At 60.1% G+C, this 57,671-nt stretch carries 45 protein-coding genes (1 of these 45 running past the window's edge); 29 read left to right on the top strand and 16 right to left on the bottom strand.

Annotation, left to right across the window (positions count from 1 at the left end):
- The 11 genes from HIM68_RS11340 to HIM68_RS11290 all read left to right on the top strand — a co-directional run.
- On the top strand, positions 1 to 209 hold the final stretch of the coding sequence (locus HIM68_RS11340) for a nucleoside-diphosphate sugar epimerase/dehydratase (RefSeq protein ID WP_172172257.1). The gene continues 1,708 nt to the left of window position 1, outside the view; only the last 209 of its 1,917 coding nucleotides appear in the window; the start codon falls outside the window, past its left edge; it ends in the stop codon at positions 207 to 209.
- Positions 209 to 1,246 (top strand): glycosyltransferase family 4 protein, encoded by a 1,038-nt coding sequence (locus tag HIM68_RS11335; RefSeq protein ID WP_172172255.1) that lies wholly within the window; start codon positions 209 to 211, stop codon positions 1,244 to 1,246. Before HIM68_RS11340 ends, HIM68_RS11335 begins: the two co-directional genes overlap by 1 nt.
- Positions 1,243 to 2,604: a glycosyltransferase family 4 protein gene (locus tag HIM68_RS11330; protein WP_172172253.1), complete on the top strand. Its 1,362-nt coding sequence runs from the start codon at positions 1,243 to 1,245 to the stop codon at positions 2,602 to 2,604. Before HIM68_RS11335 ends, HIM68_RS11330 begins: the two co-directional genes overlap by 4 nt.
- The gene (locus tag HIM68_RS11325; RefSeq protein ID WP_172172251.1) at positions 2,601 to 4,346 is read left to right on the top strand and encodes a glycosyltransferase family 4 protein; all 1,746 of its coding nucleotides are present in this window, start codon (positions 2,601 to 2,603) and stop codon (positions 4,344 to 4,346) included. The genes HIM68_RS11330 and HIM68_RS11325 overlap by 4 nt, the downstream gene beginning before the upstream one ends.
- Entirely contained in the window at positions 4,343 to 5,224 is an 882-nt protein-coding gene (locus tag HIM68_RS11320) for an ABC transporter permease (RefSeq protein ID WP_172172249.1), read from the top strand. Before HIM68_RS11325 ends, HIM68_RS11320 begins: the two co-directional genes overlap by 4 nt.
- Positions 5,211 to 6,518 (top strand): ABC transporter ATP-binding protein, encoded by a 1,308-nt coding sequence (locus tag HIM68_RS11315; RefSeq protein ID WP_172172247.1) that lies wholly within the window; start codon positions 5,211 to 5,213, stop codon positions 6,516 to 6,518. The genes HIM68_RS11320 and HIM68_RS11315 overlap by 14 nt, the downstream gene beginning before the upstream one ends.
- A complete protein-coding gene (locus HIM68_RS11310; protein ID WP_172172245.1) occupies positions 6,515 to 7,408 on the top strand; it encodes a DUF6270 domain-containing protein in 894 nt (297 codons plus the stop codon). The genes HIM68_RS11315 and HIM68_RS11310 overlap by 4 nt, the downstream gene beginning before the upstream one ends.
- A gap of 215 nt (positions 7,409 to 7,623) precedes the next feature.
- Complete coding sequence (locus tag HIM68_RS11305; RefSeq protein ID WP_172172787.1) at positions 7,624 to 8,895, top strand: nucleotide sugar dehydrogenase; 1,272 nt, start codon at positions 7,624 to 7,626, stop codon at positions 8,893 to 8,895.
- Between the two features lie 337 nt (positions 8,896 to 9,232).
- Positions 9,233 to 10,507: a glycosyltransferase gene (locus tag HIM68_RS11300; protein WP_172172243.1), complete on the top strand. Its 1,275-nt coding sequence runs from the start codon at positions 9,233 to 9,235 to the stop codon at positions 10,505 to 10,507.
- Between the two features lies 1 nt (position 10,508).
- Positions 10,509 to 12,947 carry a glycosyltransferase family 2 protein gene (locus tag HIM68_RS11295; RefSeq protein WP_172172241.1) on the top strand — a complete coding sequence of 813 codons (2,439 nt, stop codon included), beginning with the start codon at positions 10,509 to 10,511 and terminating at the stop codon, positions 12,945 to 12,947.
- 1 nt (position 12,948) lies between these two features.
- Positions 12,949 to 14,880, top strand: a complete 1,932-nt coding sequence (locus HIM68_RS11290) for an O-methyltransferase (RefSeq protein ID WP_172172239.1) — start codon at positions 12,949 to 12,951, stop codon at positions 14,878 to 14,880.
- 251 nt (positions 14,881 to 15,131) lie between these two features.
- Here HIM68_RS11290 and HIM68_RS11285 read toward each other — a convergent pair whose 3' ends face one another.
- The 3 genes from HIM68_RS11285 to HIM68_RS11275 form a co-directional block, all read right to left on the bottom strand.
- Positions 15,132 to 16,175, bottom strand: a complete 1,044-nt coding sequence (locus tag HIM68_RS11285; RefSeq protein WP_172172237.1) for a GSCFA domain-containing protein — start codon at positions 16,173 to 16,175, stop codon at positions 15,132 to 15,134.
- A gap of 1,587 nt (positions 16,176 to 17,762) precedes the next feature.
- Positions 17,763 to 18,686 carry an LCP family protein gene (locus tag HIM68_RS11280; RefSeq protein ID WP_172172235.1) on the bottom strand — a complete coding sequence of 308 codons (924 nt, stop codon included), beginning with the start codon at positions 18,684 to 18,686 and terminating at the stop codon, positions 17,763 to 17,765.
- Positions 18,687 to 18,991: 305 nt separating this feature from the next.
- Positions 18,992 to 19,276: a helix-turn-helix domain-containing protein gene (locus HIM68_RS11275; protein WP_172172233.1), complete on the bottom strand. Its 285-nt coding sequence runs from the start codon at positions 19,274 to 19,276 to the stop codon at positions 18,992 to 18,994.
- An 878-nt stretch (positions 19,277 to 20,154) separates the two neighbouring features.
- Between HIM68_RS11275 and HIM68_RS11270 the strand changes: the two genes are divergently transcribed.
- The 10 genes from HIM68_RS11270 (at position 20,155) to HIM68_RS11225 (ending at position 33,393) form a co-directional block, all read left to right on the top strand.
- Positions 20,155 to 21,603 carry an MFS transporter gene (locus HIM68_RS11270; RefSeq protein ID WP_172172231.1) on the top strand — a complete coding sequence of 483 codons (1,449 nt, stop codon included), beginning with the start codon at positions 20,155 to 20,157 and terminating at the stop codon, positions 21,601 to 21,603.
- Between the two features lie 148 nt (positions 21,604 to 21,751).
- Complete coding sequence (locus tag HIM68_RS11265; protein ID WP_216657115.1) at positions 21,752 to 23,125, top strand: Xaa-Pro peptidase family protein; 1,374 nt, start codon at positions 21,752 to 21,754, stop codon at positions 23,123 to 23,125.
- A gap of 197 nt (positions 23,126 to 23,322) precedes the next feature.
- Complete coding sequence (locus HIM68_RS11260; RefSeq protein WP_172172229.1) at positions 23,323 to 24,711, top strand: MFS transporter; 1,389 nt, start codon at positions 23,323 to 23,325, stop codon at positions 24,709 to 24,711.
- A gap of 103 nt (positions 24,712 to 24,814) precedes the next feature.
- Positions 24,815 to 25,714 carry an ABC transporter substrate-binding protein gene (locus HIM68_RS11255; RefSeq protein ID WP_172172227.1) on the top strand — a complete coding sequence of 300 codons (900 nt, stop codon included), beginning with the start codon at positions 24,815 to 24,817 and terminating at the stop codon, positions 25,712 to 25,714.
- A 276-nt stretch (positions 25,715 to 25,990) separates the two neighbouring features.
- On the top strand, positions 25,991 to 28,147 hold the full coding sequence (locus tag HIM68_RS11250) for a CocE/NonD family hydrolase (RefSeq protein WP_172172225.1): 2,157 nt from the start codon (positions 25,991 to 25,993) through the stop codon (positions 28,145 to 28,147).
- A gap of 6 nt (positions 28,148 to 28,153) precedes the next feature.
- Positions 28,154 to 29,122 (top strand): glycine betaine ABC transporter substrate-binding protein, encoded by a 969-nt coding sequence (locus HIM68_RS11245; protein ID WP_172172223.1) that lies wholly within the window; start codon positions 28,154 to 28,156, stop codon positions 29,120 to 29,122.
- A 1-nt stretch (position 29,123) separates the two neighbouring features.
- A complete protein-coding gene (locus tag HIM68_RS11240; protein ID WP_172172221.1) occupies positions 29,124 to 30,134 on the top strand; it encodes an ABC transporter ATP-binding protein in 1,011 nt (336 codons plus the stop codon).
- Positions 30,131 to 30,850 carry an ABC transporter permease gene (locus HIM68_RS11235; protein ID WP_139906871.1) on the top strand — a complete coding sequence of 240 codons (720 nt, stop codon included), beginning with the start codon at positions 30,131 to 30,133 and terminating at the stop codon, positions 30,848 to 30,850. Before HIM68_RS11240 ends, HIM68_RS11235 begins: the two co-directional genes overlap by 4 nt.
- Complete coding sequence (locus HIM68_RS11230; protein ID WP_172172219.1) at positions 30,850 to 31,515, top strand: ABC transporter permease; 666 nt, start codon at positions 30,850 to 30,852, stop codon at positions 31,513 to 31,515. The genes HIM68_RS11235 and HIM68_RS11230 overlap by 1 nt, the downstream gene beginning before the upstream one ends.
- A 72-nt stretch (positions 31,516 to 31,587) precedes the next feature.
- A complete protein-coding gene (locus HIM68_RS11225; protein WP_172172217.1) occupies positions 31,588 to 33,393 on the top strand; it encodes an ABC transporter substrate-binding protein in 1,806 nt (601 codons plus the stop codon).
- A 64-nt stretch (positions 33,394 to 33,457) separates the two neighbouring features.
- On the opposite strand, the gene HIM68_RS11220 is transcribed toward HIM68_RS11225, so the two are convergent.
- From HIM68_RS11220 to HIM68_RS11195, 6 genes are all read right to left on the bottom strand, one after another.
- Positions 33,458 to 35,146: a DUF885 domain-containing protein gene (locus tag HIM68_RS11220; protein ID WP_172172216.1), complete on the bottom strand. Its 1,689-nt coding sequence runs from the start codon at positions 35,144 to 35,146 to the stop codon at positions 33,458 to 33,460.
- Positions 35,147 to 35,340: 194 nt separating this feature from the next.
- Positions 35,341 to 36,228, bottom strand: a complete 888-nt coding sequence (locus HIM68_RS19355; protein WP_172172214.1) for a YceI family protein — start codon at positions 36,226 to 36,228, stop codon at positions 35,341 to 35,343.
- A gap of 262 nt (positions 36,229 to 36,490) precedes the next feature.
- Positions 36,491 to 38,230, bottom strand: coding sequence for a sodium:solute symporter (locus HIM68_RS11210; protein WP_172172212.1), 1,740 nt, complete (start codon positions 38,228 to 38,230; stop codon positions 36,491 to 36,493).
- 180 nt (positions 38,231 to 38,410) lie between these two features.
- Complete coding sequence (locus tag HIM68_RS11205) at positions 38,411 to 39,100, bottom strand: TetR/AcrR family transcriptional regulator (protein ID WP_172172210.1); 690 nt, start codon at positions 39,098 to 39,100, stop codon at positions 38,411 to 38,413.
- A complete protein-coding gene (locus tag HIM68_RS11200; protein ID WP_172172208.1) occupies positions 39,100 to 41,088 on the bottom strand; it encodes an FAD-dependent oxidoreductase in 1,989 nt (662 codons plus the stop codon). Before HIM68_RS11200 ends, HIM68_RS11205 begins: the two co-directional genes overlap by 1 nt.
- Positions 41,089 to 41,211: 123 nt before the next feature.
- Positions 41,212 to 42,402: a YbfB/YjiJ family MFS transporter gene (locus tag HIM68_RS11195; protein WP_172172206.1), complete on the bottom strand. Its 1,191-nt coding sequence runs from the start codon at positions 42,400 to 42,402 to the stop codon at positions 41,212 to 41,214.
- Positions 42,403 to 42,665: 263 nt separating this feature from the next.
- On the opposite strand from HIM68_RS11195, the gene HIM68_RS11190 reads away from it, so the two are divergent.
- Positions 42,666 to 44,276, top strand: a complete 1,611-nt coding sequence (locus HIM68_RS11190; RefSeq protein ID WP_367647514.1) for a hypothetical protein — start codon at positions 42,666 to 42,668, stop codon at positions 44,274 to 44,276.
- A 26-nt stretch (positions 44,277 to 44,302) separates the two neighbouring features.
- Here HIM68_RS11190 and HIM68_RS11185 read toward each other — a convergent pair whose 3' ends face one another.
- From HIM68_RS11185 to HIM68_RS11175, 3 genes are all read right to left on the bottom strand, one after another.
- A complete protein-coding gene (locus tag HIM68_RS11185) occupies positions 44,303 to 45,739 on the bottom strand; it encodes a trehalose-6-phosphate synthase (RefSeq protein ID WP_172172204.1) in 1,437 nt (478 codons plus the stop codon).
- A 108-nt stretch (positions 45,740 to 45,847) separates the two neighbouring features.
- The gene (locus HIM68_RS11180) at positions 45,848 to 46,045 is read right to left on the bottom strand and encodes a CsbD family protein (RefSeq protein WP_172172202.1); all 198 of its coding nucleotides are present in this window, start codon (positions 46,043 to 46,045) and stop codon (positions 45,848 to 45,850) included.
- 95 nt (positions 46,046 to 46,140) lie between these two features.
- The gene (locus HIM68_RS11175; RefSeq protein WP_172172200.1) at positions 46,141 to 46,452 is read right to left on the bottom strand and encodes a general stress protein; all 312 of its coding nucleotides are present in this window, start codon (positions 46,450 to 46,452) and stop codon (positions 46,141 to 46,143) included.
- 241 nt (positions 46,453 to 46,693) lie between these two features.
- Here HIM68_RS11175 and HIM68_RS11170 point away from each other — a divergent pair, with 241 nt between their 5' ends.
- The 5 genes from HIM68_RS11170 (at position 46,694) to HIM68_RS11150 (ending at position 51,689) form a co-directional block, all read left to right on the top strand.
- Positions 46,694 to 47,356 carry a TetR/AcrR family transcriptional regulator gene (locus HIM68_RS11170; protein WP_172172198.1) on the top strand — a complete coding sequence of 221 codons (663 nt, stop codon included), beginning with the start codon at positions 46,694 to 46,696 and terminating at the stop codon, positions 47,354 to 47,356.
- A 40-nt stretch (positions 47,357 to 47,396) separates the two neighbouring features.
- Positions 47,397 to 48,485 (top strand): hypothetical protein, encoded by a 1,089-nt coding sequence (locus HIM68_RS11165; RefSeq protein ID WP_172172196.1) that lies wholly within the window; start codon positions 47,397 to 47,399, stop codon positions 48,483 to 48,485.
- Between the two features lie 180 nt (positions 48,486 to 48,665).
- Positions 48,666 to 49,583, top strand: a complete 918-nt coding sequence (locus HIM68_RS11160; protein WP_172172194.1) for a hypothetical protein — start codon at positions 48,666 to 48,668, stop codon at positions 49,581 to 49,583.
- Entirely contained in the window at positions 49,573 to 50,982 is a 1,410-nt protein-coding gene (locus HIM68_RS11155) for a PIG-L family deacetylase (RefSeq protein WP_172172192.1), read from the top strand. The genes HIM68_RS11160 and HIM68_RS11155 overlap by 11 nt, the downstream gene beginning before the upstream one ends.
- The gene (locus tag HIM68_RS11150) at positions 50,979 to 51,689 is read left to right on the top strand and encodes a glycosyltransferase family 2 protein (protein WP_172172190.1); all 711 of its coding nucleotides are present in this window, start codon (positions 50,979 to 50,981) and stop codon (positions 51,687 to 51,689) included. The genes HIM68_RS11155 and HIM68_RS11150 overlap by 4 nt, the downstream gene beginning before the upstream one ends.
- Positions 51,690 to 51,826: 137 nt before the next feature.
- Here the strand turns inward: HIM68_RS11150 and HIM68_RS11145 are convergent, their stop codons facing one another.
- Positions 51,827 to 51,970, bottom strand: coding sequence for a GPGG-motif small membrane protein (locus HIM68_RS11145; RefSeq protein WP_172172188.1), 144 nt, complete (start codon positions 51,968 to 51,970; stop codon positions 51,827 to 51,829).
- Positions 51,971 to 52,467: 497 nt separating this feature from the next.
- Between HIM68_RS11145 and HIM68_RS11140 the strand changes: the two genes are divergently transcribed.
- Complete coding sequence (locus HIM68_RS11140; RefSeq protein ID WP_216657114.1) at positions 52,468 to 52,794, top strand: zinc-binding dehydrogenase; 327 nt, start codon at positions 52,468 to 52,470, stop codon at positions 52,792 to 52,794.
- A 196-nt stretch (positions 52,795 to 52,990) separates the two neighbouring features.
- Complete coding sequence (locus HIM68_RS19015; protein WP_259358489.1) at positions 52,991 to 53,572, top strand: MarR family winged helix-turn-helix transcriptional regulator; 582 nt, start codon at positions 52,991 to 52,993, stop codon at positions 53,570 to 53,572.
- A gap of 73 nt (positions 53,573 to 53,645) precedes the next feature.
- Here HIM68_RS19015 and HIM68_RS11130 read toward each other — a convergent pair whose 3' ends face one another.
- The 3 genes from HIM68_RS11130 to HIM68_RS11120 form a co-directional block, all read right to left on the bottom strand.
- Complete coding sequence (locus HIM68_RS11130) at positions 53,646 to 55,802, bottom strand: efflux RND transporter permease subunit (protein ID WP_367647513.1); 2,157 nt, start codon at positions 55,800 to 55,802, stop codon at positions 53,646 to 53,648.
- Positions 55,803 to 55,993: 191 nt separating this feature from the next.
- A complete protein-coding gene (locus HIM68_RS11125) occupies positions 55,994 to 56,800 on the bottom strand; it encodes an anti-sigma factor (protein WP_172172186.1) in 807 nt (268 codons plus the stop codon).
- Positions 56,797 to 57,453 (bottom strand): sigma-70 family RNA polymerase sigma factor, encoded by a 657-nt coding sequence (locus HIM68_RS11120; RefSeq protein ID WP_172172184.1) that lies wholly within the window; start codon positions 57,451 to 57,453, stop codon positions 56,797 to 56,799. Before HIM68_RS11120 ends, HIM68_RS11125 begins: the two co-directional genes overlap by 4 nt.
- Positions 57,454 to 57,671: the final 218 nt, after the last annotated feature.

Genomic DNA, 57,671 nt, shown 5'->3' with positions numbered 1-57,671 from the left:
TGGAGGAGCTCGGCGCTCTGGCCGCCGAATCTCGAGACTCGCAGGTTTTCACTCACCGGGCGGCCCTCGAAGAGCGCTTGACGAGCCTACTCGACTCCGAGGCAGTCCCGGTCACCGATGACGCGACGGCGGCCATCGAACCGGCGGCGACGTCATCAAAAGCCTCCGAGCCGGAAGCAGATCCACGTGACACCGGAGTCGGCCTCTGATGGCCCTGCAGTCGCTGGTGATCATGGTTGTGGCTGCGGTGGTCACGGCTCTCAGCGCCCTCATCGCCTTTCCCTTGCTGCGCCGAGCGGGGGTCGTCGATGTCCCCTCTCATCGCTCCTCACATACGCTTTCGACCGTACGCGGCGGGGGAATCGCCATCGGCTGCGGCGTCACCGTGGCCACGATTCTCGCCATGGTCTGGAGCATCAGCGAAGACGGGGTCTTCGGCCTCGGCGGCGTCCTCCTGCCGATCGGTTTCCTGGTCCTCACCTGGTGCTATTCGGCCATCGGGATGAGCGACGACCTCGACTCCCTGCGCCCTGCCGGGCGGTTGATCGGACAGGTCATCCTGGCTCTGCTGTTCAGCGCGATCATCGCAATGTTCTCCACTCAGGGAATCGCCCACGTTATTGCCTTCGCCGTCATCGGAGTGACCACGGTCAACGCCGTGAACTTCGTCGACGGACTCAACGGCTATGTCACCGAATGGACCATCGTCACGGCCGGATGGTTCGCCTTCGTCGGCTCCTGGGTGGGTGAGAACGATATCGCGCTGCTCGCTTTGGCGTTGGCCGGTGCTGCTGTCGGTTTCCTCCCGTTCAACCTCGGCCGGGCCAAGGCGTTCCTCGGAGACACCGGAAGCTACGGAATCGGAGCGGCCGTCTTCGCTCTTGCGGTATGGCTGTTCGTTCAGGGAGTACCGATCGTCGTCATCATCGCCCCGATGATCTTCGTCTTCTTCGACGTCGGACTCACTCTGGTTATGCGACTCTTCCGAGGAGAGAACATTCTCTTGCCTCACCGGGAACACATCTACCAGCGGATTCAGCAGGCGGGGTGGCCGCACAGCTCTGTTTCGCTTTTCCACGCCGCGCTGAGCGTCCTTGCCTGCATTATGGCCATTTCGACCCTCATCAGCGGAAATACGGCGACGACGTACCCTGCCCATGTGTTCTGGGTCGGATTGCTCGCCCTCTACGCGCTTCTGCCCATGTGGTTGAACCGTCGAGCACGTACGGAGGCGGTCACCGCATGAGAATCGTTCTGCTCAGTCATTACTACTACCCCGAGGTCGGCGCACCGCAGCGACGGTGGCGGATACTCGTCGACCACCTGCGCGCCGCAGGACACGACGTCATCACGGTGGCACCACACCCGCACTACCCGTATTCCGACCGGAACGGATTCTTCGGCTCCAATGTCGGGCGGGGGCGCCGTCGAGTCGACGTGCGCCTCGGCGGTACCTGGGACACCGGAATCGACGGTGAGCGGATCCTCCGCGTGCCGTACCTGCACAGCGGGCCGTCGATGGCTCGTCAGCTGCTCGACCAGACGGTGTCAGCGACAGGCGCGATGTCGGCAGTCATCGATCGGCTGCGAGGCAGAATGCGCCCCGATGTCATCGTCTCCACGACTCCGGCACTGCCGTTTCTGCTGGCCGGCGACACCCTGTCGCGACTGCTTCGGGTGCCGCATGTCGCTGAAGTCCGCGACGCCTGGCCCGACCTCATTTCGGAGATGAATCTGGTGACCGGAGCCGTTGGGAAGTATCTTCCCGGGTCGCTGACGCAGCGTCTCGAACATCGACTGCTGCCGGACCTGCTTACACGTGCTCAACGGCGTGCAGCGGTCGTCGTCGTCACAACGGAGGGTTTCAAACGTCGCTTGGAACAGCGAGGGGTGACCGCCGAGGTTGTCCGCAGCGGAGTCTCGCCTGCGGAATTGGAGGGCGCGTCCGGGCTGACTGCAACGGGAGCGATTCCCCTCGTCCCCACCGCAGAAGAGACGGGCACTGCCGTCGGCGAAGTCATCGGCAGGGTCTCTGCCGATCCCAGTGGACTCAACTTACTGTACGTGGGCACGGTCGGACGATCTCAGGATCTCAGCACCTCGATTCGTGCTTTGGCCCGCACCGAGGGTGTGCGACTGCGAATCGTGGGCGACGGCGTCGACGCTATCGAACTCAAGACCGTCGCTTCCGCGTACGGTGTGCCGGTCGAATTCCATCCCCAGATCGCAGGTGCCGAACTCGCGGCCCATTGGGAGTGGGCAGATGCCGGGCTGGTCAGCCTCAGCTCGCTCGACTCCTACGAATGCACAGTGCCGTCGAAGCTCTATTCACTGATGGCCCGTCGAATCCCAGTCCTCGGAGTCGTCGCCGGTGAAGCCGCCGACATCATCACCCACACCGCGGCAGGAGAAGTTGCGGTTCCCGGTGACGTCGATTCCGTAGCCGCGGCGATGAAGAGGATGAGCGAACGAGTCGAAGTAGGTGAGGAATTCGGATCGAATCCGGCCTTAGGTCCGAACCCACGCGACTGGGTGGTTCGGAATGCTTCGGCAGCCGCAATGGGCCGCACATACGAACGGGTCCTTGAGCAGGTGGTTTCGTGAACCTGCGCTTCCTCGCACGACAGTTGACGAACGTTGTTCTGACCACGGCTGGTCACATCAACGACGACCGGGTGTTCTTCGGTATGCAGTTGGCACGTCGACTGCCGGGCCCTGCCTCGCGCTTCGTCGGACAAGCACTCGGACGTCTGCCAGGCGACGCCACTCGGGCGGCGTCAGCGTGGTTGCTCGGGGAAGAGACGACGGCGAAGTCATTGGTCGCCGGATCTCCCTCGCCTTCCCGACTGCTCGGCGAGATCGCACTCAATCTGGGACTGCTCGACGAAGCCGAGTCGATCGCAGCGGCTGTACCCGGTGCCCAGGCACTGAGCTCACGTATCGAGTGGACCAAGGGACACATCGACGAAGCCATCGCAGTCCTGCCAGACGGCGCACGCCGGACACGACTGCTCGATGAGCGACAGTCTCTGCAACCTCAATGGTGGCCGGAGGTGTCAAGCCATGTCACAGCTCGTCGTGTACGCGGCAATGCCGACCTTGACCGAACTCAGCATCCGACGGCGCTGCATGTGCTGACGAACTCCCTGCCGCATACCCGCTCCGGATATGCGTACCGGTCACATGCCATCCTCACCACTCTGCGGGACGCTGGCCATCAAACGGCCGCGATCACACGCCCATCGTATCCCGTGACCATCGGACGACTGAGCCAGGCACCGGTCGAAGTCGTCGACGGAGTCGAATACATCCGTGACGTCCCGCTGAGACCACGGCCCACGCCATCCGAACGGTTGAGCGAGCAGGCGAATCACATCGCTGCTGAAGCCCACGATCGTAGTGCTGAGATTCTCCACACGACAACGCACTACGTCAACGGCTTGGTCACTGGTGCGGCCGCGAAAGCAGCGGGCCTGCCATGGGTCTACGAAGTCCGCGGAGTCTTGGAAGAGACGTGGGCGGCAGCAGGAAGCAGTCCGGAAGAGCGTTCCGCGCGACGGAACAGCCAACGCTTCGCGCTCATGCGGGCCAAGGAGATCGAAGTCGCGTCGGCGGCCGACGCAGTCATCACCCTGGGCGAGACGATGCGTGAGCACCTGATCGCCGGGGGAGTGCCGGCCGAAACCATCACCCTCATCCCGAATTCGGTTTCCGAAGCCGTAGTCGACTCCGATGTCACCCGCACTCCGGCCGAGGTGAGAAGGAGCCTAGGCCTACCCGAAGTCGGAATCTGGGTCGGCACAGCAGCATCGATCGTCGGATACGAAGGACTCGACGACCTCGTCGACGCCGTCATCCTCGCCCGGAGCCAAGGGACGGACCTGCGGCTGCTGATCGCCGGCGACGGTGTGGCCCTGCCCGAACTGCGGGAACGCGCCGCGCTCCTGGGAGAGAACGCCGTCTTCACCGGTCGGGTCTCCCAAGTCCAGGCAATTGAGTATCAACTCGCGCTCGATGCGATCGTCGTGCCGCGCAAGGATGAACTGGTCTGTCGACTGGTCACTCCGATCAAACCGATCGAAGCGATGGGCCTTGCGCGACCCGTGGTCATTTCCGACCTGCCGGCACTGCGTGAACTGCTACCGGACAGTGCAGGCTTGGCGACACCGCCGGAGAACCCGCAGAAACTCGCGGAACTGCTGTCCGAACTCGCCGCCGATGACATGGCGAGGGCAAGATTCGGAGACAATGGACGAGCACACGTTCTTGCAACCCGCAGGTGGAAGGAAAACGGACGACGATATGGGCAGGTCTATTCTCAACTCGTGGGGAGTGATGTGCGATGAGTGAGACGAAGAACCCCCTCGGGCTGAGTTCGATCCCGTCCGTGTCGAGTGAGGGCCTCGTGCCCGTCGGACGACGGACGAGCCTGAGCAGCTACCTCGCCGCACTGTGGAACCGCCGCCACTTCATCATCGCCGAGTCCCGAGCCAAGATGTCGAGCTCGACGAGGAAGAACATACTCGGCTACGGGTGGCTGTTCCTCAATCCACTGCTTTCGGTGCTCGCGTTCTGGTTCATCTTTGGTTATATCCTGGGGACCTCGCGAGGTATTCACAACTTCCTCGGGTTCCTCGTCGTCGGCGTATTCTTCTTCGGCTACACAGGTAAGTGCATGACCGGCGGAACCGGAGCGATCCGTTCCGGTGCGTCCATGATCAAGGGCTTCCAATTCCCGCGTGCCGCACTTCCGATCTCCACCGTCGTCCGCAATTTCCTTGACTTCATGCCGACCCTGCTGGTCATGGTGATTGTCCTCGCTGTCGCTCCACCGCTGGAAGAGATCACGTGGAGAATCGTTCTCGTGATCCCCGTGGTGATCTTGCAGACGATCTTCAACGTCGGTCTCGCCTGCTTCCTTGCGCGGCTCGGTCACAAGATCCCGGACCTCACGAACTTCATGTCGATTGTCAGCCGATTCTGGCTTTACGGATCGGGAGTGTTCTTCTCCATCGAAGACCGATTGGACAATCACCCGGCTCTCTTGGAAGCAATGCAATACAACCCTATGCATGCCTATCTGACGCTGGTGCGCAACTCATTGCTCTACGGAGTCGATACGGATCCGAAGATGTGGATCGTCGGCACAGTGTGGGCTTTCGGCCTTCTCATCGTCGGATTCCTGTTCTTCTGGAGAGGAGAGGAGAATTATGGCCGACTCTGAGGTCCAGGAACCCAATATCATCGCGGAGAACGTCCAAGTCCGATACACCGTCAACACCAACGATCCAGGCAGCAGGGCAACGGGTGTCCGGCGCCTGACGAACAAGATCGTCGGACGGCAAGGTCAGACGACTGTGCGAGCGCTGCGTGGGGTCAACTTCGTTGCCCGCGAAGGAGAGATGGTGGGAATCGTTGGAGCCAACGGTTCCGGAAAGTCCACCTTCCTGCGCAATCTCGCCGGGGTCGAGCAACCGGACCGTGGCCGCATCCTCGTCCGTTATCAGCCGCTTCTGCTCGGTGTCAGCGCCGCCCTGCAACCCGCGCTGTCGGGAAGCGAGAACGTACGCCTCGGATGCCTGGCGATGGGTCTGTCTCCCGAAGAGGCGGCCGAAGCCTTCGACTATGTCGTAGAACTCTCGGCGTTGGGGTCGGCGATCCACCGACCGATGGGAACATACTCTTCCGGTATGGGCGCCAGACTCCGATTTGCGATCGCTTTGGCCGCGCGACCGAAGATCCTGCTCATCGACGAGGCCCTGTCGACCGGCGACGCGACGTTCGCTGAGCGCAGCGAACGTGCAATGGACGAGCTCCTTGCCGAAGCAGGAACGGTTCTGCTCGTCAATCATGCCGCAAAAGTGATTCAGGAGCTGTGCACCCGTGCAGTCTGGATGCACCGCGGCGAGATCCTCATGAACGGCCCTGCCGAGGCTGTCGCAGAGAAGTACCGCTGGTGGGCGTGGAATGTTGCCAAGGGCAAGGAAGACATTGCGGACAAGCTCCTTGCCGATGTGGTGAGCAACGCGGTCAAAGAAGAGATCAACATCCTCGAGCCCGAACTCATCAAGAACCCCATCCCGCGGCACGCAGCGCGCCCATCCAAGACGAAGGTAGCTCCTGCACGTCATGTGAAGCGACCGGACACAACCGACGAAGTCGAAGAGACGCCGACTCCGATGTTGGCTGCCGCCGAGGAACAGGTTTGGCCGAAATCCTTCGACACTGAGATGCCGAAGGCCAAGTTCCCAGCGTTGCCCAAACCTGCCTCTCAGGCGGTGAGCGCTCCACGAATCACCGATGCGCCGCCGCTGCGGCTGAACCCTAGTAAGAAACGGGTTGTTCTGCGGGCCGCGAATCCGGACGACCGCGCGTCGTCTATAGCTGCTGCTGGAGATTTCACCGGCCGCAGGCTCGCCTCCCGCGCACGCCAGATCGCCGACGAACGCTACCAGGAGCGGCAACGCTTGCGGCAGGAAGACGAAGCTCCTGTCGCCCACCAGGACACGAGCCGATGAAGGTCGCAATCTTCGGCTCATGCGTAAGCCGCGATCTGGTGGAATTCATGCCGAATACGGAAGTTGCTGTTTACGTAGCTCGACAGTCTGTGACAAGCCATCTATCTCCACATGGCACTGACAACGTTGATCTGAACAGCCTTAGTTCCCAATTTCAGCTACGTATGATCAGAGGAGATCTATCGGGCAACGGGATCGCCAGTATCTGCGAACAGGCATCTGATATTGACCTAGTCCTAATCGATCTAACTGATGAGCGACGAGGATACTGGCTGTTCCCCGATGGAACTAGAATGACAAACTCGCTTGAGGCCGAATCATGCGGCGCAACCGCCGAAGCCGAAAAACACGGAGCTCGATTGGTCCAGTTCGGAAGCGACGAACATTTCGACCAGTGGCGGCGCGGTTTCGATGAATTGGTGTGGGCGTTAAAACAGTCAGGACTCTGGGCGCGGTCGATACTTGTTGACATGGAGTGGGCAGCCGCTTTTGACGGTGCCCGGCACCCCAACAACTTGCAGCTGGCAAAGATTGGAAGGCTAGTACGGAAAAATCAGCGCCGGTTTAAAAAATTGTTGCGCGAATCACCACGGAAACTTCTTTCTACCTCGGAGCGAAAAACGGTTCTTCGAATAAGACCGACTGACGCAGAAGTGTTTGCGGATAGAGCACGGGAGGCAAACGCCAAATTTATGCGTTATCGAATGTTCGCTCAAGCACAACTGGCACACAGCGTCACCCGGCAAAGCTACCAATCGCGTATCAATAGAAACCACAAATGGGGCCCGCAACCATTCCACTTCAGAGACGAGGACTACGTATCTGTCGTCGATCGTATTGATATGTACTTGACCCCAAAAAGAAGAGGAAGCGGCCGTAGCAAGTTTTGAATCTGTGTTCCTCTCCGCAGGCGTCCCTCTTGCAGTTGGAACTGATTGCAGTTGGAGTAGATCGCGCACAGGAGAACATAATCTAGAATAACTGTCTGGGAAGTTCATCACGGATGGCGCAAGCCTGGCCAGGATCTCAGTTTCTAGGTGAGGCGGCTCCTTCAGATGGACAAGATCAAAGTGTAAGTCGATTCTTCGAAGAAGACTAGGTGGCGATGGTGTCAAAAACTAAAAAAGTGGTAACTATAGTCGGACAGGGGTACGTAGGGCTTCCGCTGGCTCAAGCGGCGGCTCATGCAGGCTGGACGGTTTGGGGACTAGACGTTACCCCGACGCTAGTCGACCTGCTTAACTCTGGGCAATCGCATATAGACGATCTTTCCGACTCCGATATTCGTGGAATGCTGGAGGCTGGATATCGAGCGACTACTGATCCAAGTGTGGTGTCAAGCTCTGATGTAGTTGTGATCTGCGTCCCGACTCCCCTTGGCGAAGGGGGAAGTCCAGATCTTGGCGCAGTTAAAGGTGCTAGCCGTACAGTGGGTGACAATCTAGTAGCCGGCACAACGGTCATACTGGAATCTACGACCTACCCTGGGACAACGGATGACGTGGTACGACCGCTTCTTGAGATGAATTCTGGACTAACGGCGGGCACTGATTTTGAATTGGCATACTCTCCGGAGCGTGTCGATCCAGGATCCAAGAAATATGGAATCAAAAACACACCCAAGCTGATGGGTGGAATCACAGATGCGTCTACACAAGCTGCAGTCGCCTTTTATGGAAGCTTCGTGGACCAGCCTGTGCCGATGGCAGGCATGCGAGAAGCTGAAACTGCGAAACTGCTCGAGAATACATTTAGGCATGTGAACATTGCGTTGGTTAACGAGATGGCGAAGTTCTGCAAGGAACTGAATATCGATATCTGGGAAGTTATCAGAGGTGCGTCAACCAAGCCATTTGGATTTATGAAATTCACTCCAGGGCCTGGCGTAGGCGGACATTGTATACCGATCGATCCAAACTATCTCTCATACGAAGTTCGCAATCAACTAGGCTACCCTTTTAGATTTGTCGAACTCGCACAAGAAATTAACAACTCGATGCCACGTTATGTAGTGGAGCGAGTAGGAGATCTACTTAACGAACATCGAAAGCCAATTAATGGCTCAGAAATCTTAATACTTGGAGTTACCTACAAGGCTGACATTGCCGACCAGCGTGAGTCGCCAGCACTTCCCGTCGCCGAAATCCTGTTGGAACGTGGTGCAACAGTTAGATTCCACGACCCAATGATTGATACTTGGCAGTTGGGGGCAACGAGCCTCGTTCGAGAACCAGATCTTGGGGCAGCGGTAAATGAAGTCGATGCAGTTGTAGTATTGCAGGCGCACGACAGCTACAACCTCGAAGCCATTGCGAATGATTCCAAGCTAATGCTGGACACGCGGGGGGTTGCCCCAAGGCCGGCGGTGCGTTTGTGACCAGGCACTGGCCAAAACTGCTACTTAGAGATGCGCACCCCTCTGGGGGAGTTCGAGCATTTCGCGATGTTTTAATCTCTCATGCTTCAGTGGTTGGAGAGGAAGATTGAACTTTTCGATTGGAGCTATATCAGCAAAATTTGTAGTCTCGGTGGTGGCCAGCGTCTTCGGCCTCATAATCGGTCTGCTTTTTTTCTTGGATAGTAATGCGGTTTTTCTTCAAATAGGCGCCTTATTTCTAATAATTGGATCCTGGTCGATACCGTTAATCTATTGTTTTCGTTATCGACAGACGATCCGCAGAATGAGGCACTCCAACAGTGAGGATAAAGCCCGCATGCATCGAGAGCTGCTCGATGCAATCAGCGACTCTAGAAAGAAGACTTCGCGTCACGAGTATCATCAAGAACAATCTTTGATGCGGATTGAGCAAGAAGTCAACAGGCTCGAAGCATTACACATTGGTGCTGAAGGGGTGAGCAGTGAGCCCGTTATAGACATACTGTTCGTCACAAGTAACGGCGCTGGTCTGGGACATGTTTCTAGACTTTTAGCTGTAGCGGATAAGCTTGATTCTAATAGTACGTTTGAGGTGCTGACTCTTTCGCTCGCTTATCGGCAGGTTGCGGACCAGGGTGTTACGGTCCACTACTTTCCATCTAGTGAGGCTGCCGCCGAAGCCCCTGCACGATGGAATCGTAAGTTTCGAGAGTATTTTGCTGGCATGCTAAGGGAGCGGCGTCCCCGTTTGGTGGTGTTTGACGGTACTTGGGTGTACGCAGGGATAACCGAAATGTGCCGCGTGATGGAAGTTCCTCTTGTCTGGATGCAACGAGGAATGTGGAAGCAAGAGGTCGATGAAAAGTCTGCGCAGCGACATGATGTCGCATCTGTAGCAGATTACGTGATTATCCCTGGTGACTTCGCAGGTGTAGAACAGGTAGATACCGGCCCCGGAGTTCAGCCGAGTTATGTTGCTCCTATCGTGAGGACCGATAGGAGTGACCTGCTCGACCGGGAATCCGCCTGCTTGGAACTCGGCCTCGACCCGGCACGACGCTATGTTTTGCTAAACGTTGGGGGCGGTTCGGTTAGCAATCCTTCGTCGATAGCTAGCGCAGCGGTACGACAAATTGAGAGGTTGACGCCGCATATGACTGCGGTACAGGTGGTTTCGCCATTAGCCTCGCCTGATCCAGACGACTCCCGACTAATTTCAGTTTCGCGATACCCCATCATGGATTGCGCGGGGGCCTTCGACTTCATTATTGCTGCAGCGGGGTACAACTCTGCGCAAGAGGCCGTTTATCTGGGCGTGCCAACCATTTTGGTGCCAAACGTAGCGACAAAGACGGACGACCAGCAAAAGAGAGCACGCCTCTTGGCTGACCAAGATTTGTGCTTAGTTGCAGATGACGAAGATGGTTTAGAAGACGCAATTCGGCAAATGTCTATCGTGGCGCGCCGAGAAGAGATCCAGCGCAATTCTGGTGGTCTACCTGCAGCGACCGGAGCCCACGAGTCAGCAGACCTGATTCGATCGATAATGGACCAGAATCAATGGATTAATCGCAGACTGTCAATCTTGAGCACAACAGAGCAAGGTGATTGATGTGCCTGATCGATCATTTCAATATGATAGATTCCGCCGCTTGGGATCTCGAGCGGACTCGTGGGCTCTTTCCTCGGAATCATCGATAGCCAAGGATCTTTTCGCTGCTGCAGCGAGTCGAGGTAAACGTTCGTTTAAAGATCTCTGCTATGATGTAGCGGAAGCGGATCTATCAGGCTGGGATACGATCTGGGTGGCGCGGCTTGCCCGTATATTAAGCCTGCAACCTTTCGAAAGCGCCCTTCATGATTTTGCATTCAAAGCGATGGAGGCATCAATTGATTCGATGCCGGAGAAACGGGTAGCTTTTCAGCTGCGGAAGACGTTCTTCGAGCTTGTGTATGGCAGGAAAGACTACGGCCGTGCGCTTGCTATGCTGGATAGAGATAATGATCTTGACGAATTTTATCATGGATTTCTCCGGGCTGACGTGCTCAATCCGTTTGTCGGAAGTTCTATAGGTGATTTTGACAAGTGGCTTTCGCTTTTCAACCGACCTTTTCTGGAAAATGATGTATCAGGAGTTTATGTAGATGTTTTAAATGCCACGCCGTTTGACGGACTCACAAGTACAGTTTCGGCAGGCATCGTTGACGGACCGTTAGTAACCGTGATAATCACAACCTACAATCCTGACCCTGCGGAAATACGTACATCTGTACAATCAATTCTGAATCAGACGTGGAAGAATATTGAAGTTTTGCTGATCGATGATTGTTCTGGAGCGGCTTCTGTTAGCGTGCTGACTGAGTTGTCCGAGATGGATTCCAGGATTCGACTTATTAGGCTGAAAGCCAACGGTGGTACATATCGGGCGCGAAATGTTGGAATCGAGTACGCGAACGGAGTTTATCTTACCGGTCAAGATACGGATGATTGGTCACATCCTGATCGCATAACAGAGCAGGTTGCCGTTATGGAATCGGATCCGACCTGTTCCGGCGTTACTGTATCGGCCAATAGAACCGATGACAGACTGGTGAAGGTGGCATTGGGGCATCATCCTCAACGGCGCTGCGAGGTCAGTTTGATGGTTCGATCTAAGACGGCTCGCGAGATTGGTGGCTATCTCCCTGTGCGCAAGGCAGCTGATAGTGAATTTCGTGAGCGCATCGAAGCTTGGACGCAGAGGCCTGCCGAACGGATCGAGGCTCCTCTGTACGTGATTCGAATGTCTCCAGGGTCTTTGTCGCGAGCTGATTTCCGCCCAGGCTGGTCGCACCACGTAAGGCGTGCCTTTTGGAGCGGTTATAAGTATTGGCACGGCAGTGTAAGTCGAGACGAACTTCCTAAACTCGCAGGAAGCAGCGAGTCGACTGTGTCAAACATTGCGCCGCCCCGGATCGCTGGTGGAGATCGGGCAACGCGACGCTCGTTTGATGTGTGTGTGGTGTCGGATTGGCGGGGAACGACAGTAGAGCAAAGAGCCGCTTTTGATGAGCTGAAAGTCCTCGCCACGAGTGACCTATCAGTTTGTATACTTCAACTAGATACGCCATGGGGGCAGACTGGTGACCCGAGAGCGCTTTACCCTGATGTTCAGCGACTGATCAATGAAGGCTTCGTTCAACGCATCTTTCTCGATGAGGAAGCGGACGTGGATCTGATTGTGGTGAGAGATCCCTCTGCTGTGGATTATGCTCGGGATCTAACTGCTTCAATCAGTGCAAGTCGCGTGTTGATGGTCTCGCATGGGAATCCAAAACACCATCTTGAAACTAGTCGTCCATACGACATAGTGCATGCCAGTGATATGGCCGAATCTATTTTCCAGGTTAAGCCTGAGTGGGTAACGACCGATGGGTTCGAATCTGCAGAATTGTATGAGCACTGGAGGGTAGACCTGGCTACCGGAACCTATCCAATATACATTGACTCTCAAAGATTCCAGGGCCCTCGCTTACCTCGAACCGACAGCAGACCCGTTGTGGGTAGAACCGCCGAGAACGATACCGATGAATGGCCAAGCCGGCGATTGCTGCCAACTGTATACCCGACAGATGGACGAGTGGATTTTCGCGTACTTGGAGACGCTCGAGGAGCCGTTCGGGTAATGCGACAGAAACAGGTGCCGAACGAATGGTTGCAATTTAAGGTTGGCGATATTGGAGAAAAGGAATTCTGGAGAACTGTGGATGCGATGATCCTTTTCGACCAAGAGCGCGGGTCTGGCGGGTTGGAACGATCTGTCCTTGAGGCGCTGGCTGCGGGGGTATTGGTGATCGTCGGGGGCCGCCGCGCTGAAATTTATGGGTCTGCAGTTCATAAATCAGAACCCGAAGGCGCGATTCAGGATCTATGGTCGCTAATAAGTGGCGGCTCCGAACTCGATGAGTACCGGACGCGAGGGTATGAGCTCGTTCAAATGCACTCCAATCCAACGGCGATAATAGAATTTATAGACGGACAAGTGCGGGCAGCGCGCTCGGAGGGTGAGTGACATGGGCAATGCCAAATGGAATCTGTTATTCCCAATCGTCGGTGGGGTAGCTCTGCTTAGCGGCATGTTAACCTACGCGTTCGCTATTGAGGGTAACGAAAAGGGCACCGGTGTTGACATTATTCTCCTCGCGATTTCTATAGTTCTGCTGTGTTCCTTTCTTGTTTGTGCTTTTGTGAGCGTGCGATCTTATGCCCGTAGAGTTCTAAATTCATTTTCGATCCGGCTAGCGAAAGCCATCGAGATCCATGAGCGCGAAACAATGATCCGTAGCGCGGACATTCGGGAAAACCTGGATCAACTACGTGATATCCATTCTACAGAGTACCGGAATCTAGCTTCCTCAGTACCTGATCACAGTGACGTGCAAAATATTCTAGGGAAGATTGCCGTTCTCGAACGCCGCATGATCGCAGGTATAGAGTCAAACGCACTGTTGAACGCAGATCAGATAGGGAAAAAGTGCTCTGATCTAGAGAGGAGGTTTGATAAAAACTATTCGCGCGTTATCGACGAAATTAGTGACTTTAAGATCAAATTCACCGACATTTCGCGTGAATTAGATGCACTAACTGCTAGGCGCGAAAGTTCCAGCATCGCTAGATTCAAATCGCTAAATTTGGCTCAAGACCGAGCTTTTGAAGAGTTCAATGGACTCAAGGCCGTGTTGGCTGAAGCTCGTATAGAGTCTACTAATTTTGCAGCTAGTACCACATCTACATTACGCAATTTGATGAACTCATTGAGAGATTTGGAAAGGAGGCTAACGGAGCTGGAGGCCCACATCGACGAACGACTAGACGCGTCTAGTGCCCTCGCTGCTGAAACAGTGGAAAACGAAACGAGGAAATGGGCTCGGAAGTTGACTCGTGAAATTATTCGTCTGGAAGAGGGAGTGCGCCAAGCGGAGGAATCTGTCGACGTAGCCTCTCAGAAGACGCTAACCGACTTGCGATTGCTAAGCGAGAGACTTGCTGCTTCCGATGAGACATCAGCAAGTGTACTTCCTCAGATTTTACGGGGTGTTGAAAGCCATTCAGAGTCAATTAACTATTTGAGGTCGATCTGCGAGCACTCCATGCCACGGGCTCTCGAACTATTGGAGAATACTAATTCTAAGTACCTCGGTTCTCAGGACGGGCCCGTACCGCTCAATGCCGAATCATCTATGGCGAGTGAAGACCAGATTCAGGAACTCACGAGTGAGGTCGCCGTTGTGAGCGATTCTGTTCGGACGATCCTGCGTCTGTCTGATACTTCGAAGAATGAGATTAAGGCTCTGCACCGTCACGTTGATCGCGCAAGTGTTGACACCGTGCGCCAGGTAGAAGCAGCAATACAGTTGCTCGATAGAGTTGATTCGTCGGAACAACGATACCCGGAATCTGGCGGGTTCGCGATGAACCCTGATAGCTTGCTATTGCTTTCAGACCTCATTCTAAGGCATCGTCCTAAAAGGATTCTCGAATTGGGGAGTGGTACGTCGACTATTTGGACGGGCACTTTTGCGCGCGCTGTCGGGGCCAAAGTAGTCTCGTTGGAACACCTGGACAGGTATCGTGAACTAACGGGACAGATGATCGCCGATTTTGATTTAACCGAAGTCGTCGACCTGCGACTCGCGCCGCTACGCGAAGTCGACGTTGATGGTACTACCGCTCAATGGTACGACGAGCAGGCTCTAAGAGGAATTGATGACATAGACCTACTGGTGGTTGATGGGCCTCCCGAATCCTCGGGACCGGCTCCCAGATACCCGGCCTTCCCGATCCTTCGAGAAAGGCTTACCGGAGGAGCTCTCATTGTCGTTGATGATTTCCACCGTGAACAAGAAGCGCAAATGGTTGAGACTTGGCAAAAGAACCACCCATCGCTAACGGTTACCTCCTGGTCTGCAGGCCGAACTGGGGTGCTACGATTCTCCACCCAATAAGGGCGACGCTTCCAGCGGTCACCGACCTCCGATTCCGGTGGCAATGAACTGTTCTTGCTGCCCAGTTGGCTGGGTTGACTAAATGGGGCCTTTCCCAGCCGTGTGGTAGTTGGGAAAGGCCCGCGCATTTAATGCAATCGTCCAAGTGCCAGAGTTCTGGGTGAATATCAAGTTGGATGGTTAATTATCCAGCATCAGCAAAAAGACGACCCTAAATACGGTTGGGGTTCCACCCTGATTTTGTTGGCAGACTATTTAATGCTGGTTTCAATTGCCTCTTCGTCGCAGACGACGTCGCCCCCGTCGCTATCGCCCTGGAGATTTCGTCTTGCAGGAAATGCTAGCTGCATATCGCCACTAAAGAAATGTGACATGACATACTGAACTCCTCGATCGTTGACCGACCTAAGGTCTGGGTCGAAGTAGTAGCCTCCGCCTTGCGGTGAGTTGATAATTTCATAGCTTGGAAAGTAGGAAACTTCTGAGAATGTTGAGGCCATCTCGCCAGCTGCCGTCCGCAGAACCGACTTCGAATAGGTAGTAGCCGGAAGTACATGTTCCTCCGACGCTGTTGCTATTAGGGGAACTGGCGAGACTGTAAGGATCATCTTGGCTTGTGGATTGACCGATTTGAGGAGCGACCAGAAGTCATTAAGATCATTGCGGACCTCATCGATACTGAGATTTACAAAATCTACCGGTGCCTCATCGAGAGATCCTGCGATAACTCCGGGAGCCGTGGGATAAGCAGTACCGTCTACGCGGGATATCCATGTTTCAGTGAGCCCCAATGTGAATACCATCACATCCAACTCAGAAAACATCTTCCGGACATTCTCAAGATGTTGAGCGCGTAGAGAACGCACAAGCTGTTGTGATTCTTGTCCAATTGGGTCGATAGAAGGGCGTAGTGCATCGTAGTAGCGCCCATCCTTCGTCCAAATGTGTTCAGAGAGTTGTCTGTGCCCGAAGGCTTCTTGGATCAGTTGGACTAATTGCCTACTTGTGTAAATGTTGCCGTATCTACACGAGTAGATGCCGAACCCGAACTTGGCGTATTCGCTCTCAGGCAACGTCGGCGGGGCAGGCTCCAGGTCCAGATAGTTATTGTATCCGCGTGCGCTAACGTGTCGTCCGATGTGTTGGGCAAAGCAACTACCTGCAGTGGCGAATTTTTCATCACCAGTTAGCTTTGGTGGTGTCCATAGTTCGGCCAGTTCTTCGAAATGACGACTGGCTACTGCACGTTTCCAGAATGCCTTGTCGGGCAGATTCTTGTAAGGGTTTTCAGCCATTGGCTCGAGCCTCGCTATTTAATAGAAATTCAGTTACATGTTTCGTTAGCTCTACGTCGTGGTTTGTATATCTAGCACCAGAGGTGTCCTGCGGCGTATTTCGGGAGATTGTATTTGACTCGGTATTTGTCGACTGTGCCAAATTTGCGGCGTAGTATGTCTGTGTAATCGCCTCGGGAGTGGTCTCCGGTGATGTTAGCGTAGCTCGAATCCAAGCGTCCATCTCTTCGGTCGGTAGCGCGCCTGAATGACCGACTTTGCCCCAGAATGAACACTTTAGGGCTACGTTTTCTTGGGATTTCGCAGACAGGGAAGATAGGAACGGGAGCATTTGTGTTTGAATGTGGTAGTGATCTAGGGCGCTCTGGAGGTATATCACCGTGTTTTCCATGTCCTGGCTATAAATATCCCGGAGATCTGTACACAGTTGTTCGGGTAAATGCGTGGATGTAGTCTTCCACGCAGTTTCGAGGTAGGAATCGCGGCGGCGTTGATAGTACGAATTAATGTTAGTTTGCGGCACGGTTGCGACCGCGATTGATTTGGGGAAGTGCCATGAATAATACAACGCTGCGAACCCGCCCCCGGAGCTTCCGCTGAATATTAATCTATCTATTTTGAGTGCTCGCGCCAACTCTCTAAGGAAGTTCGGTAGTAATTCTTGCAGCGGGGTGTCTGTAGATCCCGCAAACCATCCGTTTGTTAGATTCTCATTGAGACTGAGGCTCGTGTCGGCGATTGAGATCTGGTGGGCATGTGGATAGATTCGTGAGCGATAGTTTAAATAGGATGGGTACGTGCGGACGTCTCGGTTCATGGCCCCGTGAAAAAGCACGATTAGTGCGTTGGCTCTTGGGGCGGGTTTGGCCTTGATTGGCAGGGGGGCCTGGCCGCCGATGTCGACATATTGTGTCTCTGTTGGGTCCAGCGTGGGGAAGCTTTGGAGATAAGCTTCGGTTGTCATTGCGTTATGCATTGATACTTCCATCTATATGGTGTTGTCGTGAGCGACGGGGGCCTGAGTGTCCGATATGGTCGATGATACCGTCGTGCTTGCATCTTAGCCCTGTCGTTCTCCGGCAGTCTTCCGTGTGATGTCGGGGACTGTGCCTCGCTATTCCGTGCGACGCTTGGTTCTGCTAAGCCCGGTGACGCGGTCGTGTGTGGTGGGAGCTAAACAAGTCGCGGTAGAGGTTGATTGGGTCTTTAGATATGCAACGTATACGCGTATTGTTTGTTTGTGGCCTAAAATTGAGTTGGCGGGCGCGCTATATATTAAACTTGCTAAATGTTTATATGGTGACCGGAAGGCTATTTCTGTTATGCTGGTTAAGTTCCATTATTAAGTTCTGCGGCCTGTCTGTCGATTATTTGAGCTGGTTTTTGATCCTGCTTTGATTTATCGAGCGTCGCGACGTATTTTAGTCTGCGATGAAGTTGTGCATTCTTGGGCTGTGTTGAACTGAATATAGGGGGGCGATCTGCCACATTGTTTGCTGGTTTATGGCGATTTAGGTATCCATGTGTTCGTGTGTCTCTGCAGAATCGTCTGTGTTTGGGTACACCAAAGCGACATGTAAATATTGACTAGTATCCTAAGGTGATTAGGTAGCGGAAGAAGTCGGCAAAGTCGTTGCTGGTCAAAGCGTTCTTGAGCGCTGGCACCGCCTCGGGGTCGAAGTCGATCCTGACAGCGCCGTCATCCTCGCGGCGCGACTTCGTGGGAACGGTGACTACTGCGATGTCGTCCGTCTGCAGGGTGCGTAGTTCATTGGCGATTTTGACGAGTTCGCCTGTGCTCAGCTTTGCGTTGTGCTGGATCCCCGATGCAAAGTGTCCGAGTACAGCTGCGCCTTTATCGGGGTCCTTGGCGAGGCCACCCGATTTAAGGGCGTGGATGAGGGTACGAAGTACTGCGCGCTGATTTCGGGTTCGCGTCTGGCCGGCATCATCGACCGGGTCAGCCGCGGTGAAGATCGATGATGTCGCCCCATCGAGGTTGTTCGTCCCCTCGACGAAGTCGGTACCGCCAGCGCTGAACGCAGCGCGGCTGTACACCTGCAGACCATCGAGCTCGTCGATGACCCGCCCGAGCGCGTCTGCTTCCAGCTGTGCGATGTGATCGATGCGGACGCCGAGGAACTCTTCGACCATGGCGACGACAACGGGCCACCCTCCCTCGTCGGCAATGGTGGCGAAAGTCTGACCGGCCTCAATCTGAGTGGAGGGGTTGAGAACGAGAGCTGCGGCAAACTCGCTGGCGGCGGGAACGTGGATGACCGCGAACGTGTCACCTTGGCTCGATACCTGTGGGGCCGCCTCGGCGAGGTTTCCGGGATTCGTCACCCGAAGCATCAGAGTGCGGGAATCGTCCGCCGCTGGGCGGATATCTGCGGGCGGGAAAGCCGCCTCGGCGGGGATGGTCTTCGACGCGTCATCGAACTCGGCACGGGCGGCGTTGAGGTCCTTGAGAGAACCGATGGCAGAGACCATCTTCGTCAGCTTGGCCATGGCAGTCCCACTCCCTCTGTCAGGTCACACGGTAATGGTCCCAATAATAGCCGCGGGTGAGATCGGCTCGTGTACCGCATCCACGTGAAGAGACCGCTTTGGTGTTCCCTTTTCAAGGCATGTCTGCCAAGTTCTCACCGAGCGCGAAGTTTCCAACTACTGCGGTCCGCCCTCGACAGGCAGTCCTGTAGGCGCAAGTTCATCACGATGCTCGAGTTGTCCGAGCGGTGCGACCACAATTTTAACCCTCAATCGAGCCGAGTTATGTCGAGGGGCAAAATAGCTCGCGGCCGTTGGTTAAGGATTTAGCGAACGGTGAGATCGGGGGACTCTGGGAGGAGGTCCTGAAGGTTCGTCCTGAGTGACTGGCTAATGGCCAGAATCGTCGCGAGCCGAGGATTGGTTGCGGATCCTTGGCCGCTCATCGTGCGGCCTCGTTCATACTGCTGATACGCGTAGAGCGAGATGCCAGCTATCGCAGCGGTCTCTTCCTGGGTGAGATCTATCGCGGCCCTTGCCCTGCGCAGATTGATACCGAGCTGACGCGCGAACTCCGCCCATTCTGGGCTGCTCGCGGGCTTGTCGGTCATTTCTCCATTCTGGAGCCAATAAAACTTGGCAAGACCAATAATAATTGGTAATCTGAGAGTGCTGGATCACCAATGGAGGATGACCGAAGATGCTTGTCTGTAGTCTGATTTGCAAGAGTAGAGACCCGCCGTACGTTTATGCGCCATCGGCCTCGAGCATCTGGACGGCGCGCATCTCTAGGGCTTCGCCCAAACCGGACTAGGGCGCCTGATAAAGGTCGGGCGAACTCTAATTGATTCTTCGTCGCCCTAGCTCGGAACTCCAGGACTTCGGCGAATGCCGGCTCTCGAACCTGTGTTTAAGCAAGTCACGTCCGACCCTCAGACTTCTTAGCGGTCCAAAAGCTCGGGCCCATCGGGCGGTCCGGTGGCGGGAGACAAACAGATAGATGCCTTGCGTGCAGGGCCACGTAGACAGCGCCCTCCCCGTGAGTTGCTTCAGCCTGATCGCGCTTAGAAGATCCGTCGCACCGTTGAGATGGATGAAAACGGGAGCTCTACCGAGCGCCCTGCCTGATTCACCGGCACGAAGCCCCTTGCCCGTCACCACGGGGAGGAATCCGAGGACGGTCGCGCAAACATTCAGAAGGTCCGAGATTGAAAAGACTCGGCTGCGATTCTGCTGCAGTGCCGCAGCGGACAAGTTACTCGACAGCCGTAAACGTGCACTCCGCGCTCCTGCGCCCCACTAACCGGTTCGGACACTGCACGACTATCGATAGCGAGATAGACCCTCTCGCGCGTCGAACTACCAGATCCCGCGTGCAACAACATCCCCACAAAGATCGATTAGCTGGCCGTTGCGCAACCCGCGCGGTACCGCCTCTGCATGACCGATCACAGGAACGCACACCCACCTCACGAAAGCTCATTCGACAATGCCATCAGTAGACAACGCACGTACGGAAGATTTCGGTGTCATGAAGGCCATGGAGGCGAAGCTCGCCTCCGTGATGGACAGTATGAAGTTCACCAAGGCCCACAAGATCCTCTTCCTGCTCACCACCTCCGGGGTGTTCTTCGACATCCTCGAACAGGACACGATCGGGATCATCGGCCCGGTCCTCCAAGAGGACTGGGGAATCAGTACCAGCCAGATCGCCCTACTCACTTCGACGACGTTCTTCACGATGATGATCGGCGGGCTGCTCTCGGGAGTCCTCGCTGACCGCTACGGGCGCAAAACGATGCTGACGATCAACTTCTTCGTCTACGGCGCAGGCGCACTTCTCTGCGCACTCGCACCGAACTACGGCCTCCTGCTGGCGGCACGCGCCCTCGTCGGATTCGGCCTCGGCGGGGAGCTGAGCTCCGCGATCACGATCATGTCGGAATACAGTCCGACGAAGCATCGAGGCAGCGCGGTCGCCGGGATGAACATCGCGGGAGGGGGACTGGGAAATCTCCTCGCCCCGCTCTACGGGATGCTCGTGCTCGGGCCCTGGGCGATGCTCATCGCAGCAGGCACCGACAGTTGGCGCTGGGTGTTCGCCTTCCTTGTTCTCCCAGTCCTCCTCGTCGCGGTGTTCCGTCGGTATATGCCCGAAACGCCGCGCTTCCTCCTCTCTCGAGGGCGCATCGACGAATGCAACCGGTCGCTCACCCTGCTTAAGCAAGGCAGGCTCGTTCCCCGCACCAAGGAGATCGAGTCCGAACAGTTCTTCGACACGGACGCGCGCATGAGCCTTCGCCGCGAACGAATCCGACTCTCGGAGCTCCTCGCCCGCCCCTGGCGCTCCCGTGCAATTGCCCTGACGATCATGACCTTTGCGCAGATCGGCGGCCAGACCTCGATCCTCGTCCTCATGCCGACCATCCTCGTCCACCAGGGCTACACCGTCATCGGAAGCATCGGCTACACGGCGGTCATGCAGTCCGGCAGTGTCCTCGGTGCCGTGGCCGCGACCGTGCTCGGCCGCTATGTCAATCGACGGACGGTCATCGGCATAGCCCTTCTCGGAGCGGCGCTCTCCGCGATCGCCTTCGGCACACTCTTCGGAACGCTCACCCTGGTCCTCATCTTCGGCAGTGTCCTGCAGTTCTTCATGATCCTGCTCAGCACCACCCTCTACGCCTGGTACCCCGAGGTGTTCCCCACCCGGATCCGCGCCTTCGGCGTCGGTGCGGCGAAATCGGTGGGCACGCTCGGGGCAGTGATCATGCCGCCCGTGGCCGGTGCGATCTTCGACGCGGCAGGACTCGTCCCGATCTTCGTGATGATCTCCGTATTCCTTGCGATCGCCTTCATCGCTTCCCGCACGATGCCGGAGACCCGAGGCCGGTCCCTCGAGGAGCTCAACGAACTGAAAGGAGAAGCCATGAGCTGACAATTCTCAACGCTCCGCTCCCCGCCCGTAGGCGAGGGAGAAAAGCGACAGTGACGACGAACAACCGTGGCAACAAACAACATTGACGATATGACATTCCCCGACTAGGAAGGACCCGCTGGTGAACTCAGCACGTTACGAAAATCTCTTGACTGGATTCGAACCCGACTTCGACTTCGAACCGGCTCCACCGATCGCCGAAGAGGAATTCGCCGACCGTTTGCGTCGCATTCGTCGTGAGGCAATGGTCGCCGGTGACGATCTCGTGCTCATCCACGCCGGCGGAGCCGGGCGATACACGACCACCAACGGCTTCCTCCGCTACGCCTGCGACTGGCCGCGTGAGGGTGTCCTCGTCATCCCCACCGATCCTGCGCAGGGCATCCACCTGCTCTCATTCTTCACGGAATCCGTTCTGCTCCCACCCCCGGGAGAGCCGATCGGTGTCGAAGCGATCTGGCAGGTCGGCGCGTTCGGCCGCGAATACGCCGGGCGTCCCGGGCGTTCGAGTGCGCAACTCGTCGTAGACACCGTCGGTCTGCTCAAGGACCTCGGCTTCGAACGCGCGCAATGCGGAACGATCGGCGATGCCTCTTCCGGTGGACTCTGGGCGAGCTTGAGTGCAGGCCTGCCAGGGGCGGGCTTCCGTGACCGCACCGATGTCATTCTGCGCATGCAGCGGGTGAGGACCGAGGCGGAGCAGGCCCAGATTCGCACCTCCGCGCAGCTCATCGACATCGGTTACCAGGCCGCCTGCCACGTCGCCGCGCGTGGTGTCAGCGACTTCGAGCTCTACGCCGCCGTGACCTTCGCCCAATTGGCTCGGGGCGGGGAATCCGGCGACGGGTATCAGATCGGTGTCAACCAGTGGGGCACACACTGCGGCAAGCCCTACGGACACCACTTGAGAAACGGCGACCTCGTGAATTTCTACTTCTCCGCCATCCCGTATCACGGGTATACCGCACAGACGGCGCGCATGATGGCGGTGGGGGAGGTGACCTCCGTGCAGGAGGAGACTCTGGCCATCTGCACCGAGGCGGTCGAACGTGCGTCCGCACTCATCGCCCCGGGGGTACAGGTGAGCGAACTTCACGAAGCCGCCTTCGGCACTTACCTCGAGCATGGTTACTTGCAGAGCACCGAAACGGCGACGATGCCGTACAACTGGGCACCGATGGACGATGGTTCGGCTCGCCGGATCCCTGACGAATACGTTGCCGACGTCGACTACGAGCAGCAGGGTCGCCGCCTCCTGCACGTCTACCCGCCGGTCGCAGGTCCGCACAACCCGAACCTCGGACATTCGATCGGGAAAGACGGAATCGCCGCCTTCAAGTTCAACGTCACCTCACACAACACCGATGTCCTCGAACCGGGCATGGTCATGGTCCTCCACGCCCAATGGCTCGATCCGCTCAAGTCGGGTGCGAACATCGGCGACTGCTACCTCGTCACCGAGGACGGATTCGAGAACCTCAGCTGCCACACCCCGCTCGAAACCTTCCGCATCACCGGCTGAGGCTCGCCCGCCGAGCCCCGCCGGCTGGGGCGCACGACCAGCGGTTGTGCGTCCCAGCCCTCCCGAGTGCGGCACTGCCGCCTTCTTCACCCTCTGTAGATCGGAGAGCAACAATGACGTTCACCTCCTCACAACCCGAGCGAAGCGAGGCCGAAGGGCTTCGCGCCAGCCGCACACTCGCGGACACCATCGACACCATGGGATTCACGCGCTCCCATAAACTCATCCTCCTCCTCGTCGTGTTCGGCGTCTTCTTCGACGTCATCGAACAGAACGCGGTCGGACTCGTCGGCCCGGCACTGCAGGAGAGCTGGGGCATCGGAGCCGGACAGATCGGCCTCCTCAACTCGGCGACGTTCTTCGCGATGACAGTCGGCGGAATCGTCTCAGGGGCGCTGGCCGACCGCTTCGGGCGCAGAAACGTCCTCGCCGTCAACCTCGTCGTCTACGCCTGCGGAGCACTGCTCTGCGCATTGGCACCGAATTTCGGTCTCCTGCTCGTTTTCCGCACAATCGTCGGCCTCGGGCTCGGCGGGGAACTGTCCACGGCGATCACGATGCTTGCCGAGTTCAGTCCGACTCGTTTCCGCGCCGCCGCGGTCTCCACTCTCAACGTGGCTGGAGGTGGTATCGGCAACTTCCTCGCCCCGCTCTACGGGATGCTCATCTTCGGAAGCCTCGCCCCTCTGCTCGGTTCCTCGGAGAACACCTGGAGATGGCTGTTCGGGTTCCTCGTTCTGCCCGTCGTGCTCATCGTCGTCTTCCGCCGCTACCTGCCCGAAACCCCGCGCTATCTCCTGGCGAAGGGCCGCATCGACGAATGCAACCGGATCCTGACCATTCTCAAAAACGGACGACTCGTTCCACGAGGCAGGTCAATCCCGGTGACGCGCTTCATCGAGAAGCCTGGGGCCATCGGGCTGAGCCCGGAGAAAGTGCGTATCTCCGAGATCTTCTCTGCCCGACTGCGCCGTCGTTCGATCGCGGTTTCCACCACCTATTTCATGCTCACGGCCGGGCAGATCTCGATCCTCACCCTCATGCCCACGATCCTCGTGTCCCAAGGCTTCAGCATCGTCGCCGGCGTCGGTTACACGGCGGTGATGCAGGCGGGCAGCCTCCTCGGCGCGCTCACTGCCGCAGTCATCGGTTCGAGGTTCAAACGCAGGTCTGTGATCGCGTTGAGCACAATCGGTGCCGCCTGTTCAGCAATCGCCTTCGGCATCTTTGCGACGACGACCCCTACGGTGCTGGGGCTGGGAGCGCTGTTCCAGTTCTTCATCCTCATGCTCAACACCACCGTCTGGGCGTGGCTTCCCGAATTGTTCCCCACCCGTATCCGAGGCTTCGGCACCGGTGTCGTCAAATCCATCGGCGGGCTCGGAGCCGTGATCATGACACCCGTCGCTGGGTTCATCTTCGACGCCTGGGGACTCTCGGCTATCTTCGCCACCGTCGGCGCGCTCTATCTCCTCGTCCTCGTAGCTTCACGGTTCGGACCGGAGACTGCGGGGCTGAGTCTCGAAGAACTCAATGAGGAGGCTGACAACCCGGCCGGTGAACCCCGTACCGAAGACCAACAGTGATCTCGCCCCCGACGGGCCCACCGTCGGGGAACATACCGCTGACGAGTCCCTCGCGGACAAACTCAGCAACCAAACCACAGAAGATCGATAAGGAGAAACACCCATGGAGAAATTCCGCATCGCAGCCACCGGTCATAGCGTCAACTACCTGCCCGAGTACCTCGGGGTCGAATTCGGATATTTCGAGGAGGAGGGGCTGAGCGTCGATGCGATCGTCCCTGATCCCTGGACACTCGTCCTCGATGAGATCAACAACGGTGATTCGCAGGCGGCTTTAGGCGGTATTTGGGTGCCCTCGATGTACCGCGACCGCGGGCACGTCTACGAACCCTTCGCACAGGTGTCCGCCCGGTGCCCGCTCGTGCTCATGGCCCATGCGCCAGACCAAGAATTCGACTACATGAAGACTGAAGGGACGACGGTCCTCATGCCCGGCAGCAACGGTTCCAGCCCGGGGATCTTCCTCAAATTCGTCATGACTGAGGCCGGCGTCGATGTCGATGCGGTGAATTTCGTCCAGGACCTTTCGGGCGCGATGCTTGCAGAGCTGTTCAGCGGAGGAATGGGAGACTATCTTCTCATTGATCCGGTCACGGCGACTCGACTGAAGCGACAGGGCGTCGCCCATATCGTCACCTGTCTCGCGGAGTCCGGTGGTCCGGTGCCGTGGAGCGTGTACTACAGCGACCCGACGAACGGAACCTCAACCGACGCCAAGGTGGGTTTCGTTCGTGCACTCGACCGGGCCACCCAATGGTTGAAGGCGCACGAGGCCTCCGAGCTCTCCGGATTCCTCGAAAGAACGTTCCCGAAGGCGAATCCGGCCGATCTTGTTGCGCATGTCGATGAGCTCCGCGGTTGGGGGATGTGGGAGACCGCTCGAATCAATGCTGAATCCTATGCGCGCTGGCAACAGGGCATCGCCGACGGTCACCTCATCGACAATCCATTGGATTATGCGGCGTTCGTCGATGGGGCAATTGCCGATCGAGCCCTGATCTGATTGGGGTAATTCGCTCGGTTCAGGGAAGACGGACGTCACCTCTGCGGCGAGATTCCAGGCGCAACGGAGGCTGAGCGCTGAGCAGGGGCTCCTGCTCAGCGCTCTGCCGCCGCGGTTACCGGCGGCAGGGAACACGACGTTCCTTACCAGAAGCTGAGGGCCGGGTCGAAGAGGGGTGTCGCTTCAAATTGCTGATAGGTGTAAGTGTTGTCAGACACATCTCAGCCTTTGAGCTAACTGAACAGCGGTGCAGTAGCGTCACTACACTGGCATGCCATGTCATCGAATACTGAGAACTCTGCACTCCCCGACGACACCCACACCGAATCGCTCGCCCCGGCCGATCGTTACCGCGACGATCCTCGACCGGTTCGAATCATCAAACACACACGCATCACTTTGAGTGATGGGGTTGAACTCGCTGCTCGAGTCTGGTTGCCCGATGATCTCGGTGATGATGCTGTTCCCGCTGTTCTCGAGTACATTCCCTACCGCAAGAACGACATGACCGCTGGTCGCGATGACACGATCCATCCTGAGTTCGCCCGCGCCGGTTACGCCAGTGTCCGTGTCGATCTTCGCGGCTGCGGCGACTCGACCGGTGTCATGACCGATGAGTACTCGGCGACGGAACTCGACGACGGATTGCAAGTACTCAAATGGATCGCCGCACAGGACTGGTGCAACGGCAAAGTCGGCGTCATCGGCAAGTCGTGGGGCGGATTCAACGGCCTGCAGCTTGCCGCACTGCAACCGCCGGAACTCGCCGCCGTCATCACCATCTGCTCCACCGATGACCGTTATGCCGACGACGTTCACTACAACGGCGGAGCCATCGTCGGTGACCAGATGCTCTCCTGGGCCTCGACGATGTGGGCGTACAACGCCCGCCCCCAAGACCCCGCGGTGATGGTCGACGGTTGGAAAGATGACTGGAAGCGACGCATTGACGAAGCTCCCGTCAACATTGAGGACTGGCTCGGACACCAACGACGTGACGACTACTGGAAGCACGCATCCGTCTGCGAGACACCTGACGCCATCGAGGTTCCCATATTGGCCGTCGGCGGACTGCTCGACGAATACCGAACAACACTGTTCCGCCTCATGGACAACGCCAATCGTCGGCGTGAGGCAGACTCCGCCGCGCCACCGGTCCACGCCCTGCTGGGACCCTGGGCCCACAACTATCCCCACCAGGCCGCTCCTGGCCCCGGCATCGACTTCATCTCCGAAGCGGTCCGGTGGTGGGACAAGTGGATGAGCGGGATTGACAACGGCATTGACGAACAACCGCAGCTGCGCGCCTATGTTCCCGACAGCACCCCGATCCACTCCGACCGTGAGCACCGTCCGGGACGATGGATCGCCGAGGCGACCTGGCCGAGCCCGCAGATCGCGGACACAGTGATGCCCGCCTCCGAAGCTACGATCTCCGACCACACCCCGCTCGATTCCACCTCGCTGCTGGGCTTCCAGGGAGGAAGCTGGCTGCAGTTCGGCGAACCCGCCGGGATGGCAGGAGACCAGGCCGCGGACGATGCTCGGTCCTACACCTGCGACTGGGAGGTCGAGAACGGTCTGGAGATCGTCGGCACACCGACCATGCGAGCGACGCTCACCTCCGATCATGATCGAGGAGTCATCGCGGCTCGTCTGTGCGATGTCGCTCCCGACGGCAGCTCACGCCTGGTCACGCTAGGACTGTTCAACCTCGCCCATCATTCGAGCCACGAGACCCCCGAACCGCTCACGCCGGGAACTCCCGTCGACGTCGATTTCCCGCTGCTGGCCACAGCGCACCGGTTCGCTCCGGGGCATCGGCTTCGCTTGAGCATCTCCGCGAGTTTCTGGCCCAACCTCTGGCCCTCGCCGGAAACCACACTCATCACCGTCGACTCAGCTCCCGAGCTGACACTGCCCATCCGCACTGCGGCCTCCGTCGACGACGACGCCCGTACCACCGCCGAGGTGACCGCACAGTTGGGCACCCCGCCGACCCCACCGGTGTCCGTCATCGACGCAGGCGGTGCGCCGATGACCCGTGAGCTGAGTTGGGACCTCGTCGGTCGCAACGCCACCGTGACCACGGTGACCGAGGATTGGCAGACCGACCTCAGCGACGGCCTCTTCTACTACACCAACGAACGGGACTCCTACTCACGCAGTGAGAACGACCCGCAGTCTCCTGTGGCGACGTGTGAAAGAACGATCATCTACCGGCGCCCGGCACTGGAGATCGGGGCGAACCACGCGCAGGCTGCAGACAACGCAGCAGTCGATTCGGGGTGGGACGTCGAACTGCGCACTCGATCGACGATGCGCGGTGACGCGAAGAACTTCGTCGTCACCAACGAACTCGTCGCCTACCTCGATGGGGAGCCATTTCACACTCGAACCACCTCGGCGAGCATCCCTCGCCATCTGAACTGAGGCGGAATGGTCGCATTCGAACAAATTCGACATGTCGACAGACGGCAGACGCTGATCGGGCTCGGCAGAGGTCTGCTGGGTCTCGGGGCGCTCGGAGTGACCGCCGCGTCACTGAGCGGATGCACCAGCAGCCAGCTCAGTGACCAGTCGGGGGCGAAGAAGAGCACGAGGTCGATCACCGTCGGGTCGAAGGGATTCGCCGAGAGCTGGATCATGGGCGAGCTCTACGCTCAGGGATTGAGGAACCTCGGCTACACCGTGGATCTCAAGACGAACGTCGGCTCCAGCGACATCATCAGCACGGCTCTGCTCTCGGGGCAGATCGACCTCTACCCCGAGTACACCGGAGTCATGGTCGTCAGCTTCATGGGGGAGGAAAAGCTCATGGACTCCGCTGAGCAGACGTACGATCTCGCACAGACGTGGGCTGAAGACAACCAGGTGACGATGCTCGAGGCGACACCGTTCGAGAATAAGAACGCGGTCGCTGTGCGGCGAGACTTCGCCGATCAGCACGATCTGAAGACGGTATCCGATCTCAAAGGGATAGGGGGCTTCACCTACTCGACCTACCCCGACAATGTCACTGGAGGCCAGGGCTACGAAGGCATCGTGGAGACCTACGGGCTGGAGAACATGAAACTCAAAACGCTGAGCATCGGGCTCAACTACCAGGCTATCGAGCGAGGAGAGATCGACGCAGCAGACGTTTTCACGACCGACCCGCAGCTGCTGCGCAGCGATCTGGTCGTCCTCGAAGATGACGCGAAGCTCTTCGGATTCCAGAACGTCGTCCCCCTCATCCGTGACGACACCTTCGCCGAGCTCGATGACGATGCTTCTGAGTTCCTCGACGAACTGCAGTCACTGCTCACCCTGGAAGCGATCCAGGCGATGAACGAGGCCTCCGCCATCAACCGGCTCGATCCGGCACAGGTGGCGAAGGAGTTCCTCGACGAGAACGGAATGATGTGAAATGACCCAGCACTCCACAGGAACCTCGATCACCTTTGACCGAGCTACGAAGACCTACCCAGGCGCGGCCGCGCCCGCTCTCGACGCTCTCGATCTTGAGGTCGAGGCTGGAGAACTCGTCTGCCTCGTCGGACCCTCCGGCGGGGGAAAGACCACAGCCCTACAGCTGGTCAACCGACTCGTCGATCTCACCAGCGGCGACATCCGCATCGGCGACCGCTCGATCAGCGACCAGTCAGCCATCGAACTGCGGCGGACCATCGGCTACGCGATCCAACAGTCCGGCCTCTTCCCCCATTACACGGTTGCCCACAATATCGCCACAGTCCCTACCATCCTCGGCTGGGACAAAGAGCGTATCCGTACGCGCACGGCCGAGCTGCTCGAACTGGTCGGGCTCAGCCCAGTCGAGACCTGGCTGTCGCGCTACCCGGCTCAACTCTCCGGTGGACAGCAGCAACGCGTGGGCATAGCCCGGGCGCTCGCCGCCGACCCGCCGGTCATGCTCATGGACGAACCTTTCGGTGCCCTCGACCCGATCACGAGGGTCGCAGTGCAGGACGAATTCCTCGCTATTCACCGTGCGGTGGGCAAGACGACGCTGTTCGTCACCCATGACATCGATGAGGCGATCAAGATGGCGGACCGGATCGCCATCCTCAAGCCCGGCGGCAAACTCGCTCAGTTCGGCACGCCGTCCGAGGTGCTGTCGAACCCGGCCGATGACTTCGTCGCCGAGTTCCTCGGATCCGAGCGCGGACTCAAACGTCTGGCGCTGACGACGGTCGGCGAGATCGTTCCCGACCGCAGCGACCGAGCGAGTGCTGAGACGGCGCAGTGGCCCGACGTCGAGGCCACAATGACTCTGCGCGAAGCACTGTCTGTAGTCTCCGCTGCTCGGGCGGAGGGGGCCATCGTCCACAAAGGCGGCAACCGCCTCGGCGAGGTGAGCCTGCACGATCTCATTGCACCGCCCGCTGCCGGAGAGGATCGGAAAGGCGTGAGAACATGAGCGATTTCGCCCCCGCCGGCGATCCCGCCATCCCCGACTACGGTCAGGCCTCTGATTGTGTGATCAACAACGGAGCATTCTGCACCGACTGGTTCATCAGCCAATGGTCGACGGTCTTCTGGCCCCCGCTGCTCAGCCATATCGTCATGGTTGCCATCGCCGTATTGATCGGATTCGTCATCGCCTTCTTCGCCGGGCTGTTGGCCTACCGGAAGAAGTGGCTGGCGGGACCCATCGGCATGGCCGCGACCTTCCTTTACACCCTGCCGCCGCTGGCCCTGTTCCAGCTTCTCGTGCCCTTCACAGGGCTGAGCCTGCTGACAGTCGAGATCGCGCTCGTGTGCTTCACCCTCGTCATCATTTTCCAGGCAGTCCTCGTCGGACTCTCCGGAGTTCCCGATGACGTGCGCAGGGCCGCGACGGGCATGGGGCTTAACCGCAACCAAGTGCTGTTCAAGGTCGAGTTGCCCCTGGCACTGCCGTCGATCATCTCCGGGGTGCGCATCGCCACCGTACTCACGGTGAGCATCGCCACGATCGCTGCCTTCGTCGTCGATGACGGTCTGGGATCTCCGATCATCAAAGCAGTGTCGTCACCATTCAATACGCAGTTCGTCGGAGCCGGAGCCCTTGCCGTGCTGCTGGCATTCGCGCTCGATGGTCTGCTCGTGCTGCTTGGCAGAGGACTCACCCCCTGGACGAAAGCGAGGAGCTGATGGACGTCATCTTCGGAGCTTTCCCCTTCATGATCGACAACGTCGAGTTGCTGCTGACCAAGACCGGCGACCATCTGGTCATCAGCCTCATCCCGTTGCTTGCGGCCATCGCTCTCGGTGTGCCCATCGGGGTCTGGCTCGGCCATGCCCACCGCGGCGAGTTCGTCGCCATAAGCGTGACCAACATCGGTCGTGCCCTGCCGAGTCTCGCGCTCATCGCAATCCTCATCGGCTTCGTGGGCATCGGCATGCTCAACGCGATGATCGCCCTGTTCCTGCTCGCCTTTCCGCCGATCCTCAGCTATGCCTTCCAAGCTGTCGACTCGATCGACTGTGACCTCACTCGCGCTGCTCGCGGTATGGGCATGTCACCCGGTCAGGTACTGCTCAAGGTCGAACTGCCCTTGGGGCTGCCCATGATCATCGCGGGCATCCGCACCTCCGCAGTGCTGACGGTGAGCTCGGCGACCATCGCCACGATCGCCGGCAGCGGAGGCCTGGGCGATGTCATCCTCAACCAGGTCGCCTACGGGATGGAGGGAGTCATCGCCGGCGCCATCTGGGTCGCCGTACTCGCCATCCTCGTCGACCAGGCATTCGCGCTCCTTCTGCGTGTCAGCGCTCCGGCCGGAGTGAGACAGCTCCAGAACGCAAACGCTATGTGAGGACAGCCGCAAAGAGCGCGGCACAGCAGATCTGCTCCACCCACAGAAGATCACTAGGAAACAGAGGACAATGTGAAGAAGCATTTCATCGCTGGAAGTCTCGCCGCTGCGACGGCGATCGTCATCACCGGATGCACTCCTCCGGGAGGCGCAGACGACAGCTCAGGCGGCGGCAGATCTGTGCTCAAAATCGGATGGAACGAAGCGTTCCGGTCGATGAACGACATGACGATGGACGGCAACGCCGTCGCCAACACCATCGTCGCCTATATGAGCAATGACAATTTCAAGTACTACGACGACGAACTCGAACTGCACGATGGTGCCCTCGGCGAAGTGGAAAAGGTCTCTGACGACCCGCTGAAGGTCAGGTACACATTCGGCGAGGACGCAAACTGGTCGGACGGGACTCCGGTCGACGCAGCAGACCTCGCTCTGACCTGGGCGGCACGATCTCAGCACTTCAATACAGTCGACGATAACCGTGACGATGACGGTACCCTTAAGGACAATCCCGACGGCACAGTCTTCTTCGACTCCTCGGCAGTGGGCGCTCCACTGATCGACGACTTCCCTGAAATCAGCGAAGACGGCAAATCCCTGACGTTCACATATTCGAAACCCTTTGCCGACTGGGAGACCGAATTCGGACTCGGAGCCTACGGTTCGGGTGTGCCCGCACATATCGTGGCCAAGAATGCGTTGGGCACCACCGACCCACAAGAGGGCAAGGAAGCGATCCTCGATGCAATCGAATCCAACGACAAGAACGCTCTGTCGAAGATCTCGAACTTCTGGAACACCGGCTTCGACTTCACCTCGATGCCGGAGAACAAAGACCTTCTCGTCCACAACGGACCCTATGAGATCACCGACTTCGAAGAGGGGCAGTACCTGACGTTGTCCCGCGACGAGGACTACACCGGATCGGTCGAACCCAAGGTCGATACTGTGACGATCCGCTACAACGGTGACCCGATGGCCATGGTTCAGGCGATCGAAAATGGCGAGGTCGACCTGACCCAGCCGCAGTCGACGGCCGATGTCCTCTCCGCCGCGGAGAAACTCGAAGATGTGTCGATCCTGCCGGGCGAGGACGCCACGTTCGAGCACGTCGACCTCACATTCGACAACAACGGTCCCTTCGACCCGGCCAGCTATGGCGGCGACGAAGACGCCGCGCTCAAGGTTCGTCAGGCATTCCTCAAAACACTGCCACGCCAGGAGATCATCGACCGCCTCATCAAGCCTCTCAACGAAGAGGCCGAGGTACGGGATTCGTTCAACCAGGCTCCTGACTCGCCGCTGTACGACGACATCGTCGCCGAGTCCGGAATCTCGGACTACGACGAGGTCGACATCGATGGAGCGAAGAAGCTGCTGGACGAAGCCGGTGCCCAGGGGCCGAGCGTGCGCTTCCTCTACGACAACACGAATGCCAGACGTTCCCAACTGTTCGCGCTGATCAAGGAATCAGCAGAGAAGGCCGGTTTCAAGGTCGAAGACGCCGGTGACGTCAACTGGGGGACCCGCCTCGGCGATGGAACCTACGATGCCTCGCTGTTCGGGTGGGCACTTTCCACGACGGCGGTGACGGAGTCGGACTCGTACTACCGTAAGGGCGCGCTGAACAACTACAGCGGGTACGACAACAAGGATCTGACGAAGACGCTCGATGAGATGCTGGTGACCATCGACCCGGATAAGCAGGCTTCTTTGGCCGGGGACGTCGAGCAGCAGCTCGTCGATGATGCCTTCGGGCTGCCGCTCTTCCAGCACCCGTCTCTGACGATCCATGGGGACAAAGTCTCGAGTGTATCGACGACGACGCTTGACCCGTCGATGTTCTGGAACTTCTGGGAGTGGGAGACCAAATAAGGTCGCAAGGCCTGCCGGGAGGGGGCGCTGGTGAGACACACCCCCTCCCGGAAGTGGACCGGACTCAGCGCAGCAGCGCCCTGCGCAGCGGATCGAGTCCGATCGACCCGAGGTTCAGTGCGCGACTGTGGAAATCTCTGAGGTCGAACCCCGTGCCCGCAGCAGCGCGGGATTCGTCTCTGATGTCCTCCCACAATCGCTGGCCGATCTTGTAACTCGGAGCCTGCCCGGGCCAACCGAGGTATCGGTCGAGCTCGAAGGCAAGGAAGGTCCGGTCCATGGCAACGTTCTGTGTGAGGAATTCCCACGCCTTTGCGCGGTCCCAGACACCACCGCCGAGGTGGGCCGGGGCTTTGAGGCCGAGGTGGAAGCCGATGTCGACGACCACCCGTGAGGTGCGCAGCCGCTGGGAGTCGAGCATGCCCAGATAGTCGCCGGGTTCGTCGAGGAATCCGAGTTCGGCCATGAGCCGTTCGGCGTAGAGGGCCCAGCCCTCACCGTGGCCGGAGACCCAGCAGACGTGCCGCCGCCACTTGTTCAGCGAATCGGCGAGATAGGACGCCTGCCCCATCTGCAGATGATGGCCCGGAACGCCTTCGTGGTAAACTGTGGTCTTCTCCTGCCACGTGGCAAATTCGGTGACGCCGTCGGGCACCGACCACCACATCCGGCCCGGACGGGTGAAGTCCTCGCTGGGCTGAGAATAGTAGACCGCTCCGGTGGCCGAGGGAGCAATCATGCACTCGATTGTCCGCAGCGGTTCCGGAATGTCGAAGTGGGTCTTGCCGAGTTCTGTGATCGCTTCGTCGGCGACCGTCTGCATCCACTCCTGAAGAGCCTGCGTGCCGTGGAGAGCGCGCTGGGGATCGCTGTCGAGCATCCGCATGACCTCGAGGAGTTCGGCACCGGGGTGGATGCTGTTTGCGACTCGTCTCTGCTCCGCATCGATCGAGTCGAGTTCATCGAGGGCCCAGTCGTAGGTCTCTTCCAGATCGATCTCGGCACCGAGGAACTCGCGTGAGAGCAACGTGTAGTCTTCCCGACCGCAGGCTTCGTTCTCCGGAGCGGAGCCAGCCAGTTCGGTTCGGAGGAAGCGGGCGAGGCCGCCGAAGGACTCTCTGACGGTTTCGGCGTGGACGGTCAGTTCGCGGGCGAGGGTTTCCGCGGTGGCGCTGGTGGCCTCTGCGGCGATCGTGGTGAAACGGCTGTCAGCCTGACTGAGCGCTTCTGCCTGGTCGGCGACACGCTCAATCTGAATGCGGGCGGGCACTCGGCCAAGCTGGTCCCGCGCATATCGAAGTGATTCTCTGTAGCCCTCGAGCGAGCCCGGCAATGCGGCCATGGTGGCAGAGACGGTCTCCCAGCCTGCTGTGGAGTCCGTGGGAAGGAGATCGAAGATGTCTCGCATCTGTTGGACCGGCGATTCGATGACATTGAGGACAGTGTGCTGTAGGCCCGCTTGAAATAGGTCTGTGGCGGCGCCCAACCGTTCGCGCATAGCGTCGATGGTGACGAGATCGGTCTCATCGAGGCTGTTCGTCGTAATCCCATCCGCCTCTGCAGCATCGACCTTGGCCAATGTGCGAGCGCGCAGGTCGTTGGCTGCTTTCAGCCCGTCGGGGGAGTAGTCGTCGAAGCCGTGCGGGTTCTCGGTTCCGAGGAACAGCGAGATCGACGGGGAGAGGACACACAGATCGTCGAAGTAGGCATCGGCGATGGCATCGATAGCCGAAGAATTTCTGCGGGAAGACATGAAGTGACTCTATCCACAAAACTAAGTGCTCGCCGAGTTGCCCGTAGTCCGACACAGAGAACCCGAGAGAGGCTGCTTCACGACCGTGGACTCGGCTGAACATGGCCTTCAGCAACGCGTTAGGTGCCCTCATCCGACGCGGTTACGGCGAGTGGCGTGGAGTTACCTCTGACGGCGTCTCAGCCGGCTAGTTCTCAGCGGAGGCCGAAGAGCTTTCCGAACGCGCTTCCGGACGACTGATCACCCGACTGCTTGGTCTCCGGTGCCTTGTCCGCCAGCTTATCAGCTGGGGTTTCGGCTGGCTTGACCGGTGGCGGGGGAGGGAACTCCGTGCCGGCAGATTCTGCGTTCGGAGCCGTCGGTGTTGCACTCTCGGGAGCCGTCCGAGCAGGTGCGGCAGTTTCTTCGGCGGCCGGGGTCGGGGTCACCGACTCCGGAGGTTCGGGGGCCGCGGCAGCCTCGGCGGCCGGTTCCGGCGATTCGGCGGGGACCTCGTCCTGGACGGCGGTCTCGGACGAATCGGCGGGGGCCGCCTCGGCGAGGTTCTTGATGAGGGAGAGCTCGAACTCGAGCGTGATCTTGTCGCTGACGAGTACGCCGCCGGAATCGAGCTTCGCATTCCAGGTCACGCCCCAGTCCTTGCGGTCGATGCGACGGGAGCCCTCGAGGCCTGCGCGCACGTTGCCGTCGGGGTCGGATTCGACGCCGATGAGCTCGAGGGGTATCGACACGGTCTTCGTCATGTCACGGATCGACAGCTCACCGGTGACGATGTAGGAGCCTTCGTCGACCTCGTCGATGGCCGAGGAGACGAATCGGATCTCCGGGTAGGTCTCCACATCGAAGAAGTCCGCCGAGCGCAGGTGCTCGTCGCGTCCCTCGCTGCGGGTGTCGACGCTGGCGGTCTGGATGATGACCTCGGCTGTCGAGTCCGCGAGATCCTCGGCGATGTCGGCGAAGCCGGACACATCATTGAACGCTCCGCGCACCCGCGAGACCATGGCGTGGCGAGTGGAGAATCCCAGCCGAGAATGGGAGGGATCGATGTCCCAATGATCTGTGACCCCAGAAGTTTCTGTCATGGGGGATAGCTCCTTTGGTTCCTCCGCGCTCCTCTGGGGAGGCTGTCGTAGTCGGTGTGCCAATTCGCTGATCAAGCGATCATTGAATGGGCAATCGCCTACGTAGTCTGACACGCGAGGTCGGGTGTGTGCCACCTCGGGGGGTGTGGCGATTGCGGGCCTGAGTGGAGCTCTTGAGGAGATCGTACGGCCGCCAGTGCTGGTTTGAGCACTGGCGGCGGCGTCGAAGTTCTCCGTGCTCAGCAGCGGATTCGCCCTCCGATCAGCTGAGAGTGGATGCGTAGGGGATCGCGTAGAGCAGCAGCATCGCGGCACCGCACAAGAACAGGACGACGACTGTTCCGATCACCCACACGCGAGTTCGCCGATACTTCTGCGGATCTCGGTCCTCGAGCGGTATTTCCATCAGTTTCTCTCTGAACTGATTGCCCAGCTTCGACGGCTGCGTGCCGATGTTTCCCAACAAGGTGCCGCCGATCGATGCTACAAATCCCAGGATTGTAGGGTTGAGCAGGTCGGGTAGCTCTAAGCCGGCGAACTCGGACAGCGACTCGAAGAAGGCGACCACGACAAAGCCCGCGATCATTCCCACGGCAGCTGCGCGAGCAGACAGCTTCGTCGACCGCACACTCCAGAAGGCGATGGGTCCCCACGACGCAGCGAACAGAGTCGCCGCGAAGTAGCCGATCGTCAATACTGCCGGAGGAGCTACCCAAGTGATGGTGAGAACGACCAGCCCGGCCACGACCATCGTCCAGCGGGCAATCTGCAGTCCTCGTTTGTCGTCGTCTGCCGAATCGCCCGTGTCATCGGCCGGCCCGCCGGCGGCAGTCGCGACCCCCGTGTTCGTCCCGGATGAAGCCGGTGAGCCGGCGGACGGCCGTGAACTTACAGTCGCTGCTGCGAATTCAGGTGTGCGCACCCGTCGGCCGGTGAGGTAGGGCATGACGTCGTTGGCCGCCGAGAACCCGATGAGTGACAGGAACGACGCCGCGGACGAGAGCCCGGCGGCCACAATTCCCGTCACGGCGATGACACCCAGCAGGGACGGCAGGACATTCTGTCCGGCCCAGATGAATGCGATCTCGCTCGGGTCGATTCCGTCGTTGAACAGATTGATGGAGAAGCCACCGAAGGTCAGGAAGAGATACGTGACAGCCAGTGCCGCGGTCGCGAACAGCGCCGAGCGAATGGCGACGTGTTCGTTCTTGGCCATGAGGAAACGGCTCGACTGCCACGGGCTCACCGCGACGACGGTGCACCAGACGATGCCGAACGTCACCGCGTAGATGACCGCCTGTGCCGGGGTGCCGATGTAGTTGTCCGGTCCCGTCAGCCCGTGCCAGGCGATGCCGTCCGGTTTGCTGGTCAACTCGGCCATCTTCTGCATGGCGGTGACGGGGCCTCCGGAGGCGCCGATGATCCAGCCCATGCCCAGAATCGCCGCCACTGTGAAGACGACGAACATGATGGTGTCGTTGACCAGCACGCCCTGGGATCCTGACAGGAAGGTGAAGATCGTGTACGAGGCCCACACGATGACGAGAATGACCCAGCTTGGAAGGTCGACCAGCTGGCCGACTACCAGAACCAGACCCTGAGTCACGGCGACGAGGTAGAGCCCGATGCCGACGACGACCATCACTCCGGCCAACGCCTGGAGGCCGGGGGAGTTGAATCTCTTACCGAAGTACTCAGGCACCGTCAGCGCAGAGGAACGCCGCAGGTACCGGCCGAAGAGCATGACACCGAGGACGTAGCCGGAGATATTGAACGCCGTCAGCAGCAGCATGACGACGGGATATCCGTCGTAGGAGAACCCGAGCTCTCCCATGAATGACACGGTGGACAGGAACGACGCGACCAGAGTTCCTGCGACCAGGAACGTGGGAGCCGCGCGGCCGGCGACATAATAGTCGGACTTGTCTTTCACTTTGCGGCCGACGGCCGCGCCGATGACGAGGTAGAGAAGGAAACTTCCGAAGATGGCGACAGCGAACATGTCAGAGGCCCCCTTCTTCGTTCGAGCGAGACTGCGGGCTGGTCGTGTCGGTGGATTCTGGGGTTCCGTAGTCTCTGCGAATGAGACCGAAACCGATGAGTACACAGCAGATCGGTACGACGGCGTACACGATCGAGACTGCTATAGATCCCCACATGAGAGGTTCCTTTCTTGGAGCAATCAGTCGAATGTTGAGGCGACGGGCGCCACAGATGCGGACGAGGTGTCCGCGGTTTCCGACGTTGGAGAACTCGGGGCGCCCAGGAGCACCTGGGCTGTTTGGTTGAGCACTGCTTCGATGCGTTGGACATTTGTGCCGGCGGCACCTGTTGCGTGCGCGATCTCAAAGCCGTCGAGCTGGGCCAGGAGGGCGTCGACTGCGATTTCCGCGTCCACCTGTGGGCTGAAGCTTCCGTCGGCAGTTCCTGCTTCGACGATGCGCCGAATGACTTGCTTCCACGCGAGAAACACTTCGTCGAGCAGGAAGCGAAGCTCATCATTTCTCGTCGCCGCGGCCACGAACTCGATCCACAGCCGAGTTCGCGTGGAGAAGTCCGCGAGATGAAGGAAGTCATGGATCGTTTGCGCGAGGCTGGTCCACGGGTCCGCTGCGTCGTTGAATGACCCTTCGATCAGGGCGATGACGTTCTTCGAATGCTGCTGGTAGGCACTGATGATGAGATCTTCGCGGGAATCGAAATAGTGCTGAATCGTCCCAACGGAGATTCCCGCTTCCCGCGCGACGTCTTTGAGGCGGATTCCGCTGGTGCCGCGTTCGCTGATCAGGTTGAGGGTGGCGGTGATGACAGCGCCCTTGCGATCCTCGATTTCGTCGCGGGACAGGGACGGGCGACCTGGCTTGGTGCTCATCAGGCGCCAACCGGGATTCGGTGACCGGTTGTGAGGATGAACTCGTTCGCGGCCGTGAGCCCCTCGTAGACGGCCTCTTCGACCGTGCGCGGGGCCTTGCAATCGCCGATCCGAACGGAGGGAATCCCATTCAGATCGATGTCGGGCACCACCGCATGAGGGGCATGGTTGACGATGGTCGTGGCAATGCCCTCGACCTCGATGACCTCATCGCACAGGGTCGACTGCAGGTAGACGGTGTCTTCATCGACTCCTCCCAAGCGGGCATCGTTGACGAAATCGACCTTCGCACGGATGAGCTCGGGCATGAGTGCCGTCCTGGTGTACTGCTGAATCCCGGCACCGGCGAAGTTGGCTGCCGTGGCCAGCGTGACCTGCCGCTTGCGCGCCAGCATGATCGCCAGGCCCATCCCCGCCCAGTCACCCTTCCAATCAGCGATGAGGACGCCTCCCGGTGGGAGCTCGGGTGCATCGGTCAGGAACTGCCGAGACGTGAGCACCAGAGGAGAGTCGACGATCTCGAAGTCCGGATCACGGTCCGTCGATCCGGTCGCGAAGATCACGTGATCGGGGCGAAGCTCGCCGAGGTGGCTCGCCGAGAATTCCGTGCCGGTGCGGATGTCGACTCCGGCCCGTTGCGCTTCCGCAGTCAGGTTGGTCGCCGCACCTCCGAATTCGGACCGGTGCGGCAGCTTCTCGGCGAGCAGAACCTGCCCGCCGAGCGCCTTCTCGCGCTCCAGCAGTGTGACCTGCGCACCGGCCTCGGCAGCGACTGCCGCGGCTTTCATACCGGCCGGTCCGCCGCCGACGACCAGGAGTCGTGAGGCTTCTCGGACCTTCGGCCGGGGGAGGAAGGTCAGCTCTCTGCCAGATTCGGGGTATTGGATGCAGCTGATGCCGACTCCCTGTTGGAAATGTCCGATGCAGGCCTGATTGCAGCCGATGCAGGCCCGGATCTCCTCAACGGCGTCCCGTTCGGCTTTGCCGGCGATCTCCGGGTCACAGATCATCGCCCGCGTCATGATGCACAGGTCCGTCTGACCGTCGACGATGGCCTTCTCGGCTTCGTGGGGCTGATTGATTCGACCGGCCACCATGACAGGGCGGTCGGTGAACTTCTTGATCTGCTCCGATAATTGGCCGAGGTAGGCCGGCTCGTACTGCATGGACGGAACGATGTGCTGGGCTCCCTGCAGAGTGGAGGAATCTCCACCTGTGACAGAGATGTAGTCGACCATGCCCTGGTTTTCGGTGGCTTTGATGATTTCGAGAACTTCGGAATCGACGAGCCCGTTGCTGGTGAGCTCGTCCCCGGAGATGCGGAGGCCGACCACCTTGTTCTCGCCGGCGCCGCGTCGTGCGCTGGCGATGGCGTCGAGGAGGAATCGCAGTCGGTTCTCCGGGGATCCGCCGTATTTATCGGTTCGGCTGTTGACGGCGGGATTGATGAACTGGATCGGCAGATAGCCGTGGCTGGCGACGACCTCGACCCCGTCGACCCCGGCTTGGCAGACGAGTTCGGCCGATTGACCGTAGCCTTCGACGATCTCGTCGATGACGTCCGTGGACAACTCCTGGGGGACCACGTGGAAGCGTTCCTGCGGGCGATCGCTGGGTGCGACTGCTTGCGGCGCCATGCCCTGCTCTCCGTCCATGACTTCGCGGCCGGGGTGGAACAGTTGGGCGACGATTCCGCAGCCGTGCTTGTGAACGGCATCGGCAATGGCGCTGTACCCGTCGGCGGCATCGGGGTTTGTTGCCATGAGGACGTGGCTGGTGTAACGGGCGGTCGGGTGGACTCCCGAGACCTGCAGGACGATCAGCCCGGCGCCGCCGGCGGCCCTGCGCTCGTGGTAAGCGATGAGATCGGCGCCGATCGTGCCGTCGTCGGCGAGCATCGTGTCGTGTCCGGAGGAGACGATCCGATTGCGCAGACGAAGCGGGCCCAGATCGATGGGGCTGAAGAGTTTCGGGAACAGCGATGACACGTGTCAGACTCCTCGTCATTGAGCAGGATTAATATTACCGAAATATTATTATTGAGCGACCGCTTTGGCAAGAGCGATCGTGAAAGATTCTTCGGGCCGCAGGCGGCGCGGCGAGTCAGACGGTCAGCGGTCGACGTTTCCGGTGAGGACACCGGCCAAGGTCAGGGCCATGGCGATGGCCAGAGCGATCGCCGAGGCGATGAACGCTGCGGCGATGTGCTCGCTCATGGCTGCTGCGACGATGGCCGGTCCGACGATCTGACCGATGCTGTACCAAGAGGTCAGCTTCGCCGAGGCGTTCGCGACGCCCATCTGTGTGCCGACACCGATCGTCATCATGACCACCCCGATGAACGTGAAGCCGAAGAGGGCTGCGGCGATGATGAGGACGATCGGGGAGGAACCGAAGACCGCGAGCAGGGCCCCGAAGACCTGGAGGCAATAACAGAGAGTCAGTGCCTTGACCGTGCCGATGCGGGCAGCGACGGCTGACCACGTCAGGGGAGAGGCGGCTGTCGCGATCCCGGCGATGAGCCACGTCGAGGCGGCCGCGGTGGCACCGAAGACGGGACCGGCGAGCACGACGAGGTAGGTGCCGATGATGATGTAGCCGCCGCCTTGGAAGAAGTAGCCGGTGGAGAGGATGGCCATGGCTCGGCGACGATTGGCCTCGAAGGGGGTGGCTGCCTCGGCGTGGTCGTCGGTGTTGGTCTCGGTCGGGTCGGCCGCCTCAGAGGGGGTGGTGTGCGGTGGGATCCGGGCGGGGATCGGCCAGGCCCAGGCGATGATGGAGAAGATCGCAGACACGGCCCCGCAGATGAGCCACAGCTGGCGCCAGTCGGCGAAGTTGCCGGCGGCGAGCACGATGGCTCCGGAGACGAGGATGCCGAAGCCGACTCCGCCGTAGGAGATGCCGCCATCGCGCGGTTTGCGCGAGTTCGCGGGAATCCGTTGGGTCACACACACGAAGATCAGCCCCGACGCGATGCCGGCAATCGTGCGGATGCCACCCTGCCAGATGAGGTTCGGGGTCACGGCGACCGCGACCAGTCCCAGCGTCGAGACGATGAGGCTGAGGCGGTAGACGTAGCGGTTGGGTTCGACCCAGCCTTGGGCGATGACGAGGGTGCCGATGAAGTAGCCGACGTAGTTGAGCGTCGCGATCCACGCGCCGGGAGCGGAACCCCAATGCAGGGCTGCGACCATGAGCGGCAGGGCCGGGGTGTAGAAGAACCGGCCCATGCCCATCGCCACCGAGAGGCCCAGAGCTCCGCGGATGGGGGTGAGGGAGGGCCCGGCGATGCTGTCGGGCATGGCGGCTCCTCTCCTCGGGTGGGCTCAGGTGGCGTGATCTCCAGCACTACGATGCCATGGCCTCGGGGCGGGTGCCCCGGCGGGTGGGGATTCGGACTTCGGACGTCGACGTGGTGGGGTGGATGTCTCGGACGGGAGGTGTGTCTTGACGGGACGGACGACTCGGACGGGAGGCGTCTCGAAAGGGACTGTGGAAGTTGTTGATTCCGTGGGGACAGGGCAGAGTTATTGGAGTGAACCTCAGAAGGAGTATCCAAGGTGGCGTGGTGGCGCTCGCCCTCGTTCTGTCGGGGTGTTCGTGGTTCGATTCGGACGATTCGTCGTCCTCGAGCCAGTCCCCGGAACCGAGCCCTACTCCGACTGAATTCGAACAGTCGTTTGCCGGCGCGGTCTCCGGAGACGATGCGGTGGTGACTGCGTCCACCGACAAAACGGGTCCGGGCCTCACCGCAGACAATGTCGGAATCTCGTTCGAAGCCACCGACCTTGCCGACCCCCGGCTCGATCCGGCGCAGTCCAACCTCGACGAGCAGTTGAAGTCCCTCGGGTCGCCGGCGCTGCGGTTCGGCGGCAATGCTCTCGACCGGAGGACGTTCTGGACGTCCAAGGGTGAGAAGCCGAAGCACGGTGAGAAGGTGACCGTCACTCCTGATGACCTCAAACGGCTGAAGAAGCTCGTCGACGTCACCGGTTCGTCGGTCACCATCGGCATTCCTCTGGGGACCTACGATCCGAAACGCGGAGCGGACATGGCCGCGCATGCGGTCGACATCCTCGACGATTCTCTTGTCGGTCTGGCGATCGGCAACGAACCGAACGGGTACACCGTCAAGGATGTGCCCAGCGGTGCCGTGCGAGGCAAGGGATGGAACAAGGACAAATACGTGGAGCAGCTTGAGGCGTATGGCAAAGCCATCCATGCGAAACGGCCGGATGCGCCGATCATCGGTCCCGATGTCTACGACGGGGCGTGGATGGAGGCTTTCGACGGCGCCGGGGTCAAACATAAGAAGGCGAATTCGCAACACTGGTATCAGCTCTACGAATGCGATTCGTCTCAGGTTCCGGGGCGGGGGCCGCAAGCGGCGAACCTCATCGATCCCTTGGCGAAGAAGGCGGCGAAGAAGAACCTCGGCATCGGGAAATCGAAGGCTGATGCGGCGGGCCTGCCGTTGTGGCTCGAAGAGACGGGGCCAACGAGTTGCCCGGGCACGAACGACACGTCACTGACGAACGCGTCGGCGCTGTGGGCGGCCGATTACACGATGTATGCGGCCACGCTCGGTGTCGAGCGGATGGCCATGCATTCGATGCTCGGGGCGTGCAATGGGGGAGCGCCGATGTCGCTCATCTGCGATCCGGCCGATCACGGGGACCGGTCGAAGGAGTTTCAGGCGAGGCCGAACATGTTGGGGCTGCGGTTGTTGGTGCCGAGTGTTGGTGGTCATTTCACGCGGACTTCAGTTTCCGGCGGTGGGAATATGAGCGCCTACACGGTGGTGAAGAACGACGGGCGCACCTTGGTCACGACTGTGATCAACGCGAACGACGCGGCTTCGGTGGGTGGGAATCCGGTGACGCTGGCGATGCCGTCGGGGTTCAGTGTGACGTCGGCTTCTCAGGTGTATGGGGCGTCGAACGGTGTGAAGAGTGCGACTCAGGTTGTGCCGGCGAATCCGCTGCCGGCTGATGTGCCGTTCAGTGGTGAGAGTGCTTCTGGGCCTTCTTCCAGTGAGTCGGCGTCGGCGTCGAGTTCGCTGGATGGGTCCGGGGTGTCGGCTGACGCCGGCGGCATGGGCGACGACGGGAAGCTGCGGATCGACCTGGCCGGGAGTTCGGTGACGGTCTTTGTGATGTCTGAGGTGATCAGTTAGAGGAGGCTGACGGGCGAGCCGATTCGTCACTCACATGACGTCATTTTCTGTGGAGTCCGGTCGTGATGGTCAGTCGCAGTCTTTCCCATCGCGAGATCAAGCGGCGAAGCTGCTCGCAGAGTTGCGAGGAATCTGTGTGCCCAACGGTGCACATCGTGGTCTTCGACCGTTGCCGTCATCGCTGCGATTCGCTCCCGCGCCTGGGTGTCATCGAGGCACGCAGCCTGGTGCATTCCGTTCTTCAGCTCTGATATATCGTGCGGGTTGACGACGATGGCTTGCTCGAGTTCGTCGACTGCGCCGGCGAACTCTGAGAGCACGAGCGCTCCGGCCCTATTTCTGCGGGCGGTGACGAATTCCTTGGCAACGAGATTCATCCCATCGCGGAGGGACGACACCACGAGGACATCGGCGGCGAGGTACAGGGCCACAGTGTCCTCGAACGAATATGAATGGTGTGAGTATTGGACGATGCCTCGACCCGGCGTCGCGAAACGACCGTTGATCCGTCCCACCAGTCGCTCCACCTCGTCGCGGAGGTCCTGATAGGCTGCGATGCCTTCGCGAGAGGGCACGGCCACCTGCAGGAAGTTCGTGGTCTTCGGTGAGAGCAGGTCGTCGGCGAGGAGTTCATCGAACGCCCGGAGGCGGTGGGGGATGCCTTTGGTGTAGTCGAGACGATCGATGCCCAGCATCAGGATGTCCGGATCGCCGAGATCACGGCGAATCTGGGTCGCCGTTCGAGCGACCGACTCCGAGTCCGCGGCCTGACGGATCGCCTCGGTATCGACCGAGATGGGAAAAGCCTCGATCAGGGGAGACGGGGCATCGGCATCAGCGGCAAATTTCCGCACCGCCGCCCTGAAGTTCTCCGCGTCCGAGCTGCGCTGGAAGCCGATGACGTCGGCTCCGAGCAGACCTTCGACGACTTCTCTGCGCCAGGGCAGCTGTCCGAACAGCTCGACGGGGGGAAAGGCAATGTGGTTGAAGAAGCCGATCCGCACGTCGGGGCGGAGCAGCCTGATCATGTGCGGAACCAGTTGCAGATGATAGTCGTGGACCCAGATGGTGGCTCCGAAGGCGGCTGTTCGGACGACCGCCTGAGCGAACCGGAAATTGATCGCTCGGTATGCGCGCCACCAAGTGCGATGGTACTGAGGAGTGACGATGAGGTCGTGGTAGAGCGGCCACAGCACGCCATTGGAGAACCCCTCGTAGTAGTCCCGGTGCTCTGCGTGACTCAAAGGGACAGGAACGAGTGACATCTGGTCGAATTCGAATGGCGCGACCGCTTCGACAAAGGCTCCAGCCCACCCGATCCAGGCCCCGCGTTCGGCTTTGACTATTGGTGCCAGTGCGGAGACGAGGCCTCCGGGTGCGGTCTGCCAGGTGTCTTCGCACCGGTCGACGGGTAAGCGGTTCGCCACGACGATGAACGAATGTTCAGGGTTGGTCTCTGCCATGTTCTTCTCGCTCTTCTGACTCGTCTGCCGCTGAGACTCGGTGAGTTCTGCTCCTTCCGGGGCAGCGGAAGGGCAAGAACCTGGTCCTTGCCCTTCCGCCGGGCAGCGTCAGTGCTTCGGGCCGTTTCTCAGAGATTCGGCGGCTCCGCGAGCCGTGTCCTTGATCTCTTCTGCAGCTTGTCTGCCCTCGGCCTGGATCTTGTCGGTCTTGCCTTCGGCCTCAAGGCCCTTATCGCCGCTGGCTTTGCCTGCGGCAGATTTCGCGGAGCCCTTGAGCTTGTCGGTTTCGGGGGAAGTGTCGTTCATGTTTCTTCCTTTCATGTGCATAACAGGTCTCGCGCGACCAGCGGGACCCAGTGCGATAAGAGATCCTGTGTGAGAAGTGTTCGGCTGCCTGTGCGTCAGCTGTTGATCAGTAGCAGGATCTTGCCGTGATCGAGCTTCTCTTCGAGTCCGTCGGATTCGTCCGACGTGAAGCCGAAATCTTCGAAGATCGCGCGCAGCTCGTCGCCCTTCTTGTCATACCGCGTGCCTACGAGATTGCTGAGATCGTCGGGTTCGTTGGCGTTGACACTGCCTGCGACGCGGTCGGTGCGGTCATCGTCATGTGAGATGACGAAGAGGTCATCCTTGGCGATGCCCGCTCCCGCCTGGCGTTTCACTTCATCCATCAGCTCGGTATCGTCCTGGAATTCTTTGACTGCGGGTTTCATGTCGACTCCTTTCATGTTTACGACGTAATCACGCTAACAGATGCCACGCGCTTGAGCGAGGGGGCGGAACCGAATTCCCGAGGGGTTCTCGTTGTCGCGGAGTCGATGTAGCCTAGAAGGCGCCACGTAAAAGTGTTTACACGCTAATCACGACGGGGAATTGAAAGGATGTGTTCGCCTGTGTGACACGCAAGATGAGTGAGCAGGTTCAACCTTCGTCAACCCGGGCAGGGAGGATCCCATGGCCCAGAACCGCCTGACCAGAAACGACATCGTGCGAGCGGCGATCACCTTCGTCGACGCCCACGGTCTCGATGCGCTGACGATGCGACGCCTCGGGCACTACCTCGGGGTGGAAGCCATGGCGTTGTATCGGCATGTCTCGGGACGCGAAGATCTTCTCGAAGCGATGGTCGAAGCTCTCATCGACAGCCTGTTCGAAAACGAGCTGATGAAGCAGACTCCGTCGTCGTGGGAGGACTATCTCCAACGGGTGGCCAACACGACCAAAGATCTTGCCTACGATCATCCCGGGATCTTTCCGCTGATCGCCACTCAACCAGCCCGAGCCCCGTGGCTGCGCCCTCCATTGCGCAGCCTGCGCTGGGTCGAGGAGTTCCTCTCCAACCTGCAGCGATTCGGATTCTCCGATGCGGGGGCTGTCGGCGCGTACAAATCGTTCACCAGCTTCCTCATCGGGGATCTGCTCCTGCAAGTCCATTCCACGAGTTTCGCCGTCATCGACGAAGACGAGCACGGGAGGACCGATGACGACTCCGACTTGACGGAGTACCCCACCGTGAACGCGCTGAGTGACCTGCTCAGCGAAGATCATCGCCAACGCCAGTTCGACGATGCCCTCGACGAGCTCATCGAACGCATCCGCCTCTCACCGACCAATTAGCCACACCCCAGAACAGCTCACCGAGCTGAGAAGGATCAATATGCTCGACACCTCTTCAGAGGCCCTTCAGGTCCTTCTCGTGGCCGACCCGGGCCTGCCCAGCCGCCGAGCGGCCGCGATCCATCAACGCCTCGAAACGTTTCTGCAAGACGCGTATGGGGTCACGACGACCTTGCATACGCTCACTGACACCATCCGATTGACACCGGAAAGCGAACTCGACCTCAGCGCTGTCGAAGACCTTCGCGCCGACTACCCGGACGTCAACATCGTCCTGATCCTCACCGAGATCCCGCGTCACACTCAGGGCGATCCGCTGATCGCCGAGGTGCACTCCGACAGCAATCTGGCAATCGTGTCCTGTCCCACTCTGGGTGCATGGTCAACCAAACGACGCATCATCAAGGCGCTGATGAGCTCGATCAACAAACTGGTGCCGTGGGATCCCGAAGATACGACCCGTCGGTTTCTGCTCCGCTGGTCTGACTGGTCAGACAACGAAGGCGCACAGCACCAGTCGCTGCATGCCCACACCATCACCGGAGGCCCACGGCTGGTGATGGGAATGACGATGGCCAACGACCCGTGGCGCACGGTCCCGAAGCTCTCTGGAGCCCTCGCCGCGGCATCGGCCACAGGAGCTTTCGGCATCTTCTACAGTTCCATCTGGCAGATGTCGACCTACCTGTCCACCGCGCGGCTGCTTTCGATCGGCGCGGCTGCCATCCTGGTCATGGTCACCTGGCTGATCATCAACCACAAACTCTGGGACGAACCGCGCAAAGACAGCCTGGCAACTGTGGTGATGTACTACAACCTCTCGACCGTCCTGACCCTGCTGATCACCGTGCTCGCGCTCTACGCGGGACTGGTCGGCCTCATTCTGCTGGGCGGTCTCATCGTCATCGACCCCGAATTCATGACGTCCCAGATCCAGCAGAAAGCGACGCTGGCCAACTATCTCGACATCGCCTGGCTCAGCGCAGCGATGGGCGTCGTCGCCGGCGGTATCGGCGCAAGCTTCGACTCTGACCTAGATGTTAAGCGATTGACTCACGGACAGCGCATGCGACAACGAGTCTATACCGACAACCACCCGGACACCGATGATGTCAGCCAGAACTCCTGATGGCTGACAAGGACCTGCCCAGCGATTTCAGAAAGATACGACATGAACACACAGCACCGCATACCGATCACAGGGATGATTTCGGCGCCTCTGGGCTCCTGGCGCGACGAACCCGCCTGCCAGGATGATCTGAGAAAACTGGTCACTAGCAATGCGCAGACTGCTGCCAGGGTTCGCGCCTTGAGTCGATTTCTCGGACTGACCGGGACGTCGTCTCACATGCTGCAGTGGGAGTCGCTGGCCGAGGTGGCGGCCATCGACGTCGCTGTCGCTCGGATGCTCGAACCCCATGTGGATGCACTGGGAATCCTTGCCGAAGCCGGACACGACGCACCTGATGGCTCGACCTGGGGCGTCTACGCCGCCGAAGCTCCAGCCCACGTCCTCACCGTGTCTAGAGATGCCGAACAGCCCGCGATCGATGGGGAAAAAGCCTGGTGTTCCTTGGCCGCCGAGCTCTCGCACGCGATCGTCATCGCCGACAGCGACGCGGGATCGCACGCCTGTGCCGTTGATCTCAGGGATCCCGGAGTGCAGGCCCAGCCGACTGCCTGGCCGAGCGTGGGTCTGCAGGAGATCCCAAGCGGAAGTGTCGCATTCACGAAAACGCCCATCACCGTCCTCGGACCGCCGAACTGGTACCTGGAGCGACCTGCGTTCGCATGGGGAGGCATCCGAGTGGCAGCATGTTGGTTCGGCGCAGCCGTGGGGCTGGCCAGAAACGCCGTGCGACGTCACGGCAAGCGCTCCAACCCATCCTCAGTCGGTGAGATGCTGATCGGTCAGCTCGAGGCTGAGATATTCTCGATTCGCAGCGCCCTCGCGCAGGCAACGGCCGCAGCCGACGGGAGTGACGAGTATTCCCGTGCACGTGCCTGGACATTGGCCCTTACAGTGCGCAATATCGTCTACTCAGGAGTCCGCCGGATCCAGCACCTAAGTCGCGAAATCGCGGGACCGGCGGCGCTGACAGGTGATGTCGGCTTTGCCAAAGCCGACGCTGACCTCACCGTCTACATCAGTCAGCACCACGGTCCCCGCGACGAAGCCGCTCTCGGCGCGGAACTTCGCTCGAAGGTCGACCGCGATGGCTTTTGACCATCGTGACCCCGGTACGTCCGAAGCCTCCTGGACGGAAGCCGGCGTCCAGGATCTTCCCGCGCTCCTGGTCGAGGCCATGCCAGCCGATGCCACGTTCATCATCCTTGCCGCACATCCGGACGATGAGGCCCTTGGAGCCGCTGGCCTCCTCGCCCGCCTGCGCCGGTCCGCTCATCGAGTCGTCGTTCTGCTCTTCACCGCAGGGGAACAATCCCATCCGGATTCTCCCACCCACTCGACTGAGGACCTCAGAGAGATTCGTCTTCGCGAGTTCAATGCGGCAATGGATCTGTTCGACCATGGTTGTCTGTCTCGCCGCTTCGTGGGGTTGCCTGATGGGCAGCTGAGCACATTCAGCCAGAGGATCCTCGACGCGATCGCGGTCGAAGTGGACCAGCACCAGGGACCCGTCGTGCTCGTCTCACCTTACAGTCGGGACGGACATGGTGATCATGAGGCGATCGGTGCAGCGGCCCTGCAGTTGGGGCGTGAGCATCGCACGATGGTGCTCGAGTACCCGATCTGGTACTGGCATTGGGCAGTCCCTGCCGATGAGGCGTGGCGCAGCTGGTCGTTTCTGTCCGATCCAGCGAACTTCGACAGACAGGCAGTGTTCGACGGGTATCCGTCGCAAGTGTCAGCGCTATCCGATCAGCCCGGAGACGAAGCAATCCTCAGCCCCGCTCATGTCGAACACTTCCGTCGTGGGGGAGACACCTTCGCGTTTTCGGACTTCCGCGGCGGTGCGGCTCCGGTGCCCGGTGGCGACGGCTCAGCGAAGCTCCACGACGCCAGTGCGGCTTCTGCGGTCTTCGACGAAGTCCACGTCCAACGGTGCGACCCCTGGCAGGTGTGGAGTTCCGAATATGAGATCGCCAAACGCAGGAATCTCCTCACCCATCTGCCTGCGGTTCCGTACGCTCATATCCTTGAGATCGGCTGCTCGGTAGGCGCTTTGACTCATGATCTCGCCGGTATCGGCGCACAGGTGACGGCAGTCGATGCCAGTGAGGAGGCGTTGCGAATCGCCAGACGGCGAGGGTCGATCCCGTTGGCGGAAATCCACTTCGTCCACGCCACCATCCCCTTCGAATGGCCTCAGGGCACTTTCGACTGTGTCGTGCTGTCGGAGACCGGCTACTACCTCAGTCGTTCTCAGCTTCTCGACACCTTGGAGAAGATCGATGGCTCGACAACGGTTCGTTTCGTCCTGGTGCTCTGCCATTGGAGGGGCGAGATCGACGATTGGCCGCTGGATGCTTATGAAGTCCATCGCATCTGCTTGGGCGCCTGGCCTCATCATCGGGTCGAACACCGGTATGAAGGGGATTACCGTCTTGACATCATCACGGTCGACAAGGACTTCCGCCCAGCCGCATCGGAGGGGCACGCATGATCGCGCGTTTGGGCGTGATCATCCCGGCCCATAATGAGGAGGACGACATTCTCGGGTGCCTCGAGTCGGTGCAGCGATCACGCTCATACGCTGTCGAGAGAGGCATCGACTGTCGGTTTCGAGTTCTTGTCGTGGCGGATGCCTGTACCGATGCCACGGAGGGCATCGTCGAGGACTTTGCCGCCCGCCATCTCGATGTCTTCGTCCTCGCGACCTCTTTTCAGTCCGTCGGTCGAGCCCGCGACTTCGGATGGAGGCACTTCATGCGAACAGAGAAATTGATAACAGAACAAGACTCCGGCTCGGCGTGGATCGCATTCACAGACGCCGACAGCAGAGTGCCCGAACATTGGATCACCACGCATCTTGAACTCGCCGCGACAGGTGTCGACTGCCTGGTGGGCACTGTGGCCCCACGCCCTGAGACAGCAACAGCGGAACTGATCGCAACTTGGCATGCCAACCACGAACTGCTCGAGAACCACCCGTACATATTCGGAGCGAACATGGGTCTGCGCGTCAGCGCACTCGAAGCCATGGGAGGCGTGCCTCCGCTGAAATGTGGTGAGGACGAAGCAATCGTCGATGCGGTGCTGCGCGAGGGCGGCCGCATTCGCAGAACCGATGACTGCAGAGTGCTCACGTCTGCTCGTATGTCCGGTCGCGTACGCGGCGGCTTCAGCAGCTACTTGCGTCAACTGACGTGAAGCGACGGTGCTTTCCTGCCGAAGCGGAGTCGGAGGCTGTCCTCCTCCGCAGTGCACTGAAAGGTGTCGCCGTCGTTCCCGGCTTCACGCGAGGCCTCCCTACTGGGAATGACACCTCACGTGAAGGCGGGAGAGGATCAGGCGAAGATGCTCACCCCTCCTGGGCCGACGAGGCAGCCGACGACGATGAGGACGACGCCCCAAAGAATCTGTTTGCGCAGAATTGCGAAAACGCCTGAGATGACGAGCAGCGCGGCGAGGATCCACAGGACAATAGCCATAATTTATCTTCCTTATCGGTTTCACTGTGAGTGCGGCACCATCGGATCGAAAGCCGGTGAGGAATCTGATCAACGCCGAGGCTGAGCTCAGCCGACGTTGGAGAGTTGTCTTTTTCTTGGTCTGCCGGCGGATGCGATTCCAGGTGCCGCTCCATCCACCGAGCCTGCCGACCATAAACAACACTCGCCGAGAAGATTACATCGTAAACATCGCGAGCGATACCTCCCCCTTCTGACAGAAGGAGCATCGGCGGGACCACAGCGGTGTGAGAGAGCCGATCGGTCCAGACGCCCGGATGACGGAGAGTGTGGACAGCACGACGCAGTCATGACAGGCTGTTGTGCGGCAGTGCGGGCACGGGGGAAAGGTCGGACTTCTGCGCGAGTTGGGAGCCGACGCGGTTTTTAACCACCGTGACGGCTCGGCACTGGATCTGCTTCGTGAAGCAGCTTCGGAAGGAATCGACCTGTTCTATGACAATGTGGGCGGACAATAGTTGGAAGCCGCACTGGAGACTCTGCGCCACGGCGGGCGCATCGTCATCTGCGGGGCCGCTTCGCAGTACGGGAAAGGGAGCGACCGTCAGGGGCCAGCGAATTACCAGCGCATGATCTTCGGGCAGTTGACCATGCGCGGCTTCGACGTGTCCGCGAACGAAGACCTGCGCCCCGACTTCGAGGCCACCGTCTCCAGGTGGCTGCGTGCAGGGAAGGTCCGGAGCCTGCATACACTCCACACCGGATTCGACCAGATCCCAGGGGCCTTCGCATCGCTGCTCTCCGGGGGCAGCAAGGGCCGCGTGATCGTCGACTGCGACAACTGAGCAGGCGCTCAGTCCGCCGTCGTGCTGATCGATGCAGCCACCTGGCTCAAGTGCTGGGGTCGAATGGTCCGGACGGGAGGGAGAGGCCGATTCGACCTCGGCTGTTGGACGGTGCTCGAGGACTAGAATGGAAGCTGTTCCGCCTCGTAAGCGAATGCAGCGGAGCCGAGTGCGACAGCAGAGGTGGGAGCGCCGGGTGGCAGATTTCGAGAAGTCAGCGGTCTACGACGTCGTCTCGAGCGACCCAGACCAGACCCTCATTGACCGATCGGGCTTCTCATCGGCGGAGATCGCTGAGATCGGGGAGCTGATGGCGGCCTTCGCTGACCTGCGTGAAGCCGAGCGAGTGATGTCAGAAGAGTCGCAGGATTATATGAAGCTCAACGCCACCGACATGCGCGCGCTCCACTACCTCATCATCTGTCAGCACCAGCAGCGAGTGGGCACTCCCGGAGGCATCGCCGAGCATCTGAATATCTCCGCTTCAGCGACGACGAAGCTGCTCGACCGGTTGGAGCGCAGCGACCATATCGTGCGCGAGCCGCACCCCAGCGATCGTCGGGCTCAGGCGATCAGCATCACTCCGGCCACCTACACGGCGGCAGTCGACACCGTCGGGCGGGCGCAGTCCAGGCGCTTCCACGCTGCGGCCCGGCTCAGCTCGGCCGAACGGCAGGTCGTCATCCGCTTCCTCCGAGACACGAAACGCGACCTCACGGATCCCGATGCCGATTCTGGACGGGACCGCCCTCCCCGGCAGGAGGACACCGGCGCCTAAGCCTCGATTCCGCAACGTGAACGTGACCGTCATGCGCGACGGCCCCACGCCGCAGAGCCCGCGGTCAGAAGCCTCAGTGCTTGGCCGGCGCGGCCAGCTGTGACGGCCACCAGATCCTGTCGCCGATCCAGATGTTGAGGGCAGGGACGAGCAGAGTCCTCACGATCAGAGCGTCGAGCAGCACGCCGAGCGCGACGATGATCGCAAGCTGGAGCAGGAACTGGATCGGGATGACGAGGAGAGCGGTGAACGTGGCCGCCAGAACGATTCCGGCGCTCGTGATCACACCGCCGGTGACCGACAGTCCCCGCAGCGTGCCTTCCCTGGTCCCATGGGTGAGCGCCTCTTCGCGCACTCGGGTCATCAGGAAGATGTTGTAGTCGATTCCCAGAGCGACTAGGAAGACGAACGCGTACAGCGGCACCGACGGGTCGGATCTGGGTTGGCCGATGAGGCGGAAGATGAGCGCACCGACACCCAGGGCCGTGCCGAAGCTCAACACGGTGGTCGCCAGCAGCAGAAGCGGCGCCAGCAGCGACCTCAAAAGCAGAGCGAGCATGACAGTGATGACAACGAGCACGATGGGAATGATCACTGCCCGATCCCGCGACGAGGTGTTGTTCGTATCGAGATCGACAGCCGTGCTTCCGCCGACCAGCGCCTGGGTCGATGAGAGATTCCCACGAAGATCCTCGATGGTGCCCTCGGCCTCCAGCGAGTCAGCGGGTGCGGAGAGGGTCAGTGAGAACATGATCTTCCCGTCGATCTCCGTCGGCTCTGCCGGTGGTTGACCAGAGCGCCCGTCCGCGACGACAGCACCTTGGTCGTCAATCGCGGTGGACCCCGACGGGGCATCCTGTGCGACGAGGCTGAGACTGTCAACGCCCGGTGTCGATGCGATCGCCTCGGCGACCTGCTGCCGTTCATCGCTGGGTGCGAGCACGTAGGCGGGGTTGCCTGACCCGGCGGTGAAATGCCTGTCGATGACCTGCTGCCCGTCTCGAGCCTGACTGTCTCCGAGGACGAATTCGCTCTGCGGCACACCGTCGGCGTCGAGGAACGCCAACCCCGCACAGCCGGCGAGGAGGACGACGGCGACCCCGGTGACGACCCGGCGTGGGGCCGCGGAGACGAACCGCCCCACCTGCGGCCACAGCCCCCTGGCGTTCGGCCCGGTCAGGTCGGGGTGAGAGCTGGCGAACTTCGGACTCCGCGGCCAGAATGCGGCGCGGCCGACGACGGCGAGCATGGCCGGCAGGAAGGTGAGCGTGGTGAGCATCGCGCATGCGATGCCGACGGCGGCGACGGGACCGAGCGCGGAGTTCGAGCCGAGGTCGGACAGGAGCAGGCACAGAAGCCCGGCGATGACGGTCCCGCCCGAAGCGAGGATCGGTTCGAAGACTCCGCGTACCGCCGTCCACGCCGCAGTCGAGGCGGAGGTGCTGTCTCGCAGCGACTCCCGGCAGCGAGCGATGAAGAGCAGCGAGTAGTCCGTGGCAGCGCCGATGACGAGGATGAAGAGGATTCCCTGCACCTGGCCGTTGAGCGTCACGATGCCTTCGCGAGCGAGGGCGACGTTGATGAGCACGGCTGCGCACAGAGCCGTCATGGAGCTGAGGAGGACGAGGATCGGCAGCAGAAGGGATCGGTAGACGACGACGAGAATGACGAAGACGACTGCCAGCGCCACGACGAGAAGGATGCCGTCGATGCCGCCGAAGGCCGCCTGCAGGTCAGCCGTGAAGCCGGCAGGGCCGCTCACCCACACCTCCATTCCCGGAAGTGTGCGATCGGCGTTCCTCTGGAGCTTTTCGACCACGTCTGCGATCTCAACGTCGGAGGGGATCGACACGATGAGTTCGGCAGCCTTGCCGTCCTCGGACGGGATGACAGGGGAGGTCTCTGCGCCGGGGGTGACTTCGGCGGCCGCCTCGGCGAAGGTTTCGAGATCCTGCTGATCTGCATCGCTGAGCCCCTCGCTGCGTTCGGCGACCACGATCGCGGGGATCGCATCCGAGCCGGTGAACTTCGCGATCTCGTTCTGGACCTGCGTGGACTCGGCGCTCGCAGGCAAAAACGAGGATCGTTCATCCGTGGCGACGTCGTCGATCGATCCGAAACTCGTTCCCCCGAAGCCGAACACCGCGAACCAGCCGAGGATGAGGAGGGCCGGAACGAGGGTGCGGATGACGCGGCGACTGGCGCGTGGACAGGCGTTGTTTTCATTCACTCGGATAGTATTTCACCTAGTGAAGTAAAGTGCCAGTACGCGTCAAGCGAACAGTCCAGCCAACTATCCACCCGACGGCGCATATCGCAGCTTCGGTGGCCTCATCCACTTCAAGAGGCTGATGTGCTCGGGAAGCAGCGCGACAAGACTGGTGGCGACCCGTCTGCAACGCGCCGTCCCTGAGCCGGGTCTTACAGGTCGATCGCCACGACCGGGTCCGTAGTGGGTTGATCGGATCCGCCCTCCGGCTCGATGGTGATGCCGAAGACGCTGGCGTCGGTGAAAGCGTGGCCGGCGATCGTCGTCGATTCTCCGGTCATCAGTCCGGCGCTCTCGGGCCCCTCGTCGCCGATCACCCACATCTGCAGTGCTTTCCCCTCTGGAACCCGGCCGACACCGTCGGGGCTGATCCGGATGAGCTGTTCTGACTCCGAGGATGACACGGTGACCGTTCCTCCCTCGGGAAGCTCGTCCGTGCTCGTGCGCAGATCGTCGGCTTGCATCAGCCGTGTGGAATCGTCGAGCTGCTGCTGTGCGGCGGTGAGATCGTCCTCGAGCTGGTTCTGACGCTGCGTCTGCTGCCAGACGGTCACCCCGGATCCAGCCGCGACGATGAGCGCGGCCGCGGCGGCCGCATAAGGCAGCCATGAGCGACGACGTGACTCGCGGTGGTCGGCCAGCGAAGTCGGAGACGCGAGGGAGACCGGGTGCGCTGCGGTCGAGTTCGCCTGCGCTTGAGTCGCCGGGCTCAGCGGCTCGTTCGTCGACCTCTGCTGCGCATGCGTTTGGGGGATGGCGAGAATCGCCTCTCGAGTCGCCGAGCTGACCTCGACCGGCTCGTCGGACTCGGCTGCTTCGGCCATGATGTCGGCATAAGCGGCGACCTCGGAACGGAAGTCGGCATCGGAGTCGGCCAGCGTCTGAGCCTCGGCGAACTCGGAGTCGCTGAGTCCGCCGAGCGCCAGGCCGGCGGCCAGATAGTCACGATCGGTGCTCATCGACTCGCCTCCAATTCCTTTCGCAGCTTCTTCATTCCGTCTCTGATCCGTGACTTGATGGTGCCCAGCGGCACATTGAGGCTCTCCGAGATCTGAGCGTGGGTCAGACCCTGATAGAACGCCATGACGATCGGTCTGCTCTGATCCTCCGGCAGTCCCCTCAGCGCCGAGACTGTCCGGTCCGATTCCGCCCGGTCGATCACGGTCTGCGCCACCTCATCACCCGCCTCGGCAGTGGACCGCAGCCCATCGGCGAGGTCCCGGTCCTGCTGGGACTGGACGCTGCGCACGCAGTCGATGGCCCGTCTGCGACACAGGGTGATCAACCATGCCCGGCCCGTTCCCTTCGCGGGATTGAAGCCCGAGCACCGCGTCCACACCTCGGTGAAGCATTCCTGCAGGACCTCCTCGGCCAGTGACTGGCTCTTGACGATCCGGACGATCACGGCCATGAGGATCCTGGACTGGTTCGTGAAGAGTTCCTCGAACGCCGCCGCGTCACCCTCGCTGATCCTCAGCAGCAGCTGACCGCTGGGATCGGCCGAACCGTAGTCTCCAGACGTGGTGTCCGTCGAGGTGGGGGCCGGTTGCCGAGGTTGTGGCGCAGACCCCGGGGGACTGTGTCGAAACGTCGTCGGATCGTCTGAACTCATGCACCAATCTTCTCATCCCCCGAACAGTGCCTGGCACGTTCTCCGGTGGTGAGGAGAGGAAGGAGGGGTGGCCAGGGGCCGATTGCGATATGAAGGATCGATCCCTGGCCGGTACTGCGAGGAGTATGGAATGTCAGTCCTTCGGCATCATCACGGCGTCGACCATGTAGACCGTGGCGTTGGCGGTCTTGACTCCGCCGCAGACCAGTCCGGCATCG

Origin of the sequence: Brevibacterium sp. CT2-23B, assembly GCF_013168765.1 — a bacterium.
Taxonomy (GTDB): domain Bacteria; phylum Actinomycetota; class Actinomycetes; order Actinomycetales; family Brevibacteriaceae; genus Brevibacterium; species Brevibacterium sediminis.
This window is presented reverse-complemented; position numbering and strand designations above follow the sequence as displayed.

Bases quoted from the DNA above. Each gene is read 5' to 3' on its own strand.
- HIM68_RS11220 (WP_172172216.1), bottom strand. From the start codon at position 35,146: ATGTCTTCCCGCAGAAATTCTTCGGCTATCGATGCCATCGCCGATGCC.
- HIM68_RS11320 (WP_172172249.1), top strand. From the start codon at position 4,343: ATGAGTGAGACGAAGAACCCCCTCGGGCTGAGTTCGATCCCGTCCGTG.
- HIM68_RS11250 (WP_172172225.1), top strand. From the start codon at position 25,991: ATGTCATCGAATACTGAGAACTCTGCACTCCCCGACGACACCCACACC.
- HIM68_RS11290 (WP_172172239.1), top strand. From the start codon at position 12,949: ATGGGCAATGCCAAATGGAATCTGTTATTCCCAATCGTCGGTGGGGTA.
- HIM68_RS11180 (WP_172172202.1), bottom strand. From the start codon at position 46,045: ATGAACGACACTTCCCCCGAAACCGACAAGCTCAAGGGCTCCGCGAAA.
- HIM68_RS11240 (WP_172172221.1), top strand. From the start codon at position 29,124: ATGACCCAGCACTCCACAGGAACCTCGATCACCTTTGACCGAGCTACG.
- HIM68_RS11315 (WP_172172247.1), top strand. From the start codon at position 5,211: ATGGCCGACTCTGAGGTCCAGGAACCCAATATCATCGCGGAGAACGTC.
- HIM68_RS11155 (WP_172172192.1), top strand. From the start codon at position 49,573: ATGGCTTTTGACCATCGTGACCCCGGTACGTCCGAAGCCTCCTGGACG.
- HIM68_RS11235 (WP_139906871.1), top strand. From the start codon at position 30,131: ATGAGCGATTTCGCCCCCGCCGGCGATCCCGCCATCCCCGACTACGGT.
- HIM68_RS11300 (WP_172172243.1), top strand. From the start codon at position 9,233: ATGCATCGAGAGCTGCTCGATGCAATCAGCGACTCTAGAAAGAAGACT.
- HIM68_RS11260 (WP_172172229.1), top strand. From the start codon at position 23,323: ATGGGATTCACGCGCTCCCATAAACTCATCCTCCTCCTCGTCGTGTTC.
- HIM68_RS11330 (WP_172172253.1), top strand. From the start codon at position 1,243: ATGAGAATCGTTCTGCTCAGTCATTACTACTACCCCGAGGTCGGCGCA.
- HIM68_RS11150 (WP_172172190.1), top strand. From the start codon at position 50,979: ATGATCGCGCGTTTGGGCGTGATCATCCCGGCCCATAATGAGGAGGAC.
- HIM68_RS11280 (WP_172172235.1), bottom strand. From the start codon at position 18,686: ATGGCCAAGCTGACGAAGATGGTCTCTGCCATCGGTTCTCTCAAGGAC.
- HIM68_RS11245 (WP_172172223.1), top strand. From the start codon at position 28,154: ATGGTCGCATTCGAACAAATTCGACATGTCGACAGACGGCAGACGCTG.
- HIM68_RS11205 (WP_172172210.1), bottom strand. From the start codon at position 39,100: ATGAGCACCAAGCCAGGTCGCCCGTCCCTGTCCCGCGACGAAATCGAG.
- HIM68_RS11125 (WP_172172186.1), bottom strand. From the start codon at position 56,800: ATGAGCACCGATCGTGACTATCTGGCCGCCGGCCTGGCGCTCGGCGGA.
- HIM68_RS11270 (WP_172172231.1), top strand. From the start codon at position 20,155: ATGCCATCAGTAGACAACGCACGTACGGAAGATTTCGGTGTCATGAAG.
- HIM68_RS11175 (WP_172172200.1), bottom strand. From the start codon at position 46,452: ATGAAACCCGCAGTCAAAGAATTCCAGGACGATACCGAGCTGATGGAT.
- HIM68_RS19355 (WP_172172214.1), bottom strand. From the start codon at position 36,228: ATGACAGAAACTTCTGGGGTCACAGATCATTGGGACATCGATCCCTCC.
- HIM68_RS11210 (WP_172172212.1), bottom strand. From the start codon at position 38,230: ATGTTCGCTGTCGCCATCTTCGGAAGTTTCCTTCTCTACCTCGTCATC.
- HIM68_RS11230 (WP_172172219.1), top strand. From the start codon at position 30,850: ATGGACGTCATCTTCGGAGCTTTCCCCTTCATGATCGACAACGTCGAG.
- HIM68_RS11185 (WP_172172204.1), bottom strand. From the start codon at position 45,739: ATGGCAGAGACCAACCCTGAACATTCGTTCATCGTCGTGGCGAACCGC.
- HIM68_RS11255 (WP_172172227.1), top strand. From the start codon at position 24,815: ATGGAGAAATTCCGCATCGCAGCCACCGGTCATAGCGTCAACTACCTG.
- HIM68_RS11310 (WP_172172245.1), top strand. From the start codon at position 6,515: ATGAAGGTCGCAATCTTCGGCTCATGCGTAAGCCGCGATCTGGTGGAA.
- HIM68_RS11285 (WP_172172237.1), bottom strand. From the start codon at position 16,175: ATGGCTGAAAACCCTTACAAGAATCTGCCCGACAAGGCATTCTGGAAA.
- HIM68_RS11335 (WP_172172255.1), top strand. From the start codon at position 209: ATGGCCCTGCAGTCGCTGGTGATCATGGTTGTGGCTGCGGTGGTCACG.
- HIM68_RS11170 (WP_172172198.1), top strand. From the start codon at position 46,694: ATGGCCCAGAACCGCCTGACCAGAAACGACATCGTGCGAGCGGCGATC.
- HIM68_RS11145 (WP_172172188.1), bottom strand. From the start codon at position 51,970: ATGGCTATTGTCCTGTGGATCCTCGCCGCGCTGCTCGTCATCTCAGGC.
- HIM68_RS11120 (WP_172172184.1), bottom strand. From the start codon at position 57,453: ATGAGTTCAGACGATCCGACGACGTTTCGACACAGTCCCCCGGGGTCT.
- HIM68_RS11305 (WP_172172787.1), top strand. From the start codon at position 7,624: ATGGTGTCAAAAACTAAAAAAGTGGTAACTATAGTCGGACAGGGGTAC.
- HIM68_RS11165 (WP_172172196.1), top strand. From the start codon at position 47,397: ATGCTCGACACCTCTTCAGAGGCCCTTCAGGTCCTTCTCGTGGCCGAC.
- HIM68_RS11275 (WP_172172233.1), bottom strand. From the start codon at position 19,276: ATGACCGACAAGCCCGCGAGCAGCCCAGAATGGGCGGAGTTCGCGCGT.
- HIM68_RS11195 (WP_172172206.1), bottom strand. From the start codon at position 42,402: ATGCCCGACAGCATCGCCGGGCCCTCCCTCACCCCCATCCGCGGAGCT.